This window comes from Haloactinopolyspora alba, assembly GCF_003014555.1.
Classification (GTDB): domain Bacteria; phylum Actinomycetota; class Actinomycetes; order Jiangellales; family Jiangellaceae; genus Haloactinopolyspora; species Haloactinopolyspora alba.
On the sequence record NZ_PYGE01000017.1, the window covers coordinates 1 to 55,964 of the forward strand.

58 protein-coding genes (1 of these 58 running past the window's edge) are annotated in these 55,964 nt (G+C 70.2%); 28 read left to right on the top strand and 30 right to left on the bottom strand.

Annotated elements, in window-relative coordinates; genetic code table 11:
• Positions 1–156 precede the first annotated feature (156 nt).
• The 4 genes from CLV30_RS19370 to CLV30_RS19385 are packed head-to-tail and all read right to left on the bottom strand — an operon-like array spanning position 157 to position 2,787.
• Positions 157–912, bottom strand: a complete 756-nt coding sequence (locus CLV30_RS19370; RefSeq protein ID WP_129711137.1) for an endonuclease/exonuclease/phosphatase family protein — start codon at positions 910–912, stop codon at positions 157–159.
• A gap of 1 nt (position 913) precedes the next feature.
• A complete protein-coding gene (locus tag CLV30_RS19375; protein WP_106538892.1) occupies positions 914–1,849 on the bottom strand; it encodes an ROK family glucokinase in 936 nt (311 codons plus the stop codon).
• On the bottom strand, positions 1,846–2,331 hold the full coding sequence (locus tag CLV30_RS19380; RefSeq protein WP_106538893.1) for an SRPBCC family protein: 486 nt from the start codon (positions 2,329–2,331) through the stop codon (positions 1,846–1,848). Before CLV30_RS19380 ends, CLV30_RS19375 begins: the two co-directional genes overlap by 4 nt.
• Positions 2,332–2,385: 54 nt before the next feature.
• A complete protein-coding gene (locus CLV30_RS19385; RefSeq protein WP_106538894.1) occupies positions 2,386–2,787 on the bottom strand; it encodes a polyketide cyclase / dehydrase and lipid transport in 402 nt (133 codons plus the stop codon).
• Positions 2,788–2,932: 145 nt separating this feature from the next.
• Between CLV30_RS19385 and CLV30_RS19390 the strand changes: the two genes are divergently transcribed.
• The 3 genes from CLV30_RS19390 (at position 2,933) to CLV30_RS26625 (ending at position 5,422) form a co-directional block, all read left to right on the top strand.
• A complete protein-coding gene (locus CLV30_RS19390; RefSeq protein WP_106538895.1) occupies positions 2,933–4,459 on the top strand; it encodes a GAF domain-containing sensor histidine kinase in 1,527 nt (508 codons plus the stop codon).
• 20 nt (positions 4,460–4,479) lie between these two features.
• Positions 4,480–5,109, top strand: coding sequence for a response regulator (locus CLV30_RS19395; RefSeq protein ID WP_106538985.1), 630 nt, complete (start codon positions 4,480–4,482; stop codon positions 5,107–5,109).
• A gap of 172 nt (positions 5,110–5,281) precedes the next feature.
• Complete coding sequence (locus CLV30_RS26625; protein ID WP_165358778.1) at positions 5,282–5,422, top strand: hypothetical protein; 141 nt, start codon at positions 5,282–5,284, stop codon at positions 5,420–5,422.
• 104 nt (positions 5,423–5,526) lie between these two features.
• Here CLV30_RS26625 and CLV30_RS19400 read toward each other — a convergent pair whose 3' ends face one another.
• From CLV30_RS19400 to CLV30_RS19410, 3 genes are all read right to left on the bottom strand, one after another.
• Positions 5,527–6,504 carry a C40 family peptidase gene (locus tag CLV30_RS19400; protein WP_129711136.1) on the bottom strand — a complete coding sequence of 326 codons (978 nt, stop codon included), beginning with the start codon at positions 6,502–6,504 and terminating at the stop codon, positions 5,527–5,529.
• Positions 6,505–6,633: 129 nt separating this feature from the next.
• On the bottom strand, positions 6,634–6,885 hold the full coding sequence (locus tag CLV30_RS19405; RefSeq protein WP_106538897.1) for a hypothetical protein: 252 nt from the start codon (positions 6,883–6,885) through the stop codon (positions 6,634–6,636).
• Positions 6,886–7,039: 154 nt separating this feature from the next.
• Positions 7,040–8,329, bottom strand: a complete 1,290-nt coding sequence (locus tag CLV30_RS19410) for an NYN domain-containing protein (RefSeq protein WP_205741137.1) — start codon at positions 8,327–8,329, stop codon at positions 7,040–7,042.
• 279 nt (positions 8,330–8,608) lie between these two features.
• On the opposite strand from CLV30_RS19410, the gene CLV30_RS19415 reads away from it, so the two are divergent.
• A complete protein-coding gene (locus CLV30_RS19415; RefSeq protein ID WP_106538899.1) occupies positions 8,609–10,384 on the top strand; it encodes a DEDD exonuclease domain-containing protein in 1,776 nt (591 codons plus the stop codon).
• A gap of 91 nt (positions 10,385–10,475) precedes the next feature.
• Positions 10,476–10,757, top strand: a complete 282-nt coding sequence (locus CLV30_RS19420) for an Lrp/AsnC family transcriptional regulator (RefSeq protein ID WP_106538900.1) — start codon at positions 10,476–10,478, stop codon at positions 10,755–10,757.
• Between the two features lie 369 nt (positions 10,758–11,126).
• Here the strand turns inward: CLV30_RS19420 and trpD are convergent, their stop codons facing one another.
• Complete coding sequence (gene trpD / locus CLV30_RS19425; RefSeq protein WP_106538901.1) at positions 11,127–12,164, bottom strand: anthranilate phosphoribosyltransferase; 1,038 nt, start codon at positions 12,162–12,164, stop codon at positions 11,127–11,129.
• The gene (locus CLV30_RS19430) at positions 12,161–12,580 is read right to left on the bottom strand and encodes a response regulator transcription factor (protein ID WP_106538902.1); all 420 of its coding nucleotides are present in this window, start codon (positions 12,578–12,580) and stop codon (positions 12,161–12,163) included. The genes trpD and CLV30_RS19430 overlap by 4 nt, the downstream gene beginning before the upstream one ends.
• A 283-nt stretch (positions 12,581–12,863) precedes the next feature.
• On the opposite strand from CLV30_RS19430, the gene ctaE reads away from it, so the two are divergent.
• From ctaE to qcrB, 4 genes are all read left to right on the top strand, one after another.
• Positions 12,864–13,508 (top strand): aa3-type cytochrome oxidase subunit III, encoded by a 645-nt coding sequence (gene ctaE, locus CLV30_RS19435; RefSeq protein ID WP_106538903.1) that lies wholly within the window; start codon positions 12,864–12,866, stop codon positions 13,506–13,508.
• An 11-nt stretch (positions 13,509–13,519) separates the two neighbouring features.
• Complete coding sequence (gene qcrC, locus CLV30_RS19440) at positions 13,520–14,365, top strand: cytochrome bc1 complex diheme cytochrome c subunit (RefSeq protein WP_240723406.1); 846 nt, start codon at positions 13,520–13,522, stop codon at positions 14,363–14,365.
• Positions 14,362–15,459 carry a cytochrome bc1 complex Rieske iron-sulfur subunit gene (gene qcrA / locus CLV30_RS19445; protein ID WP_205741135.1) on the top strand — a complete coding sequence of 366 codons (1,098 nt, stop codon included), beginning with the start codon at positions 14,362–14,364 and terminating at the stop codon, positions 15,457–15,459. The genes qcrC and qcrA overlap by 4 nt, the downstream gene beginning before the upstream one ends.
• Before the next feature lie 130 nt (positions 15,460–15,589).
• Positions 15,590–17,239 carry a cytochrome bc1 complex cytochrome b subunit gene (qcrB, locus tag CLV30_RS19450; protein WP_106538904.1) on the top strand — a complete coding sequence of 550 codons (1,650 nt, stop codon included), beginning with the start codon at positions 15,590–15,592 and terminating at the stop codon, positions 17,237–17,239.
• Positions 17,240–17,353: 114 nt separating this feature from the next.
• Here the strand turns inward: qcrB and CLV30_RS19455 are convergent, their stop codons facing one another.
• From CLV30_RS19455 to ctaC, 5 genes are all read right to left on the bottom strand, one after another.
• A complete protein-coding gene (locus CLV30_RS19455) occupies positions 17,354–17,890 on the bottom strand; it encodes an SRPBCC family protein (protein ID WP_106538905.1) in 537 nt (178 codons plus the stop codon).
• 9 nt (positions 17,891–17,899) lie between these two features.
• Positions 17,900–18,997 carry a DUF4192 domain-containing protein gene (locus tag CLV30_RS19460; protein WP_106538906.1) on the bottom strand — a complete coding sequence of 366 codons (1,098 nt, stop codon included), beginning with the start codon at positions 18,995–18,997 and terminating at the stop codon, positions 17,900–17,902.
• A 107-nt stretch (positions 18,998–19,104) separates the two neighbouring features.
• Positions 19,105–19,485, bottom strand: coding sequence for a cytochrome c oxidase subunit 4 (locus CLV30_RS19465; protein WP_205741134.1), 381 nt, complete (start codon positions 19,483–19,485; stop codon positions 19,105–19,107).
• A gap of 11 nt (positions 19,486–19,496) precedes the next feature.
• Complete coding sequence (gene ctaD, locus CLV30_RS19470; RefSeq protein ID WP_106538988.1) at positions 19,497–21,137, bottom strand: aa3-type cytochrome oxidase subunit I; 1,641 nt, start codon at positions 21,135–21,137, stop codon at positions 19,497–19,499.
• An 83-nt stretch (positions 21,138–21,220) separates the two neighbouring features.
• A complete protein-coding gene (gene ctaC / locus CLV30_RS19475) occupies positions 21,221–22,021 on the bottom strand; it encodes an aa3-type cytochrome oxidase subunit II (protein WP_106538908.1) in 801 nt (266 codons plus the stop codon).
• Between the two features lie 174 nt (positions 22,022–22,195).
• Between ctaC and CLV30_RS19480 the strand changes: the two genes are divergently transcribed.
• The gene (locus CLV30_RS19480) at positions 22,196–23,392 is read left to right on the top strand and encodes a cysteine desulfurase family protein (protein ID WP_106538909.1); all 1,197 of its coding nucleotides are present in this window, start codon (positions 22,196–22,198) and stop codon (positions 23,390–23,392) included.
• Between the two features lie 38 nt (positions 23,393–23,430).
• Positions 23,431–23,631 carry a sulfurtransferase TusA family protein gene (locus tag CLV30_RS19485; protein ID WP_106538989.1) on the top strand — a complete coding sequence of 67 codons (201 nt, stop codon included), beginning with the start codon at positions 23,431–23,433 and terminating at the stop codon, positions 23,629–23,631.
• A gap of 215 nt (positions 23,632–23,846) precedes the next feature.
• On the opposite strand, the gene CLV30_RS19490 is transcribed toward CLV30_RS19485, so the two are convergent.
• Both CLV30_RS19490 and CLV30_RS19495 read right to left on the bottom strand, forming a co-directional pair.
• Positions 23,847–24,197: a HesB/IscA family protein gene (locus tag CLV30_RS19490; RefSeq protein ID WP_106538910.1), complete on the bottom strand. Its 351-nt coding sequence runs from the start codon at positions 24,195–24,197 to the stop codon at positions 23,847–23,849.
• 104 nt (positions 24,198–24,301) lie between these two features.
• Positions 24,302–25,423, bottom strand: a complete 1,122-nt coding sequence (locus tag CLV30_RS19495) for a glycerate kinase family protein (protein WP_106538911.1) — start codon at positions 25,421–25,423, stop codon at positions 24,302–24,304.
• A gap of 17 nt (positions 25,424–25,440) precedes the next feature.
• Here CLV30_RS19495 and CLV30_RS19500 point away from each other — a divergent pair, with 17 nt between their 5' ends.
• Together CLV30_RS19500 and nadA are read left to right on the top strand one after the other, a co-directional pair.
• Positions 25,441–26,298, top strand: coding sequence for a GNAT family N-acetyltransferase (locus CLV30_RS19500; RefSeq protein ID WP_106538912.1), 858 nt, complete (start codon positions 25,441–25,443; stop codon positions 26,296–26,298).
• Positions 26,299–26,415: 117 nt separating this feature from the next.
• Complete coding sequence (gene nadA, locus CLV30_RS19505) at positions 26,416–27,621, top strand: quinolinate synthase NadA (protein WP_205741133.1); 1,206 nt, start codon at positions 26,416–26,418, stop codon at positions 27,619–27,621.
• A gap of 198 nt (positions 27,622–27,819) precedes the next feature.
• Here nadA and pspAB read toward each other — a convergent pair whose 3' ends face one another.
• From pspAB to CLV30_RS19525, 4 genes are all read right to left on the bottom strand, one after another.
• Positions 27,820–28,386, bottom strand: coding sequence for a PspA-associated protein PspAB (gene pspAB / locus CLV30_RS19510; RefSeq protein ID WP_106538913.1), 567 nt, complete (start codon positions 28,384–28,386; stop codon positions 27,820–27,822).
• Positions 28,387–28,389: 3 nt separating this feature from the next.
• Complete coding sequence (gene htpX, locus CLV30_RS19515; RefSeq protein WP_106538914.1) at positions 28,390–29,289, bottom strand: zinc metalloprotease HtpX; 900 nt, start codon at positions 29,287–29,289, stop codon at positions 28,390–28,392.
• A 255-nt stretch (positions 29,290–29,544) separates the two neighbouring features.
• Positions 29,545–29,838 carry a PspA-associated protein PspAA gene (gene pspAA / locus CLV30_RS19520; RefSeq protein WP_106538915.1) on the bottom strand — a complete coding sequence of 98 codons (294 nt, stop codon included), beginning with the start codon at positions 29,836–29,838 and terminating at the stop codon, positions 29,545–29,547.
• Positions 29,835–30,629, bottom strand: coding sequence for a PspA/IM30 family protein (locus CLV30_RS19525; protein ID WP_106538916.1), 795 nt, complete (start codon positions 30,627–30,629; stop codon positions 29,835–29,837). The genes pspAA and CLV30_RS19525 overlap by 4 nt, the downstream gene beginning before the upstream one ends.
• Before the next feature lie 120 nt (positions 30,630–30,749).
• Here CLV30_RS19525 and CLV30_RS19530 point away from each other — a divergent pair, with 120 nt between their 5' ends.
• The gene (locus tag CLV30_RS19530; RefSeq protein ID WP_106538917.1) at positions 30,750–31,337 is read left to right on the top strand and encodes a DUF3043 domain-containing protein; all 588 of its coding nucleotides are present in this window, start codon (positions 30,750–30,752) and stop codon (positions 31,335–31,337) included.
• Positions 31,334–31,867: a GNAT family N-acetyltransferase gene (locus CLV30_RS19535; protein WP_240723404.1), complete on the top strand. Its 534-nt coding sequence runs from the start codon at positions 31,334–31,336 to the stop codon at positions 31,865–31,867. The genes CLV30_RS19530 and CLV30_RS19535 overlap by 4 nt, the downstream gene beginning before the upstream one ends.
• 77 nt (positions 31,868–31,944) lie before the next feature.
• Here CLV30_RS19535 and CLV30_RS27055 read toward each other — a convergent pair whose 3' ends face one another.
• Positions 31,945–32,307, bottom strand: coding sequence for a hypothetical protein (locus CLV30_RS27055; RefSeq protein WP_211300083.1), 363 nt, complete (start codon positions 32,305–32,307; stop codon positions 31,945–31,947).
• A 293-nt stretch (positions 32,308–32,600) separates the two neighbouring features.
• Between CLV30_RS27055 and CLV30_RS19545 the strand changes: the two genes are divergently transcribed.
• The gene (locus CLV30_RS19545; protein ID WP_165358776.1) at positions 32,601–33,827 is read left to right on the top strand and encodes an MFS transporter; all 1,227 of its coding nucleotides are present in this window, start codon (positions 32,601–32,603) and stop codon (positions 33,825–33,827) included.
• 64 nt (positions 33,828–33,891) lie between these two features.
• Here the strand turns inward: CLV30_RS19545 and gcvT are convergent, their stop codons facing one another.
• Both gcvT and CLV30_RS26630 read right to left on the bottom strand, forming a co-directional pair.
• A complete protein-coding gene (gene gcvT, locus CLV30_RS19550) occupies positions 33,892–34,995 on the bottom strand; it encodes a glycine cleavage system aminomethyltransferase GcvT (RefSeq protein ID WP_106538919.1) in 1,104 nt (367 codons plus the stop codon).
• Positions 34,996–35,027: 32 nt separating this feature from the next.
• Positions 35,028–35,180, bottom strand: coding sequence for a hypothetical protein (locus CLV30_RS26630; RefSeq protein WP_165358775.1), 153 nt, complete (start codon positions 35,178–35,180; stop codon positions 35,028–35,030).
• Between CLV30_RS26630 and CLV30_RS19555 the strand changes: the two genes are divergently transcribed.
• Complete coding sequence (locus CLV30_RS19555) at positions 35,179–35,928, top strand: metallophosphoesterase family protein (protein ID WP_106538920.1); 750 nt, start codon at positions 35,179–35,181, stop codon at positions 35,926–35,928. The genes CLV30_RS26630 and CLV30_RS19555 overlap by 2 nt on opposite strands.
• Before the next feature lie 80 nt (positions 35,929–36,008).
• On the top strand, positions 36,009–37,508 hold the full coding sequence (locus tag CLV30_RS19560; RefSeq protein ID WP_106538921.1) for a leucyl aminopeptidase: 1,500 nt from the start codon (positions 36,009–36,011) through the stop codon (positions 37,506–37,508).
• Positions 37,509–37,627: 119 nt separating this feature from the next.
• Here CLV30_RS19560 and CLV30_RS19565 read toward each other — a convergent pair whose 3' ends face one another.
• Positions 37,628–37,951 (bottom strand): oxidoreductase, encoded by a 324-nt coding sequence (locus tag CLV30_RS19565; protein ID WP_106538922.1) that lies wholly within the window; start codon positions 37,949–37,951, stop codon positions 37,628–37,630.
• Positions 37,952–38,166: 215 nt separating this feature from the next.
• Between CLV30_RS19565 and lpdA the strand changes: the two genes are divergently transcribed.
• From lpdA to CLV30_RS19580, 3 genes are all read left to right on the top strand, one after another.
• The gene (gene lpdA, locus CLV30_RS19570; RefSeq protein WP_106538923.1) at positions 38,167–39,591 is read left to right on the top strand and encodes a dihydrolipoyl dehydrogenase; all 1,425 of its coding nucleotides are present in this window, start codon (positions 38,167–38,169) and stop codon (positions 39,589–39,591) included.
• Between the two features lie 79 nt (positions 39,592–39,670).
• Positions 39,671–41,578 carry a 2-oxoglutarate dehydrogenase, E2 component, dihydrolipoamide succinyltransferase gene (gene sucB / locus CLV30_RS19575; protein WP_106538924.1) on the top strand — a complete coding sequence of 636 codons (1,908 nt, stop codon included), beginning with the start codon at positions 39,671–39,673 and terminating at the stop codon, positions 41,576–41,578.
• A gap of 54 nt (positions 41,579–41,632) precedes the next feature.
• Positions 41,633–42,535 (top strand): TIGR01777 family oxidoreductase, encoded by a 903-nt coding sequence (locus tag CLV30_RS19580; RefSeq protein ID WP_106538925.1) that lies wholly within the window; start codon positions 41,633–41,635, stop codon positions 42,533–42,535.
• A gap of 58 nt (positions 42,536–42,593) precedes the next feature.
• On the opposite strand, the gene CLV30_RS19585 is transcribed toward CLV30_RS19580, so the two are convergent.
• Positions 42,594–44,552 (bottom strand): serine/threonine protein kinase, encoded by a 1,959-nt coding sequence (locus CLV30_RS19585; protein ID WP_106538926.1) that lies wholly within the window; start codon positions 44,550–44,552, stop codon positions 42,594–42,596.
• 68 nt (positions 44,553–44,620) lie between these two features.
• Between CLV30_RS19585 and CLV30_RS19590 the strand changes: the two genes are divergently transcribed.
• Positions 44,621–45,130: a DedA family protein gene (locus CLV30_RS19590; protein ID WP_106538927.1), complete on the top strand. Its 510-nt coding sequence runs from the start codon at positions 44,621–44,623 to the stop codon at positions 45,128–45,130.
• A 62-nt stretch (positions 45,131–45,192) separates the two neighbouring features.
• Here the strand turns inward: CLV30_RS19590 and CLV30_RS19595 are convergent, their stop codons facing one another.
• Complete coding sequence (locus CLV30_RS19595) at positions 45,193–46,938, bottom strand: BCCT family transporter (protein WP_106538928.1); 1,746 nt, start codon at positions 46,936–46,938, stop codon at positions 45,193–45,195.
• A 216-nt stretch (positions 46,939–47,154) separates the two neighbouring features.
• Between CLV30_RS19595 and CLV30_RS19600 the strand changes: the two genes are divergently transcribed.
• Complete coding sequence (locus CLV30_RS19600; protein WP_106538929.1) at positions 47,155–47,871, top strand: Type 1 glutamine amidotransferase-like domain-containing protein; 717 nt, start codon at positions 47,155–47,157, stop codon at positions 47,869–47,871.
• Between the two features lie 308 nt (positions 47,872–48,179).
• Here the strand turns inward: CLV30_RS19600 and CLV30_RS19605 are convergent, their stop codons facing one another.
• Positions 48,180–49,169, bottom strand: coding sequence for an LLM class flavin-dependent oxidoreductase (locus CLV30_RS19605; protein WP_205741125.1), 990 nt, complete (start codon positions 49,167–49,169; stop codon positions 48,180–48,182).
• 82 nt (positions 49,170–49,251) lie between these two features.
• Between CLV30_RS19605 and lipB the strand changes: the two genes are divergently transcribed.
• From lipB to CLV30_RS19620, 3 genes are all read left to right on the top strand, one after another.
• On the top strand, positions 49,252–49,902 hold the full coding sequence (gene lipB / locus CLV30_RS19610) for a lipoyl(octanoyl) transferase LipB (RefSeq protein ID WP_244908035.1): 651 nt from the start codon (positions 49,252–49,254) through the stop codon (positions 49,900–49,902).
• A gap of 9 nt (positions 49,903–49,911) precedes the next feature.
• The gene (gene lipA, locus CLV30_RS19615) at positions 49,912–50,856 is read left to right on the top strand and encodes a lipoyl synthase (RefSeq protein ID WP_106538932.1); all 945 of its coding nucleotides are present in this window, start codon (positions 49,912–49,914) and stop codon (positions 50,854–50,856) included.
• 109 nt (positions 50,857–50,965) lie between these two features.
• Positions 50,966–51,673, top strand: a complete 708-nt coding sequence (locus CLV30_RS19620) for a DUF4191 domain-containing protein (protein WP_106538933.1) — start codon at positions 50,966–50,968, stop codon at positions 51,671–51,673.
• Positions 51,674–51,784: 111 nt separating this feature from the next.
• On the opposite strand, the gene CLV30_RS19625 is transcribed toward CLV30_RS19620, so the two are convergent.
• Positions 51,785–52,198, bottom strand: a complete 414-nt coding sequence (locus tag CLV30_RS19625; RefSeq protein WP_106538934.1) for an RDD family protein — start codon at positions 52,196–52,198, stop codon at positions 51,785–51,787.
• A gap of 245 nt (positions 52,199–52,443) precedes the next feature.
• Between CLV30_RS19625 and glnA the strand changes: the two genes are divergently transcribed.
• The gene (gene glnA, locus CLV30_RS19630; RefSeq protein ID WP_106538993.1) at positions 52,444–53,868 is read left to right on the top strand and encodes a type I glutamate--ammonia ligase; all 1,425 of its coding nucleotides are present in this window, start codon (positions 52,444–52,446) and stop codon (positions 53,866–53,868) included.
• A 29-nt stretch (positions 53,869–53,897) separates the two neighbouring features.
• Here glnA and CLV30_RS19635 read toward each other — a convergent pair whose 3' ends face one another.
• Positions 53,898–54,980 carry a tyrosine-type recombinase/integrase gene (locus CLV30_RS19635; RefSeq protein WP_106538935.1) on the bottom strand — a complete coding sequence of 361 codons (1,083 nt, stop codon included), beginning with the start codon at positions 54,978–54,980 and terminating at the stop codon, positions 53,898–53,900.
• Positions 54,980–55,531: a hypothetical protein gene (locus tag CLV30_RS19640; RefSeq protein WP_106538936.1), complete on the bottom strand. Its 552-nt coding sequence runs from the start codon at positions 55,529–55,531 to the stop codon at positions 54,980–54,982. The genes CLV30_RS19635 and CLV30_RS19640 overlap by 1 nt, the downstream gene beginning before the upstream one ends.
• 300 nt (positions 55,532–55,831) lie before the next feature.
• Here CLV30_RS19640 and CLV30_RS19645 point away from each other — a divergent pair, with 300 nt between their 5' ends.
• Positions 55,832–55,964, top strand: partial view of a helix-turn-helix domain-containing protein gene (locus CLV30_RS19645; RefSeq protein ID WP_205741124.1) — the 5' portion only. 41 nt of this gene lie beyond the right edge of the window; 133 of the gene's 174 nt are visible here — the first part of the coding sequence; it begins with the start codon at positions 55,832–55,834; the stop codon falls past the right edge of the window.

Consider the following 55,964-nt stretch of genomic DNA (forward strand, 5'->3'; position numbering starts at 1 on the left):
AGCGCGAAGAACCCCTCACGCACCTCATACGGCAACGCCCTCGGCAATCACAACACCCTCTCCACTAGGCGTTGCTTACACCGATAGATTCCACCCCTGGTGACGCGTGCACACGCCTGGTGACGTACGGATGCCGGTGACCGACGCGGCCCTGGTTCACACCACCAGGTCGGCGACGACGGGACGGTGATCGCTGGCGGACCGCGTGTCCGGGGAGTCGATCACGCGGCACGACTCGACCCGGATCCCGCCGCGCACGAACACCCCGTCCAGCCGTCGCTCGGGCCGCGACGCGGGATGGGTCGCGGCCGCATCCGAAGCCGCCCCGCCGGCGGCGGTCCCGTCGGCGGCAGCCCCGGCGGCGGCAGCCCCATGCGCAACGGCACCGTCCGCAACTGCGGCGTCCGCGTACTGCGACGCGAGCCGGGTCCAGGTCGGCGCGTCCGGCGTCTCGTTGACCGTCCCCGCCAGCACCGCCGAAGGCACGCCCATCCGGTTCACCAGGCCGGTGACCTCGGTCAGATGGCGGGCGCGTTCGGCGGCGTCCAGTCCGAGGTGCATCGACGCCGCGCCGAACGCCTGCCCGTCCACTGCCAGCCGCGCGAGAACCGCCCCGCGTGATCCGAGTCCGGGCGTACGGCGCAGCCGGTGCTCCTGCACGTCGCGGACATCCACCCGGATCGACGTCAGCAGCACCGTTCCGCCGGTGGTGCCGCCGCCACCGGCGTACAGCAGCTCCGCGTTCCGCGCCAGCGCCGCACAACGCCCGCGCCACAACAGCACGGTCGGCATCCGCTGCAGACAGACCACGTCCGCCTCCAACTCCCGGAGCACCCTGGCCACGCCGGCGCCGTCGCGCAGGCCGCGCACGTTGTACGAGACCACGCGCAGCGAGGTCGAGCGTTCGGTCACGTCACTTCCGCGCCAGATCGGCGGCACCGCTGATGCCGGCGTCGTTGCCGAGAGTCGCCAGCCGGATCTCCGGCTCGGGCCGGTGCCCGCGCCCGGTGATCTGCTTGCGCAGCGTCTCTTCGGCCGGTCCGAGCAGCAGGTCACCCGCGGCCGACACGCCGCCGCCCAGGACGAAGACGGCAGGGTCGAACAGCGCGGTGAACGATCCCATCGCCTCGCCGAGCCAGCGGGCGAGCTGGGTCATCAGCACCGTCGCGAGCTCGTCGCCGTCGGCGGCGGCCGCGGTGACCATCGGGCCGGTGATGCGCTCGGAGTCGCCGCCGGCGAGCGAGAGCAGCCGCTCGGCCGACGGCAGGCTCGCGGCGGTGCGGGCCTCGCGGACCAGTGCCGTTCCGCTGGCATAGGCCTCGAGGCAGCCGCGCAGCCCACAGCCGCACAGGTGACCGTCCGGAACCATCCGGATGTGCCCCATCTCGGCCGCGACGCCGTGCGCACCGCGGTAGACCTCACCGCCCAGGACGACGCCGCCGCCGACGCCGGTGCCGATCGTCAGCAGGATCATGTCGTCGACGTCCTCGGCTGCGCCGAACCGGAACTCGCCCCACGCCGCGGAGTTGGCGTCGTTCTCGACGACGGTGGGCAACCCGGTCGCGTCGGCCACCCGCTGGCGCACCGGCACGTCACGCCAGGCCAGGTTGGGCGCGAACATCACCGTCGAGCGGGCGGAGTCGACGAAGCCGGCCGACCCTACGCCGACGGCGTCGATCTGTTGGCCCTCCGCCAGCTCACGCGTCACTGCGATGATGCTCTCGACGATGGCGTCCGGGTCCTGCGACGGCGTGTCGCGTCGTGCCCGCGCGCCGATGACGCCCTTCTCGTCGACCACTCCGGCGGCGATCTTCGTGCCACCGACGTCGACCCCGATGGTCAGGCTCACTGGTCAGTTCCGTCCTCTCGGTCCGTGGTCTCGACCCGTTTCTTCAGTTCCTTCAGCGCGGTGTCGATGATCACCTTCTCGGCCTTGCGCTTCATCAGACCCAGCATCGGGACGGCGACGTCCACGGTGAGCTGGTACGTGACCTCCGTGGACCCGTCATCGGCGGCCACCAGCGTGTACGAGCCCTCCAGCTCCTTGATCATCCCACCTTCGACCAGGCTCCACCGGACCTGCCGGTCGCCGTCCCAGACGTATGAAAGCGTGTACGTGTCCTTGATCGGGCCGGCGTCCAGAACGAACCTGGCCTGCGCCGGTCGCCCGGCGGCGGTGCCGGTGGCAGTGTCTGGTGGATGCACCGACTGCACCTCGACCTCGCGGACCGAGGCGGTCCATTCCGGATAGGCCTCGAGGTCGGCGATGACATCCATGATCGGCGCCGGCGGTGCGGCGATGACGATGCTCGACGTGGTCTGCGCAGCCATGACAGAAGTTTCCCATCTGCCGACTCGCGGCCGGTTGTCGGCGTCCAGCGCAGACTACGCCACCGGTGACCGGGCATGGCACGGCGGCGTGCCCGGCGGACGGCCCCGCTCGGCCTCGTCCTTGAGCCGGTGGATCCGAGCCTTGTAGCCGAGGGCGTACCGGCGGGCGAGGCGACGGGTGCGACGCGTGCCGGTTCCGGGTGGCGGCTCGGCACGGAGGAACCAGTGCACGACGACACCGTCTCGCCACGCCTGCAGCCAGATCTCCGCCGTGCCGGTCAGCGCGCCGCCCACGATCCAGCGCACCCCCTCGTCGCCGCGGTGCTCGCTCACCGCCAGGCGCAGGTCGGGCCACCACGTCCGCCGGACATCGGCGCGCGCGAAGTACATGGCCAGGTCCTGTGGGCGCGCCACGATGAACGACTCGTCACGCAGGTCGATCGAGGGGACGGTCACGGCCCAGAGCCTATGTCGCGTCCGGCCACGCGTCTCGCAATCCGGTCACCGGCGGCACTTCGGAACTCGTCCAGCGGCGATTTACGGCACACTGCCCCCTGTGAGTGTGTGGGCCCCGGATTCCGTCCAGCGACACTGGCATGGCGTGGCCGTCGCGCGGCCCGGCATGCTCGCTCTCGTCATCGCGCTGACGGGGTCGGCCCGCAGTGTCGTCACCGACTGGTGGTGGCTGGGGGCACTGGCTCTGGTCGCACTGGCGGCAGCGGTCTCCGAGCGCATCCTGCCCCGGACCCGCATCCGTGTCGGCGCCGAGATGGCACTGGCGTCGATCATCGTCGGCCTGGGCCTGCCCGAGGCATATCTGGCGCTGCCGTACCTGCTGGTTCCCGCGTTCGCCGCGGGGCTGGCCGGAAGCATCGCGGGCACCGCCGTCACCACCTTCACCGGTGCCGTCGGGCTCGCCATCGGCAACGTCCTGGCCGGCGGCGATCTGTTCGAGCTGACGGCGTTCGGCAGCGTGGCAGTGTGGGTCGTCATCATCTTCGCCACCGGAGCCATCGGCGCGTGGGTGTTGCGGCTGGACAGCATCCAGGTCGCCGACGGTGGACGTTACGCCGCCGCCTACCGGCTGCTGTCCGAGCTGCGGGTGGTGTCGCGGCGGCTGTCCGTCGGTCTCGACCCGGGCACGCTCGCCGAGGGTCTGCTCGACCAGATCGCCGGGCCGTTGTCGGTACGGCGGGCCGCACTGCTGGTGCGGCGCGAGGGGGGCAACCTGTTCCCGCTCGCCCATCGCGGTGAGGACGACGGCTGGCTGCTCGGCGCCGAGCGCGACCCGGTGCTGCTCGACGCGTGGAGCAGTGAGGCGCCCGCCTGGACCCCGATGGGACGCCGCGGGTACCGCGTCGTGCTGCCGCTGCGTGTCGGGTCGCGGACCATGGGCGTCGTCGTCGCCGACGCGCCCGAGCAGGTGAGCCCGGAGGAGCTGCAGGCGGTGGTCAGTTCCACCGACGAGGGCGCTCTCCGGCTCGAGACCGCATTGCTGTTCGACGAGGTTCGCGAGCTGGCCACCCGCGAGGAGCGGCGCCGGCTGGCGCGGGAGATCCACGACGGGATCGCCCAGGAGCTGACCTCGCTGGGGTACCTCGTCGACGACCTGATCGCACGCACCACCGACGTCGACGCCAAGTCGCTGTCGACCACGCTGCGCCAGGAGCTGACCCGCATCCTGTCCAACCTGCGCCACTCGATCTTCGACCTGCGCAGTGACCTCGACCATGACGCCGGTCTGGGTACGTCGCTTTCGGCGTACGCGCGCCAGGTCGGCAGCCAGGCCGGGCTGAAGGTGCATCTGGTGCACCAGGAGGAGCACGACCGGCTGCGTCCGGAGATCGAGGCCGAGCTGCTGCGGATCGGGCAGGAGGCCATCACCAACGTCCGCAAGCACGCCAAGGCACACAACCTCTGGGTCACGATCTCCGTCAGCCCGCCGTACGCACAGATCCGTGTGGTCGATGACGGAACGGGCATGCGGGACCAACCACGCGGACGGTACGGTCTTGAGATCATGTCCGAGCGTGCACGGCGCGTCGGTGCGACACTCGTCATCGAAGACCGACCCGAGAGCGGTACCGTCGTCGACGTATCCCTCGGGAACCATGATGGAGAGGGGTAGAGACCGTGCCGAAGACGGTCATGCTCGTGGATGATCACGAGCTCATCCGCCAAGGCCTACGTCGCGCGTTCGAGCGCGACGTCGACTTCACCGTCGTCGGCGAGGCGTCCACGGTCGCCGAAGCACACCGGCTGGCCGACGCGACGCAGCCGACGGTCGCGGTCATCGACATCAGGCTGCCCGACGGCAGCGGCCTCGAGCTGGCGAAGGCGCTGCGCACCGCACGCCCGGACGTTGGTCTCGTGATCCTCACCATGTACGTCGGCGACGACCACCTCTTCGGTGCACTCGACGCCGGCGCCTCCGCGTTCGTCCCCAAGAGCGCGCCCAGTGACGAGGTCGTCTCGGCTGCCCGGCACGCCGCCGCCACCCCGTCGTCGTTCGTCGCCGCCGACCTCGCCGAGGCGATGCAGCGACGGATGCACCCCACCGGGCCCCAGCTGACCCGGCGCGAGCGCGAGGTCCTCGACCTGCTGGCCGACGGGCTCGGCGTGTCGAACATCGCTCGCAAGCTCTACATCAGCGAGTCGACGACGAAGACGCACGTCTCCAAGCTCTACGACAAGCTCGGCGCGTCCAACCGCGCCCAGGCCATCATGGCTGCCGTGCGCGCAGGTCTGCTGGACGACGGAGACGCCGCAGCCGAGTGAACGGTACCGGTGACCCTCAGTGATCAGGGGTCACCCGTGGTGACGCGACTCAACCGTTCAGGCGATACGTAAGTAACCGGTCACGCGATCGACGGAAAAGTGATCTGACCTCACGCTGGAAGGTAGCTGGTGCTGACCGTCGGCACCCGTACGGCCTTGGGGTGAGGCGATCATGCGCGACGCACTACGGCAGCGAGGTTCAGTACGCCTCGAGTACACATTGGTCCGGCTGGCCGCGGTCGCGGTGCTGCTTGCCGGCATGTGGTTCATCAGCTGGCAGCTCGGGCACATCGTCGGCGCTCCGAGCGGGTGACGAACGCGCGGAGCCGGTGCGCGGCCCGCGACCGCCGGGGGCGAGAAAACGGCGCCCGGCGGATGGTCGGTCAGTTACTCGGATCCGTTGCTCGGATCCGTTGCTCAGCCGGGCCTGGTGGCGCCGGCGAACGGCATCGTGTCGATCGGGTCGACACTCACCACGTCTCCGGGATGGGTCGCGTGGACCATCTGCCCGTCGCCGAGGTATATGCCGACATGGCTGATCGGGCTGTAGAAGAAGACCAGATCACCGGGTTCGAGTTGGCTCTTGGACACCCGGCTACCCGAATTGATCTGTGAACCCGAGGAGCGTGGCAGGCTCACACCCGCCTCAGCCCACGCCGCCGACGTCAGACCCGAGCAATCCCAGCAGTCCGGTCCGTTCCCGCCCCAGCAGTAGGCGTCTCCGAGCTGGCTCATCGCGAAGTCGACGACGATCTGCCCCTTCTCCGACGACGGCACGTCGGGCAACGTCTCTTCGTCGTCCTCGCCGTCGTCGTCCCGGCTGGGCTGCTCGGCTTCCTCTTCGCGCTCGCGCTCGCGTTGCTCCTCGAGCCTGCGCCGTTCTTCGGCCTCGAGTTCGCTCAGGAGGTCTTCCGCCTCGCCGAGCAGCCGTTCGGCGGCCTGCTTCTCGGTCTCGAGCTCTGCCTCGATGGCTCGCTGCCGAGCGAGCTCTTCGTCGGCGACCATGCGCGCCTGCTCGAGCCCGCGACGCACCTCCGCCGCCTCGGCAAGCTGCTCGGTCTGCTGAGTGGCGTAGGCGTCGACGACGGAAGCCTGCGCCAGGAACTCCGCCGGGCTCTCGGCCAGGAAGGTCCGTAACGTCGGGTCGAACCCGCCGGCGCGGTAGCTCGCGGCGGCGAACCCAGCCATCTGCGCCTGTACGTCCTCGACGGCGGCCTGCTGCCGGGAGACGGCGGTACGCGCACGCTCGATGCGGCGCTGGACCTCCTGCAGCTCCTCGGTCGCCGCGTGATACCGCTCGGTGGCCTGCTCGGCCCGGTGATACAGGCTGTCGACGCGGTCCTGGACCTCGGAGATGGTGGGTTCCGGCTCCGCGTACCCGGACGGGGCGAGCATCACCCCACCGGACGTGGCAAGCGCCGCGATGCACAGGGCTGTCAGCGCGCGACGAGGACGAGAAGACCGACCACGATGCTCAGGCACTCTGGTCCTTCCATAGGCGGGTCAGGCACCTGGGCCGGGAGCTTAACCAGCGCGACGTGTGCGCCGCAAATCTCCCGGCGGAGTTTCGCCGGATTTTTCCGCCGCCGTCGGTGCGCCCTCGTCATCGCGGACCACCAGCCGCAGCGGCGGCACCAGGCCGGCGTCGGCGAGAACGCCGATGGCCTGCTCCTCATCGCCACCGAGGCCCGGCCCGTCGGATCCGAGCAGCACGGACACGAAGCAGTCCGAACAGGCCAGCCCACGCATCTCGCAGCGATCGCAGTCGATGTGCATCGTCAGACCTCCAGCGTCTCGCGTCGTACGACGGGCTGCTGCCCCGTCCTTTCCGAAGACGCTAGGACCCGCCACCGACAGAGTCGCCGCCGTCCGCCGCTCACCGTCCGCCGCTCACCGTCCGCCGCTCACCGTCCGCCGCTCACTGTCCGAGTCACCGCGCGAGCAGCCCGGCCAGCGCCGCCGCGTCGACCGGGCGGACGCCGGGCCGGCGCACCCCTTCGGCGACCTCGCGATCGGACGAGACGACCACGACCGCCCGCCCCTCCGGCTCGGCGTCGACCATGCTGCGGATGAGTTCGTCGGCGCTGTGTCCTTCCGGGCTGAACCGCACGCGCACCCGTTGCGCAGCCGCCACCGGGGGCGGTACCGCGACGTCCGCGCCGTCGAACACGCAGGTCACTTCGGCGCTCGTGCGCGCAGACAGCGCCGCCAGACCCTGCACCAGACGCGTGCGCTGCGCGTCCAGCGGCATCGTGGGCCACGCGGTCTTGGTGACGTTGTACCCGTCGACGATCATGTGCGCCCGCGGCAGCGAAAGCAGTTCGTCGAGGTAGGCGGGCTCGTCGGTGGCGCGCGCCCGAGTGGGGGTCCCGGGCTCCTCACGGGCCGGCTCGACCGCGTCGACCGTGTCGGCCGGGCGCAGTGACGAGGGCGGCAGCGCCAGTTCGCGCCGGAGGCCGCCTGCGGCCTCGTTCAACGTGTCGATCAGCAACGCCAGCCGCGCCGTCCCGAGGCTGCGCTCGGCACGGGTGTCGCGCCGGGCGTTCTCCAGGGCCGTCTCCAGCTCACCGACCCGGGCACGCAGCTTGCGCACCTCCGCCTCGGCGGAGCGCTGCGCCGCCTGCGCGTCCGCCAGCCGGCGGGATGCGTCCGCGTGCTCGTCGCGCTCGTTGCTCGCCTGTTCGAGACGCTGCCGGGTCTCTTGCAGCCGCCGCCGCAACGTCGTGTTCTCCGACTTGAGGCGGTCCACCTCCGCCTTCATCGTCGCCCTGGTCTCGCGCGCCGACGCGCGAGCGGCCTCCAGCTGCTCACGGACGCGCTCGACCGCTGCCGCCTCGCGGACCCGGCGTTCCTCCTCCACACCGTCGCGCACCGATTCCGTCGCCGACTCGACGAGTGACTCCCAGCCCTCCGGACGCAGCAGATACGCCATGACGGCCACGTCGACAGGATCGGCCGCCGCCGGAGGCTCACCGGCTTCGACGGCTCGGAACAGCGCGGGATCCGCGTCGGCGGCCGCGTCGAGCACACGGCGGCGGAAACCGGGGTCGGACTCCAAGGCCGCCGCGATGGCGTTGCCGCCCAGCCGGGCCCGCTTGGCGGCGGCGAACTTGGCCACCGGCCGCAGCGACGCGGGCACCTCCGCCGGCGCGATCCCGCCGAGGACGTCGGCCGCCTGCGCCACGACCCGGGTCCGGACGGCGTCCGGCAGTGCGATCACGCCCGGCCCGGACCCGCGGAGACGTGACCGCCTCGGCCCCGTGGGCGACGGGCGGTCCCGGACGGCTGTGCAACGGCCACGTCTTCCACGTATTCCTCCTCCGGCACCACGATCGGTTCGCGGTCGTCCCGCTCACAGTAACTCTGCAGTGGGCGCCTCCGTCCGCCGTACAGGCGACGGCACCGCCGCGATGCCGCCCCCGAAGTTCGACGCGTCGGCGGGTCGCGGCCGGAGTCTGTCGGTACCGGTCTCTACCGTTCCGGGCAGAGACATCGACACATGAGGCACCGACGTCGAGGGAGAGTGAGCCCGTTGACCGCGGCGGCCGTACAGGGCACCATCGACGAGCTCGGCATGCCGCTGGTGTCCACCACCTTCGTCGTCGTCGACCTCGAAACGACCGGCGGAGCGCCCGACTCCGCCGAGATCACCGAGATCGGCGCGGTGAAGGTCCGTGGCGGCGAGGTCGTCGGCGAGTTCCGCACGCTGGTACGCCCGTCCGGCGGCATCCCGCCGTTCATCTCGGTGCTCACCGGCATCACCGACGCCATGGTGGCCGACGCGCCGCCCGTCACCGCGGCGCTGCCGTCCCTCCTCGAGTTCGCACACGGCAGCGTGATCGTCGCCCACAACGCGCCGTTCGACGTCGGGTTCCTGCGCGCGGCGTGCACCGCCTGCGGCATGGCGTGGCCGTCGTTCCAGGTGCTCGACACCGCCCGGCTCGCCCGCCGGGTGGTGGCGCGCGACGAGGCGCGCGACTGCAAGCTCTCCACCCTCGCGCGGCTGTTCCGTTCCGGCACCACGCCGAACCACCGTGCCCTCGACGACGCCCGGGCCACCGTCGACGTGCTGCACGGCCTGCTCGAGCGCCTCGGCAACGTCGGTGTCCACACGGTCGAGGAGCTGAGCCTGTGGCAGAGCACCGTCACCCCCGCCCAGCGCGACAAGCGCCGCCTGGCCGAGACCGTGCCGAACGCGCCGGGCGTCTACATGTTCACCGCCGACGACGGCGACGTGCTGTACGTCGGCAAGAGCAAGGACATGCGCACGCGGGTCCGTACCTACTTCACCGCGTCCGAGACCCGTGCCCGCATGACCGAGATGGTCTCGATCGCCACCGCCGTCACCGGCATCACCTGCGCGACACCGCTGGAGGCGGAGATCCGCGAACTGCGGCTCATCGCCGAGCGCAAACCGCGGTACAACCGCCGGTCCCGGTTCCCCGAGCGCGGCAGCTGGATCAAACTCACCGTCGAGCCGTTCCCCAGGCTTTCACTGGTCCGGCAGGTCCGCGAGGACGGCGCCGCCTACCTCGGCCCGTTCGGTTCACGCAGGCTCGCCGAGACGGCCATGGCAGCGGTCCACGAGGCCGTGCCCATCCGGCAGTGCACCCAGCGCCTCTCCCCCAAGCGCCACGGCTCCGCCTGTGTGCTGGCCGACCTCGGCAAGTGCGGAGCGCCCTGCGTGGGCGGCGAGTCCACCGAGGCCTACGCCGAGCACGTCGAGATCGTCCGACGCGCGTTCACGGCCGACCCCGGCACCCTGGTCGACGGGCTGCTCGCCCGCATCGACGCGCTGGCGCGGCACGAACGCTACGAAGAGGCCGCCTTGCGTCGCGACCGGCTGGCCACGTTCGTCCGGTCCGCGGCCCGGGTCCAGCGCATGGCCGCGCTCGCCGCGGTGAGCCAGCTCGTGGCCGCGCGCCGCCGGGACGAGGGCGGATGGGAGCTGCACGTGGTGCGGTACGGGCGCCTGGCCGGCGCCGAGTGCTCACCGCCGCGCGCCGATCCACGTCCGTACGTCGACGCGCTCGTCGCCACCGCCGAGACCGTCGAGCCGGCGCCGCAGCCGCTGCCCGCCGCCACCGCCGAGGAAGCCGAGTCGCTGCTGCGCTGGCTCGAGACGCCCGGGACCCGCCTGGTCCGAGTGGACGGGTCGTGGACGCTCCCCCGGCCCGCGGCGGCGTCCTACCTCGCTCGTGTCGATGTCGGCGAAGCCGACCACGCCGCGGCCCGCCCGTTCGACGACCGGCGTTCGTTCCGGCCGTGGCGGTGACCGCCCATGACCGTGGCGGTGACCGCCGTCGCCGCGGCGCCCGGTACTCTCGGCATCGAGCCGGTCCGCAGTCAGACGAGGAGTCACCGCAGTGATCACCGCCATCGTTTTCGTCCAGGCCGACGTGGCGCGTATCCCGGAGGTCGCCGAGCAGATTGCCGCGCTCGACGGCGTCAGCGAGGTGTACTCGGTCACCGGCGAGATCGACCTGGTCGCGCTGGTCCGCGTGCGCACACACGAGGCCATCGCCGAGGTCGTCGCCGACCGCCTCAACAAGGTCGACGGGGTCCTCAACACCGAGACGCACATCGCGTTCCGCACGTTCTCGACCCACGACCTCGAGGCCGCGTTCGCGCTCGGCGCCGAAGACTGACGGCGTTCGGATCGCCAACCGCGGCGCGAGAGACCCCGGACCACCGGTTTGCGACCAGCCGGGCGACGTACTTCTGGAAGTCGGCCTTGTGATCACGGACGATCTCGGCCATCCGCGGTCACGTCCCGGCCAGCTCACCGAGCGTGTCGATGATCGCGCAGCCGCGGAAGCCCGCGTCGGACGCCCTGATCATCTTTCGCGGAGTGATCAGGTGACGGAGGGGCCTCCAGGGGTGCGTCGGAGTCACCTGATCGCGTCTCACGATGTGACTGGGGAACGATCAGGTGACTCGGGGGCCGGAAACGGCGGCGATGTGCAACCTGATCGTTCCGGCGCCCCGCTGGGACGCGCAAGTCCAGTTCGCCGAGTTCAGCCGGCCGCGGCCACCCAGCGGGCCAGCACGTCCGCGGCGGCGCCGGAGTCGACGGCCCGCTCGACCCGTGCGTAGGCGCCGCGCAGCCGTTCGGTCAGCTCGACGTCACCGGCCTCCTCGTAAGCCGCCACCCCTGCGGCGGCGTTGAGCAGCACGGTGTCGCGCACCGGGCCAGGCTCGCCGGCCAGGAACCGCCGGGCGACGTCGGCGTTGTAGGCCGCGTCGCCGCCGCGCAGCGCCTCGGGCTGTGCGGGCGCGACCCCGAGGGCACTCGGGTCGAACCGTTCCTCGGTGACGTCGCCGGCGTGCACGACCCAGACGCGGGACGTGGTCGTCGTGGTCAGTTCGTCAAGTCCGTCGTCGCCACGGAACACCAGCGCCGACACGCCACGCCCGGCGAGCACACCGGCGACGATGCCGGCCATCCGGGCATCCGCCACGCCCACGGCCTGCCCGCTGGGCCGCGCCGGGTTCGCCAGCGGCCCCAGGAAGTTGAACGTCGTCGGCACGCCCAGCTCGCGCCGTGGCGCTCCGGCATACCGCAGCGACGGGTGGAACGCCGGCGCGAAACAGAAGGTGATGCCGACCTCGTCCGCGATCTCCGCGACCCGAACCGGCGGCAGGTCCAGCCGGATGCCGAGCTCCTCGAGCAGGTCGGCCGCCCCGCACGCCGACGACGCGGCGCGGTTGCCGTGCTTGACGACCCGGGCGCCGGCCCCCGCTGCGGCGACCGCGGCCATGGTGGAGATGTTCACGGTGTGTGCGCGGTCACCGCCGGTGCCGACGATGTCCAGGGCTGGTCCGCGCCCGGTGTACTCGGTGGCGTGCGCGTACATCGCCCGGACCAGGCCGTCGACCTCGTCGACCGTCTCGCCCTTGGCACGCAGCGCCACGGCGAAGCCGGCGATCTGGGCGCTGGTCGCCTCGCCGCTCATGATCTCGCCCATGGCCCACGCCGTCGCGTCGGTGGGCAGGTCGGTCCGCTCGAGCAGCGAGCTCAGGACCGACGCCCAGGTGTGCGGCTGGTCGTTCATGACGCCGCGGCCGCGCCGGCCGCACGCCGGCGCATCAGGTCGGCGACGGCGGAGGCGACGGCGGCCGGGTCCAGCGGATGCGACACCGCCGCCTCGGCACGCGACCAGGTCGCCAGCCAGGCGTCGTCGGGGCGTCCGATGAGCACCAGTACCGGTGGCGCCTGGTAGATCTCCTCTTTCACCGACCGGGCGATGCCCATGCCGCCTGCCGGCACGGCCTCGCCGTCGAGGACGACGACGTCGATGCCGCCGGCGTCGAGGGCCTTCGTTACCGCGGCGTGCGTCGCCACCTCGACGAACTCGACCCGGGGCAGGCCCGCCGCGGGCCGGCGCCCGACGGCGAGGCGGACCTTCTCGCGGGTCGCCCGGTCGTCGCTGTAGACGAGGATCGTCATCGTCGGCTCGGTGCTGCTCATCCTGCGGTCCTCGCTGGAAATCGTCGGATCGGAAGAGACGGTCTCGCACGATCGTACCGGGCGGGGCGCCGGGACCGGTCGGTGGCGCGGGCCATCCGGACGCAGAGCACGGCGACGAGGGAACGTCAGCGGCGGCTCGCGCGTTGTCCCAGCGGAGCGGCCTGCTCGGAGCACGCGAACGAGGGAAGCCTACCCTTACGTAGACTCTCGACATATTGTAGACGGACACGCCCACGACACCGAAACCGGGGGCGGGTCGTCCTCGCGCAGAGCGGACGACATAATGGCGGACGTGGCTTCCACAACTGCCGTCGACGCTGCCCACACGCGGCCACCCGAACGACCGAATCTGGTCTCGGTCGGGGTGATCGTGTGGCTGTCCAGTGAGCTGATGTTCTTCGCGGCGCTGTTCGCGATCTACTTCACCCTGCGCTCCAATGCCCCCGGGGTGTGGGACGAACAGTCAGAGCTGCTGAACGTGCCGTTCTCGCTCGTCAACACCACGGTGCTGGTGCTGTCGTCGGTCACGTGCCAGCTCGGGGTTCTGCGCGCCGAACGCGGCCAGGTCGGCCGTCTCGGCGGGCTCGCCCAGGTGGGCAAGTGGGGCATGCGCGAGTGGTTCGTGCTGACCTTCGTCATGGGCGCCTTCTTCATCGGCGGCCAGGTCTTCGAGTACGCCGAACTCGTCACGCACGGGCTGACCCTCTCCAGCGACCCCTACGGCTCCATCTTCTACCTGGCGACCGGCTTCCACGGGCTGCACGTGACGCTCGGGCTCGTCGCCTTCCTGCTGGTGCTGGGTCGCACGTACATGACCCGGCGGTTCACCCACGAACAGGTCACCAGCTCGATCGTCGTGTCCTATTACTGGCACTTCGTCGACGTCGTGTGGATCGCCCTGTTCCTCACCATCTACGTGGTCAAGTGACGAGGAGTGACGTGTTCAGTACGCCAACCGGCCGCTCCGGGCGAACCCGGCGCAGGACGCTGTCGACCTGGCGCCGACACCCACTGGCCGCCGTCTTCGTCCTGATCGCCATGCTGTTCACGACCGGCGGCGCGTACGCGGCGCTGGCGCCGAAGTCCGAGGATCTGCAAGCCGCGTCGTCGACGAAGATCCAAGAGGGCAAGGAACTGTTCGCCATCGGCTGCGCCTCGTGCCACGGCCTCGGCGGCGAAGGACAGGTCAGAGAGGACGGCACCGTCATCGGCCCGTCGCTGATCGGTGTCGGCGCGGCCGCGGTCGACTTCCAGGTCGGCACCGGCCGGATGCCCATGGCCGCACCCGGAGCACAGGCCCAGCGCAAGCCGGTCGCCTACACCGACGCGCAGATCGAGGCGCTGGCGGCCTACGTCGCCTCCCTCGCCCCCGGGCCCGAGCTGCCCGAAGAGCAGTACCTCGACGTGTCCGAGGGCAACGTCGCCCGTGGCGGGCAGCTGTTCCGCACCAACTGCGCTCAGTGCCACAACACCACCGGCCAGGGCGGCGCCCTGAGTATGGGCAAGTTCGCACCCTCGTTGACCGGTGTCGAGCCGAAGCACATGTACGAAGCGATGGTCACCGGGCCGCAAGCCATGCCGGTGTTCAGCGACGAGACCCTCACGCCCGAGGACAAGCAGGACATCATCTCGTTCCTGAAATCCGTCGAAGAGGAGCCCAACCCCGGTGGCCTGGGCATCGGCCGCGTCGGCCCTGTCGCCGAAGGGCTGTGGGCCTGGCTCATCGGCATCGGCCTGCTCATCGGCACCGCCACCTGGGTCGTCACGAGGTCGTCTAAATCATGAGCGCGAAGGACGAGGACATGAACGGCCACAGCGACTCCACGGCGCCGGCGCACCGCGAATCCGACACGCCCGAGACGAGCCCGGCCGAACCGGTCGCCGACCCCGGCCTGCACCACGAGCCCGACCGGCTCACCGACGTCGACCCGCGTGCCGAGCGTCGCGCCGAGCGACAGGTCGCCGGGATGTTCTCGCTCGCGTCGGTGCTGATCGTCGCGTCCATCGTCGCCTACGTCGTCTTCGGCATCTCCCCCGACGACCCGGAGCAGCCGGTCTCCGTCGGCGACGTCCAGATCTCCAACTTCGCGCTCGGCATCACGCTCGGGCTGGCGCTGGTCCTACTCGGCGCCGGTGCGGTGCAGTGGGCCCGTTCGCTGATGACCTCGCCGGAGGTCGTCCACGAGCGCCACCACCTGCGCGCCGACGACGAAACCCGCCAGGAGACGCTCGACGCGTTCGAGACCGGAGCCGACGAGACCGGCTTCGGCCGGCGCAAGCTCGTGCGCAACTCACTGCTCGGCGCGCTGGCGTTGCTGCCGTTGCCGGCCATCGTCATGCTGCGCGACCTGGGACCGTCGAACGGCGAGTCGCCGGGCGAGGTCAAGAAGCACACCATCTGGGGCGAGGGCGTCCGGGTCGTCACCGACGTCACCTACCAGCCGATCAGGGCCGCCGACCTCGAGCTCGGCCAGCTGGTCAACGCGATGCCCGAGACGTTCCAGGAGCTCGAGGAGCACGGCCCGGAGCGCATCAACTCTCGCGCGAAGTCGCCGGTGATGGTGATCCGGATGGCTCCGGACGAGTTCGAGATTCCCGCGGGCCGCGAGAACTGGCACGTCGACGGGATCCTCGCCTACTCCAAGATCTGCACCCACGTCGGCTGCCCCATCAGCCTGTACGAGCGGACCACGCACCACATGCTGTGCCCGTGTCACCAGTCGACGTTCGACCTCGCCGACACCGGCAAGGTGATCTTCGGACCGGCGACCAGAAGCCTGCCCCAATTGCCGCTCGCGGTCGACGCCGAGGGCTACCTCATCGCCCAGAGCGACTTCCACGAACCCGTGGGCCCGAGCTACTGGGAGCGCGGCGGATGACGGCGGCACGGCTCGACCACACGCACAGCGGTGTCACCGGCACGGCTGCCCGCCGCGGTGGCCCCGCCGACCCGCGGACTGAACGTGCCCCTCGACCGCAGCGAACGACGAACGGAGCGCGGCGGACATCATGAGTACCATCGTCAACGGTGCGGGCAAGGTCGTCGACTTCGTCGACCAGCGGATCACCGCGTCGAACTGGTTGAAGCGGAACCTTCGCAAGGTCTTCCCCGACCACTGGTCGTTCCTGCTGGGCGAGATCGCGCTGTTCAGCTTCATCATCATCGTCCTGTCGGGCGTCTTCCTCACCTTCTGGTTCAAGCCTTCGATGGCGCACATCGTGTACGAGGGCGGGTACGCGCCGATGCGCGGGCAGGGCATGTCCGAGGCCTACGCCTCGACGCTCGAGCTGTCGTTCGAGGTCCGCGGCGGGCTGCTGATGCGGCAGGTGCACCACTGGGGTGCGCTGATCTTCCTGGCCGCGATGTCGGCGCACATGCTGCGGGTGTTCTTCACCGGCGCGTTCCGGAAGCCGCGCGAGATGAACTGGCTGGTCGGCGTCACGCTCCTGTTCCTCGGCGTGGCCGCCGGCTTCACCGGCTACTCGCTGCCGGACGACCTGCTGTCCGGCACCGGGCTGCGCATCATCGAGGGCGGCATGCTCGCCATTCCGGTCGTCGGCACCTACCTGTCGTCGTTCCTCTTCGGCGGCGAGTATCCGGGTGACGACATCGTCAGTCGGCTGTACCCACTGCACATCCTGGTGTTCCCCGGCCTGATCATCGCGATGGTCACCGCACACCTGATGATGCTCTGGTACCAGAAGCACACGCACTGGGGCGGCCCGGGCAAGTCGAACGAGAATGTCGTCGGCGCCCCGTTCTTCCCGGTGTACGTCGCGAAGGCCGGCGGCTTCCAGTTCATCGTCTTCGGCGTCATCGTGCTGCTCGCCGCGACCGTGCAGATCAACCCGGTGTGGTTCTGGGGGCCGTACGATCCCGCCGTCGTCAGCGCCGGAACCCAACCGGACTGGTATGTCGGATTCCTGGACGGTGCGCTACGCGTGATGCCGCCACTGGAGTTCGAGATCTTCGGTCATCCGCTCACGTTGAGCGTACTGATCCCGGCCATCGTCCTGCCTGGGCTGATCCTGACCCCGTTGGCGCTGTATCCATGGCTGGAGCAGAAGGCCACCGGCGACACCCGCGAGCACCACGTGCTCGACCGGCCGCGCAACCAGCCGGTCCGCACCGGTATCGGCGTCGCGTTCATCACCTTCTACGTGCAGCTGTGGATCGCCGGTGGTAACGACTTCTTCGCCACCATCCTGAACGTCCCGGTCAACTGGATCACCCGGTTCATCCAGGTCGGTCTCTTCGTCCTGACCGGACTGGCGTTCTGGGTCACCAAGCGGATCTGTCTGGGGCTGCAGCGGCGCGACCGCGACCTGGTGATGCACGGGCGGGAGACCGGCATCATCATGGTCAGCCCCGACGGTGAGTTCTCCGAGATGCACGCGCCGCTCGAGCAGGGTGACGCGTACTCGCTCACCTGGCACGAACGGCAGGCGCCGTACGAGCCGGGGCCGGCCACCGACGCCAACGGCATCCCCAACCCGAACTACCGCACCGAGCGGCGCCGCGCGCGACTGTCCCGGTTCTACTTCGGTGACGTGGTGCAGAAGCCGACGGCCGACGAGCTCGAGGCCGCGCACCACGAGGGTCATCACGCGGTCGAGTCGGGGCACGAGCACGACGAGTTGACCAGCGGACAGCAGTAACGCCGGTCGCCCCGTCCGGTGTGGTGGAGCACGCCCCGTCGTGCTGCACCACACCGGACGTTTCGTTTCCGGGCCATTCGGCCCGCCAGGGTGGTCCTTGGCCCCCTGGACCGCTCACCGACTGCGCCTGGACCACGGAGCGGGCACGTCGCGCGGCCGACGCGGCTTCCGCGGAGCACGGTCAGCGCTGTCAGGGCTGCCCAACGCGCGGTTCAGGCCGCGCTCACCGTGGCTCATGACGACGTCGTGCCCGTACCGGAACAACGGGCGCAGCAGCGGCCCGGCCGCGTTCATCCAGCCTCGCCGCGTCCGCACGCTCCATCGCACGTCGAGCCGGCTCCCGCAGTGGTCCGGCGCGAAGCCGATGACGCCGGTGCCGTCGAGGTCCCCGGTCACCGCCAAGCTGACCTGTCGTCCGACGTCCACGTCGACGAGCTCGAGTGTCAGCCGCAACCGGTACCCGATCGGACTACGCCACACGCAGCGCGCGACACTGCCGTACAACTCACCCGTCCGGTCCACCCCGATGGACTCCAGATACGGCCACCAGTCGTGCCACCGCTGTTCCGGTGCGGTCAGGAACGCCCAGGTCGTGTCGACCGGCGCGGCGATACGCCATACGGTGGCGAACTCGTAGCTGCGGGCCGGCACCTTCCGAGCCTATCCGGCGGCCTTCCTCGCGGCTGCACCGTCCGCCGGCTGTGACGTGTCCAGGCGCTCCCACACCGCGCGCGAGACCTCGCGGATGGCCTCCGGGCTGATCTGCCGGTTCAGGCTGTCGGCCAGCATCTGCGCCATCCGGTACGCGGGATCCACCCGCAGGGCACGCTCCAGCGCCACGTTGGCCAGCGCCCCCTCGCCGAACTGATAGGCGACCCAGGCGAGGAGAGTGCAGGCCGGGGCCGCCGACTCGTCCGGGCTGCGTCGAGCGAGCTCGGAGAGCATCGCCAGCCACACACCGCCGTCCTGCGCGCCTCCCCCGGTCCCTACCGGCATGGACGCCACCCGATCGCGAGCCTCGGGGTCGACGACACCGGCGCAGATCCGTCCGGCGACCTCGTCCGCCATGCCGCACGCACCCGCGCTGTACGCCGCCCACACCGCTTCCACCCACCGCGTCGTGACCGACCGGGCGCCGTCGGCTCCCTCGTCCCGTCGCACGCGCCGCAGCTCTTGTTCGCCGGCCGCCACGGCGGCCCGCATCTGCGTCAGCCGTTCGCCGGTGGGCCCGGCGACCCCCGCGGCCAGCTCGGCGCGCGAGGGCAGTACACCGCGTCCGTTGAACGTCCGCTCGGCGCCCAACCGAGCGGCGGCACCAGACATCGACCCGAGCTCGACACCGTCCGGCGGGCAGCACGAGGGCTCCCGGCACATGTACGACCATCGCCGCCCGTCACGGACCAGCGCCGCATCGTGGACCTGAACGCCGCGGTCTTCCAGACCGGCGCACAACGCGTCGATCAGGGCCCGCCGAGGCTCTGCGCGCGCACCGCCGGGAGCGTCCGTGTAGCACGCGACGACGACGCCGCAAGCCTGCTCGTACCGCACCCGCGCCACGATCTCGCTCACCCACCCGGGCTCGCCGACGTCGGGCAGGTCGATCCGCAGCACGAGGCCGAGCCGGCGCCGCTCACCGTGCAGGCAGACGATGACCAGGCTCTCCTCGGGATGAAAGCCCAGCAGGTGCGGGATGGCGGACAGTGTCTCGGACAGGTCGCCCAGCTCTACCGGGCCGGGACCGGGTTCACGTGGATTCATGCCGCTGACTCTTCCCGGCCGGCCATGCCGGTCCAAGGTCAGCGAACCAATCTGTGGACAGCCGCCGGAACGAGCGGGCGTTGTGGACAGCGTGCCCACCGCACTGATCAGTGCGCGTACTCACCCCGGTAGTACTCGAACACCCAGCCGACCACGGCCATCGCGGCGAGCGCCACGCCGATGATGAAGATGAACCAGGCGAAGACCAGCCCGAGGAACACCACCGCCGCGGCAGAGGCGCCGGCGAGCGGCCACCAGGAGTGCGGGCTGAAGAAGCCGTACTCGCCGGCCAGCTCCTCGACCTCGCCGTCGTGCCGGTCCTCCGGACGCGGTTCGATGCGCCGCGACAGGAGCATGAAGTAGAACGCGATCATCCCGCCGAGGCCGAACGTCAGCACGAGCGCCGTCGTGCCGGTCGGGTCCTCCGACATGAACCAGTAGATCGGCGTGATCACGGCGAAGAAGATCGCCACGATCACGAAGATCATGCCTTCGATCCTCACTGCTTCGGCTCCTCAGCGTCGGCCGGGCCCAGCACCTGGACCCCCGGTCCGGCATTCGCCGGTTTCAACTGGGACTGTTCGGCGGCTTCCGGGTACTTCAGATCGAACGCAGGTCGCTCGCTGCGGACCCTCGGCAGGGACGTGAAGTTGTGCCGGGGCGGCGGCGACGACGTCGCCCACTCCAGCGACGCGCCGAAGCCCCACGGGTCGTCCATGGCCACCTTCGGCGCCAGCCGTGCCTTCCACACGTTCCAGAGGAACGGCAGGGTGGACGCCGCCAGCAGGAACGAGCTGACCGTGGACACCTGGTTCAGCGCGGTGAACCCGTCCTCGGGGAAGTAGTCGGAGTACCGGCGCGGCATGCCCTCGACGCCCAGCCAGTGCTGGACCAGGAAGGTCCCGTGGAACCCGAGGAACAGCGTCCAGAAATGGATCTTCCCGAGCCGCTCGTCGAGCATCCGGCCGGTGAACTTGGGCCACCAGAAGTAGAACCCGGCGAACATCGCGAAGACGACGGTGCCGAACACCACGTAGTGGAAGTGCGCCACGACGAAGTAGCTGTCCGACGCATGGAAGTCCAGCGGCGGCGAGGCGAGGATGACACCGGTCAGGCCACCGAACAGGAACGTCACCATGAACCCGATGGCGAACAGCATCGGTGTCTCGAACGTCAGCGACCCGCGCCACATGGTGCCGATCCAGGCGAAGAACTTCAGCCCCGTGGGGACCGCGATGAGCATCGTCATCGCGGCGAAGAACGGCAACTCGACCGCGCCGGTGACGTACATGTGGTGCGCCCACACGGCCACCGACAGCCCGCCGATCGACAGCGTCGCGAGCACCAGGCCCTTGTAGCCGAACACCGGCTTGCGGCTGAACACCGGGATGACCTCGGTGATGATGCCGAAGAACGGCAACGCGATGATGTAGACCTCGGGATGACCGAAGAACCAGAACAGGTGCTGCCAAAGGACCGCACCACCGGCCGATGGGTCGAAGATGAGCGTGCCGAGGTTCCGGTCGGCGAACAGCGCGAACAGCGCCGCGGCAAGCAGCGGGAATGCGATCAGCACCAGGATGCTGGTGACCAGGATGTTCCAGGTGAAGATCGGCATCCGGAACATCGTGATGCCGGGCGCGCGCATGCACACGATGGTGGTGATGAAGTTCACCGCGCCGAAGATGGTGCCGAAACCGCTCATGGCCAGGCCGGCGACCCACAGGTCACCGCCGACGTTCGGCGCGTACACCGCCGTCGACAACGGCGTGTAGGCGAACCAGCCGAAGTCGGCCGCGCCGCCGGGTGTGACGAACCCGGCGCACACGATCAGCCCGCCCAGCGCGAACAGGTAGAAGCTGAACATGTTCAGCCGTGGGAACGCGACATCCGGTGCGCCGATCTGCAACGGGACGATCACGTTGCCGAAGCCGATGAACAGCGGCGTCGCGAACAGCAACAGCATGATCGTGCCGTGCATGGTGAACAGCTGGTTGTAGAACCCGTCGCTGACGACCTGCTCGCCCGGAGCGTAGAGCTCGGCACGGATCAGCAGCGCCAGCACACCACCGAACAGAAAGAACCCGAACGAGGTGATCAGGTACATGTACCCGATGATCTTGTGGTCGGTGGAGGACATCCACCGGACCGCGACGTTGCCCTTGCGCTTGGGGCGCGCCGTCGGGTCGGTCGCGACCGTGGCGGTGCGCTCGAGGTAGGTGGTCACTGCTCGCCCCCAGCCTCGGTCAGCGGCGTCTCGGAGTAGGAGCCACGCAGCGGCGCCTCGATCTCGCCGGTCTGCCCCTCGTCACGCAGTTGCTGCATCTGATCCTCGTACTCCTGCTCGGAGACGACCTCGACGTTGAACACCATGGACGAGTGGTAGGCGCCGCACAGCTCCGCGCACTTGCCCGAGTAGCTGCCCTGGCGGTCCGGGGTGACCTGGAACGAGTTCGTGCGTCCCGGAATGACGTCCATCTTCATGTAGAACGACGGGATCCAGAACGAGTGGATAACGTCCGGCGAGTCCAGCGTGAACTCCACCGTCTGCCCGACAGGCAGGTACAGCGTCGGGATGTCCGTGGTCGTGCCGACCTCGTACACGTCCTCGTCGAGGTAGTTGAACGTCCACGACCACTGCTGCCCGATGACGCCGATCTCGACGTCGGGCTCCTCGGACGTGTCGAGGATCTGGTTCTGGTGGTCGACCGTGAAGTAGAACAGCGCCGCGATGACCACCAGCGGAGTCACCGTGTACAGAAACTCGATGGGCATGTTGAACCGGGTCTGCGTCGGCAGCTCGTCGCTGCGGCGCCGATAGGCCACCACGGCCCACAGAATCAGACCCCACACGAGGATGCCGACGGCGAACGCCGCGATCCACGAGCCGACCCAGAGGTTGCCGATCAGCGGTGTTTCCTCGGTCGCCGGCTCGGGCAGTCCCAGCCGCGACCACTGCTCGTTCGTCTCGGCCGAACATCCGGTCAACACGAAGACCGCACCGGCGATGACGGCGGCAGCCATGGCCCGACGACGCGCCGGGCGAACCCTGCCAGACTGACCCACGAGGCGCCCTTCTCTACGACCGCTCCCCGACGCTTCCGGCGACTCGCAACCGGACCGGTGTCGAGAGCAAACTTGTGCTGTCGGGCCCCACCCTAGCGGTTGCGACCCGTCGCCAATCCGGGAGGTTCGACGATGTCCACACGTGGCGTGTCTACGCATGCCGACGCCCCCGCCGACGAGCCCGTTGACCGGCGCCGCACGCGACATTTCGACGCCGCTTCCGGCGAGCCGTTGCACCCGGCCGCGCGCGAGGTGCTGCTCAGCGCACACGACGACGGCTGGGCCGACCCGGCGCGCCTGTACGGCTCCGCGCGCCGCGCCCGCATGTTGCTGGACAACGCCCGCGAGATCGTCGCCGCCGTGCTGGGCTGCCGGCCGGACGAGGTGTCGTTCACGGCCGGCGGCACGCACGCCGTGCACTCGGCCGTGTTGGGGGCGTTCGCGGCGCGGGAGCGGGCGCGTTCGGAGATCGTCGTCTCCGCCGTGGAGCACTCCTCCGTGCTGCACTCCGCGGCCGCGCTCGGCCCGCAGGGCGCGGTGACGCGGCAGGTGGGCGTCGACGGGCTCGGCAGCGTCGACGCCGACGAGTTCGCCCGCGCGATACATCCGGCGAGCGTGCTCGCGTGCCTGCAGACGGCCAACCACGAGGTCGGCACGGTTCAACCGGTCGACGAGGTCGCCGAGCACTGCGAGCGGCACGGTGTCGCCCTGCTCACCGACGCCGCACAGGCGGTCGGGCGCACCGAGCTGCCAACGCGCTGGTCACTGCTGACGGCCAGCGCACACAAGTGGGGCGGGCCGCCCGGCGTGGGCGTGCTGGCCGTGCGCCGCGGCGCGCGGTGGCGGTCGCCATGGCCGGAGGACGAGCGCGAGAACGGACGGGTGCCGGGCGTCCAGAACGTGCCGGGCGTGCTGGCGGCCGCAGCGGCCCTACGGGCTCGGGCCGAAGAGGCCGCCGAGCTCGCCACGCGGCACGCCGAACTGACGGAGCGGATCCGGGCACGCGTGCCCGGCCTGCTGTCGGACGTCGACGTGGTCGGGCATCCGCGCCACCGGCTGCCGCACCTGGTGACGTTCTCGTGTCTCTACCTCGACGGCGAGGCACTGGTGACGGAGCTGGACCGGGCCGGGTACGCGGTCTCGAGCGGTTCGTCGTGCACGTCCAGCACCCTGCAGCCGAGCCACGTCCTCGAGGCCATGGGCGCGCTGACGCACGGCAACGTGCGCGTGTCGCTGGGCCCGGACGTCACCATCGACGAGGTCGACGAGTTCCTGGCAGTGGTCACGGACGTGGTCGGCCGGCTGCGACAGGAGGCGGCGGCGCCGTGAGTGAACAGACCGCGAGCCTGACCCTGGACTGCCGGGGCATGCGCTGCCCGCTGCCCGTCATCGAACTGGCGCGGCGACTGAGCGACGTCGCCGTCGGCGATGTCGTGGAAGTGGCGGCCGACGACCCGGCCGCCGCGACGGACGTCCCCGCGTGGTGCCGGATGCGCGGGCACGAATACGTGGGTGCGCTCCCGGCGGCGGACGGCATGCCCGCCTACCGCGTGCGCCGCCTGTCCTGACTCGCCAAGCGGGTGGTGCGGGGTTCCGCGTCCGTCCGCGCCCGCGGCTCGCTCGTCCCTCGCCCGCCGATGCCTGTCCGCACCATGGACGCGGAACCGCACGACCCGCCGGACAGCCCGTAACCCCGGGGACGAGAACGCCGCTGACCATGGCGGACGGCGGCGTTATGCGCCGCCGGCGACCGTGGTCAGCGGCGTCGGATCGCGGAGCTCGCTCAGTGGAACGAGTCGCCGCAGGCGCAGGATCCGCCGGCGTTGGGGTTGTCGATGGTGAAGCCCTGCTTCTCGATGGTGTCGACGAAGTCGATGGTGGCGCCGCCGAGGTAAGGGGCGCTCATCCGGTCGACGACGACGTGGACGCCACCGAAGTCCTTGACGACGTCGCCGTCGAGCGAGCGCTCATCGAAGAAGAGCTGGTACCGCAGACCGGAGCACCCGCCGGGCTGCACCGCGATGCGCAACTGGAGGTCGTCGCGCCCCTCCTGTTCGAGCAGGCCCTTGACCTTGGCCGCCGCGCCTTCGGTGAGAACGACGCCGCCGTCGGTGGCCTGTTCCTGAACCGTCATCGTTGGTCTCCTGACGAGTGTCGACTACGTCTTGGGGGTGACAACGCGCACCCGGCAAGCATTCATTCCTGGCACTTCCATGGTGGCACACGAGACCACGCCGATCACCTGCTCCACGTCTTGGCCACGCGCTCGGCCACCGCGGCCAGGCTGCGGCCCGGGTGTGCGAAGGCGTCGTCGGTGCCGACCATGTCGACCACCGAGTAGGCCGCCTCGATGCCGTTGGCGCGCAGCTCACGGTTACCGACCTGGACCGCCCCGGCCATCGCGATGCAGGGACGCATCGCCGGCCCCGCCAGTCCCGCCAGCCCCGAGACGACCTTGCCGCTCATCGACTGCCAGTCCAGCTTGCCTTCACCGGTGATGACGAGGTCGACCCCGGCCACCAGGTCCGGCAGTCCGACAGCCTCGGCGACCGTGTCGAAGCCGGCCTCGCGACGCCCACCGAGCAGCCGCAGCGCGTATCCGAGTCCGCCGGCGGCACCACTGCCCTTCTCGTCCGCCAGCCGCCGGTCGGCCAGGTCGGCGAACTGCGCCAGGGCGCCGTCGGCGGCGAGCTTGGCGTCGTCGGTGCTGATCCCCTTCTGCGCACCGAACACGTTGGTGGCTCCGCGCAGCCCGAGCAGCGGGTTCTCCACGTCCGAGGCGGCCACCAGGCTCACGTCGCCGATCCGCTGCCGTACCGGGTCGAGGTCGAGCTCCTCGATGCCGGCCAGACCCAACGGCCCGCCGGTCAGGGCTTCGTCCGGCACGCTCGTCGCTCCCAGGGCCGCCAGCATGCCGGCGCCGCCGTCGTTGGTCCCCGACCCGCCGAGCCCGACCACGATCCGTCGGGCCCCGGCCTCCAGGGCCTGCGCGATCAACTCGCCCACGCCGTACGTGGACGCTCGCTCGGCCACCCCCGGCTCGGGGGTCCTGCCGTCGTCGGCCATCGGCAACAGCGCCAGCCCGCACGCCTGCGCGGACTCGATGTACGCGGTCGTCCCGGCCCGCAGGAACGTCGCCGGCACCGCGGCGCCCAGCGGTCCCTGTACCGTCACCGCCAGCAGTTCGCCGCCGATGCTCGAGTGCAACACGTCGACGAAACCGGGGCCGCCGTCGGCCATCGGCACGGCGACGACCTCGTCGCCCGGGGCGGTGCGGTTCCAGCCCTCGGCGATCGCGTCGGCGGCTTCGACGGCGGTGAGTGTTCCAGCGAACTTGTCCGGTGCCACGAGGATGCGCATGCGGCAGAGTGTGCCGTATGCGCATCCGGCCCATGCAGACCGGCGACGTCGGCGCGGCGGAGCGGATCACCGCGCGGGCGTTCACCTGGACCTCTGACGGCCACTGGACCGAACGGTCGCCGCAGGCGCGCGACCGCTGGAGTGACCGTGCCCGGCATCTGCTGGCCCTCGACCCCGGCGGCTGCTGGGTGCTCGACGACGACCGCGGCGACGTGGCCGGCGTCGCCCTCGCCGCACGGCGCGACCTGCTGTGGATCCTCTCGAGCTTCGCCGTCGACCCGGATCAGCAGGGCCGGGGTGCCGGCCGTGCGCTTCTGGACGCCGTGATCGACTACGGGGACGGCTGCCTGCGCGGCATGCTCTGCGCCCTGCCGAACCCCGCTGCGCTGCGGCGATATCGCGGCGCCGGGTTCACCGTGCACCCCACGATGCGCCTGGCCGGAAGGGTCGACCGGGCGACTCTGCCGGTGATGGAAGGGGTGCGCGTCGGCACCGACGCCGACCTCGACCTCGTCGACTCCGTCGACCGCCGCGTCCGCGGGGCGACCCGCCGCGGCGACCACACGCTGCTGGCCCGGTACGGCCCCCTGCTCGTCTGCGACCTGCTGACCGGCAGCGGCTACGCCTGGCTGGACGGCTCGTCGGTGGGACCACTGGCGGCCACCAGCAGGGCGATCGCGCAGCGGCTGCTGTGGTTCGCGCTGTCGCTCGCACCCGGCGACACCGACGTCGCCGTGCGATATCTCACAGCGGAGCAGGAGTGGGCCGTCGACGTCGGCCTGGCCGCGGGTCTCGCCGTCCACCAGGACGGATTCCTGGGCCTGCGGCACATGCGGCCACCCGCGCCGTATGTCCCTTCGGTGCCGTTCGGGTGAACGGCGTGGGACGATGGAGGGCGCACCGTGCGTTGTACGCGACGCCGAGGTGATGCGGCCGGACAAGCCGACGACGACGTGCGGCATGCCGGTCGCCGGACGAAAGGCTGACGAGCCGTGACCGTGACCGACACCGGCCAGCCCACATCGGGCGGCCCCGCAACTCCCCTGCCCCTGCTGCTCCTGGGCCGCGACGCCGACCCGGCCAGCGAACGCGGCGTCGAGTGCCCGGGAGACCTCCCCGCGGCCAGCGACCCCGACCTCGTCGAACGTGCACGGCGTGCCCGCGAGGCGCTCGGTGACCGCGCGTTCGTCCTGGGCCACCACTACCAGCGCGACGAGGTCATCCAGTTCGCCGACGTGACCGGCGACTCGTTCAAGCTCGCCAAGGACGCCGCCGCCCGTCCCGAGGCGGAGTTCATCGTGTTCTGCGGCGTGCACTTCATGGCCGAGTCCGCCGACATCCTGACCGGCGACCACCAGCAGGTCGTGCTTCCCGATCTGGCGGCCGGCTGCTCCATGGCCGACATGGCGCGGCCGCTGCAGGTCGACGACGCGTGGACGCGACTCGGCGACGCCGGCGTCGCCGAGTCCACGGTGCCGATCACCTACATGAACTCGTCCGCCGACATCAAGGCGTTCTGCGGCAGGCACGGCGGCGCCGTCTGCACGTCCAGCAACGCCCGCCAGGCTCTCGACTGGGCCTTCGAGCACGGCGAGAAGGTGCTGTTCCTTCCCGACCAGCACCTCGGCCGCAACACCGCCGTCCTCCAGCTGGGCCTGTCGCTGGACGACTGCCTGGTCGTCGACCCGCACAAACCGGACTTCGGCGTCACCGACGACGAGCTGCGTGCCGCACGCGTCCTGCTGTGGAAGGGGCACTGCTCGGTGCACGGACGGTTCTCGCTCGAGTCGGTCGCCGACGTACGCGAGCGGATCCCGGACGTCAACGTGCTGGTCCACCCCGAGTGCAAGAACGAGGTCGTGACCAGCGCCGACCACGTCGGCTCGACGGAGTACATCATCAAGACCCTCGCCGAGGCGCCCGCCGGCTCCGCCTGGGCCATCGGCACGGAGCTCAACCTGGTCAAGCGGCTCGCGAACGAGCACCCGGACAAGACGGTGGTCTTCCTCGACAAGACCGTGTGCTTCTGCTCGACCATGAACCGCATCGACCTGCCGCACCTGGTGTGGGCGCTCGAGAACCTGGCCGAGGGCCGGGTCGTCAACCGCATCGAGGTCGACGACGACACCGAGCACTGGGCGCGGGTCGCGCTGGACCGGATGCTCGCCCTCCCCGGCACCGGCGCCGTCAAGTCGTGAATGACCACGTTCACCATGGAATTCCATGCGTCACCACCCGTACAGGCCTGGTGATGCGTGCACACGCCTGGTGATGGAACGGCGGACGAGCCCGGCCGTCGTCGGGGGCGGAGCGGGCGCGGCGGCGGTCGGGCACGGTCGCACACAGCGAGGCACGCGCAGCAGTCGGGAGCACTGACGACTGGCGGCGTTGCGGCGTCAGAGCCCCGGAGCACCCCAGACCGGGAACCAGCGCGACACGTCCGACTCGATGGCCAGGTCGCCGCCGACCAGCGCCCGTACCTGCAGCTCCAACGCGTTGTCCCGGCGCTGGGACGCGGAGTCGACCGGCGCGAACGGGTAGAAGGTGCCGCGCTTGTACAGGTACACCAGCGCCAGCCCCTGCCCCTCGTCCGAACGCAGCCCGATGGTGGTGCACAGCAGCGACGGCCCGAACCCGTTCGACTCCAGCGTGGAGTTCACCGCGTGCAGGTCGGTACACAGCTCGGACATCCGTGCCGGGTCACGCTGGAGCACCAGCCAGGTGTATCCGTAGTCGTCGGTCACCTCGTCGGGCTGCGACCCACCGAGCAGCGTGGTGATCTCGTCCTTGAGACGTGCGAACGGACCGCCCTCGACCTGGCGGAAACACACCGCGCCGACGCCGGTCGGATGCATCTGCGCCGACGCCTCGAGCGTCAGCGCGGCGGTGGGCAGCGCGAACAGCGCGTCCAGGTTCGGCTGTGCCTGCTTGGAACGGCCGAACAGGGCGTCCAGGAAACCCACGGCTCACTCCTGCCCGAGCTCGACGGAGATCCGGTTCAGCTGATCGAGGCGCTTCTGCAACGGCGGATGCGAAGCGAACAGCGACGCGATGTCGACCTTGCCGGTCATCGCGGGGACGAAGAAGAACGCGTTGTACGCCTCGGCCTGACGCAGATCCTTCCGCGGGATCTTCGCCATCTCGCCTGAGATCTTGGTCAATGCGCTGGCCAGCGTCGACGGCTGACCGGTCAGGATGGCACCGGCCCGGTCGGCGGCCAGCTCGCGGTAACGGGACAGCAGCCGGGTCAGCAGGAAGCTCACCGCGTACACCACGGCCGCCACGATCATCACGACCAGGACCATGACGGCGGCGTTGTTGTTCCGCCCGCCACGCATCAGCCCGGTCCACAGCAGCATCCGCGTCATGATGCCCGCGAGCACGCCGACCACCGAGGCGACCGTCATGACCAGAACGTCACGGTGTGCGACGTGCGACAACTCGTGCGAAAGCACCGCCTCGAGCTCACGGTCGTCGAGGCGACGCTGGATGCCGCGGGTCACGCAGACCACGGCACGGTCAGGGCTTCGTCCCGCCGCGAACGCGTTGGGCAGATCGGCGTCGGCAACGGCGACCCGCGGCTTGGGCATGTCGGCAAGTGCGCACAGCCGGTCGATCATCGCGTGCAGCTCCGGCTCGTCCGCCGGGCTGACCTCGTGGGCGCCCATGGCTGACAGCGCGAGCTTGTCGGAGAAGAACCACTGCAACCACAGCGCACCGAGCCCGATGACGACGCCCAGGACCCAGCCGAAGCCGGCCAGCGCGATAGCACCGATCAGGACGACGTAGAGGACGGCGAGCAGGCCCATCGTCAGGCCCATGCGCGCCGAGAGCCCTCGATCGGGAGCGAACCTTGTCCGCGCCACCTGACACCTCCTCCCCCGTGAGATCGGGCACCGCGTTACCCGAGATGACAACGTCGACGACGACCGTGCGGTTCCGTGGCTCCTTCGTCGTCACCGCCGGCACGGAGCACTCACGCCGCGGCCGGCTGGTGATCGACACGGGAAGGACGGGGCGGCGCGGGACTCACCGCCCCGGGCCGCCCCCATCACCAGGACTGTCCCCGCATCACCAGGCCTGCAAGGGTGGTGACGCAGGGAATTCCATGGTGAACGTGATCATTTCACCGGCGGCTCGGCGGGGATGAGGCCCTCGTCCGTCAGCAGCTCGCGGACCTCGTCCACGTGCGCCTCCGCGAACGGCAGCACGAGGTCGCTGTCGACCAGGACGTCGTCGGCGACCGGGGCGCCGACACGACGGACCTCGCCGAGCAGTGCCTCGAGGGCGGTACGGAAGACGGTGTCGTCGTCGGCGTCGATGGCCTCACCGAGAGCGTCGTCGAGTCGGTTGAGTTCGTCGAGGTGGGCGTCACTGACCTCGAACTGGCCCTCACCCATGATGCGGATGATCACAGCTGCCCCTCCTCGCGCTGGCGCCGTGCTTCGGTCTGCGGGTCGGCGGCCGGCTCCGCACCCTGACCCTCGAGCTGCTTCGGATCGGCGCCACCGGAGATCTCCCCCTTCATCCGGGACAGCTCCATCTCGACGTCACTGGTCGAGGCGAGCTGGTCGAGCTCCGCGCTGATGTCGTCCTTGGCCGTGCCCGTCGGGTCCTCCAGAGCACCCGAGGCGAGCAACTCGTCGATGGCGCCCGCCCGGGCCTGCATCGTCTGCGTCTTGTCCTCGGCACGCTGCACGGCCATGCCGACGTCGCTCATCTCTTCGGAGATGCCGCTGAACGCCTCGCCGACGCGGGTCTGCGCCTCGGCGGCGGTGTAGTTCGCCTTGATGGTCTCCTTCTTGGTGCGGAAGGACTCGACCTTCGCCTGCAGCCGCTGCGCGGCGAGGCTGAGCTTCTCTTCCTCGCCCTGCAACGCCTCGTGCTGGCTCTGCAGGTCGGCAATCTGGTTGGACACACCCGACCGGCGCGTCAAAGCCTCGCGCGCGAGGTCCTCGCGGCCGAGCGACAACGCCTTCTGCGCCTGCTCCTGGAGCTTGTCGGACTGTCCCTGCAGCTGGGTCATCTGGACTTCGATGCGCTTGCGGCTCGTGGCCACGTCGGCCACGCCGCGGCGCACCTTCTGAAGCAGGTCGAGCTGCTTCTTGTAGGAGTAATCGAGCGTCTCCCGGGGGTCCTCGGCGCGGTCGAGTGCTTTGTCGGCCTTGGCCCGGAAGAGCATGGACATTCGCTGGAGGATCCCCATCTGGCCAGGTATCCCTTTCTCGAGCTGTGCACTGCCGTCTGCAGTGGTTGCCTATCCAAGCCTACGGCGTACGGACGTGCAGTGGCAGGGGCGGTTGCGTACTGGCCTACCCTGGTAGGCGTGTTCCGTCGCCGCGCCACCACTGAAACCGAAGACACCGCTGCCCAGGAGCCCACTGTCGCGCCCGAGCAGCCGACCGGCAAGGGCCGTCCCACGCCCAAGCGCAGCGAGGCCGAGAAGGCGCGCAAAGAGCGGGTCCGTCCGGCACTGAACCGCAGGGAGAAGGCCCGTCGCGACCGCGAGCGGATGCGCGCCGAACGCGCCCGCACCCGCCAGGCGATGAACACCGGCGACGAACGCTACTTCCTGAAGCGTGACCAGGGACCTGTCCGGAAGTTCATCCGCGACTACGTCGACTCGCGGCGCACCATCGCGGAGTTCTTCCTCCCGATCATCCTGGTCATTCTGGTCACCAGCCTGATCGGCATCCCCGAGATCCAGCTGATCTCCACGCTGGTGTGGGTGGTGGCCATGGTCCTGCTGGTCGTCGACCTGAGCATTCTGGGATCCCGGGTCAAGCGTGAGGTCCGTCGACGCTTCCCGGACGAACCGTCCAAGGGCAACGCCATCTACGCCGTGACCCGAGCCACGCAGATCCGTAGACTTCGCCTGCCCAAGCCCGCCGTCAAGCCAGGGACTCACGTGTGAGTAGCGCACCGACCGCAGACCGGGACGAGACGGGGCTCTTCGTCCGGGCGCTGCGGTATTCCGACCCGGTCGTCCGCGCACTCGAGACCGAGTTGCAGCAGGAGTACGTGGAACGTTACGGCGACCCGGACGACTCCCCGGTCGAGCCGGACGAGTTCGCGCCGCCGCACGGGCGATTCCTCGTCGGGTTCGTGGGCAACGAGCCCGTGGCCACCGGCGGCTTCCGGCGCCACGACGACGACGTGGCCGAGATCAAACGGATGTACGTCTCGCACGACCACCGCGGCGACGGCCACGCCCGGCGCCTGCTGGCCGAGCTCGAGGCCCGGGCCGCCGAGGCCGGCTACCGTCGGGTCATCCTCGAGACGGGCACCCGCCAGCCCGAGGCGATGACGCTGTACAGCTCCAGCGGCTACGCCCCGACCGCGCCGTTCGGGCACTACGCCGACGCGGACCTGAGCCGGTTCTTCGCCAAAGAGCTCGACGCGCCCGCCGAGGCGGCCGAGCATTCCGAAGCGTCCGGCGACTGACGGGCACCGACGCGAACTGACGCCGAGCGGCTGTCCGGAAAAGAGTCGCTCGCCGCGCCTGGACGGGCTCGGACGTGCTACTCGGGCGGGTTCAGGCTCATCGGGCCGTAGACCTCGCGGTCGTCCTGGCGCAGGATGACCGCGTCGACTCCGGCCTCGGCCAGTTCACGCCAGTGCTCACCCAGCCAGCTCTCGGCGTCGGACTGTGTGGGGAACCCCGCTTCGGGGCGCCCGGCGCCGTCGTCCACCCCCTGGACAGGGCCTCCGTCCGCCGCGACGAACTGCCATCTCCACCCCATGGTCTCCTCCTGATCCACGAACCGGGCGGCGGCCGCGTCGCCCGCGCCACCGAGACGTGGTCGACAGTACGGGCCGGGTCCGACACCGTCGCGCGCCGGGTGACCGCGTCCGCCACGCGGCGCCGGTGTTACCCAGATCACACCGGCCACCTGCCGTGACCGCGTCATGACCGCTCGTGCCCGGCGTCATGGAGGTGTCGTGGGTGTGCCGTCGCCGCACAGGGGACGGCGACGGCACACCTGCCACACTCCGCCGACGATCCACCGCAATCCCGACAGATCTCACCTCGCCGCGTGACACTCGAGCCGACCTTGACAAGCAATCCGTCATAATGTTGCCTACCGCGTAAAGCTCAGTCTTCGGGGGGTAGGAGATCTTCAAGGTGGCACGTTCGGCGACTTCACGTCACCCGCGCCTGCTCAGTGACCCCGATGTGTTCCGGTACGTTGCGGCGCGCATCGTCTCGCTGGCCGGCTCCGCGGTCACGTTCATCGCGCTGCCGGTCCTCATCTACGGCATCACCGGGTCGCCGACGTGGACGTCGCTCGTCATCGTCGCCGAGGCGGTACCTTACCTGCTGCTGGGCCTGTTGGCGGGGGTCATGGCCGACCATGTCGACCGGCGCCGCATGATGGTGACCACCGACCTGCTGGCCGCGGCGACGCTGGCCACCATTCCGGTCGCCGCGTGGCTCGACGTGCTCACCGCCCCGCACGTGCTCGTCGCCGCGCTGGTGGGGCGGACGATCTTCGTCTTCTTCGACGCCGCCAACCAGGGCGCACTTCCCAGCCTCGTCCCCCGCGACCGGCTCCCGTCCGCGAACGCGTTGGTATTCGGCGGCAGCACGGTCGCCGAGACGGTCGTTCCGGTCATCGCCGGCGCGCTCATCGTCGTCGTGTCACCCGCGTCGGTCATCGCCATCGACGTCCTGACGTTCGTCGCCTCGGCCATGCTGGTGCGCAGCATCGCCCGGCCGCTCAGCGCGTCCCGGCCGGCGGGGTCGGCGATCGGGTGGTCCGCCGTGGGAGACGGCGCGCGGTTCATCGTCCGGCACGAGGTCGTGCGCATCATGATCGTCATCGGCGCGCTGGTCGCGTTCAGCGCCGGTTCCCTCATGGCGGTGCTCGTGGTGTGGGCGGACCGCGTCCTGGACGTGCGTGAGGGCGACTGGCGCCTCGGCGTGCTCTACGGTGCCTGGGGTGTCGGCGCGGTGGTCGGCAGCGTCGTCGTCCCGATGCTGGTGCGCCGTTTCGGCGGGGTGCGCGCCGCGTTGCTGATCCTCCCGGTCGCGGCCGTCAGCGGCCTCGCGCTGTCGCTGCCGTCGACCTGGCTTCCCGCGGCCGTCCTGGTGGCCCTGTGGTCGGTGATGTACATCATGATCGCCACCATCTCGGTGACGCTGCGACAGCAGGTCACGCCGGAACCGCTGATGAGCCGGGTCATGACCGCCGGGCGGATGGCGACGTTCGGCGTCGGCTATCCCGTCGGGGCGCTGCTCGCCGGCGTGCTCGCCACACGTATGGACGCCGACGACGCCATCCTCGCCTGCCAGGCCTCGCTGCTTCTCGCCGCTGTCATCGCCTGGCTGTCGCCGCTGCGTTCGGCGCCGCGCACTCTCGCACCGGCCGCCGACGCCGACGCACCGAACACGACGAACTGAGTCCCGCCCGGCGCCCTGCGGACGGGTCAGATGACCTCCCGCATCGTCCGGACGAGGCGCACCGTCAGGCGGATTCCGCCGATCCGGCTTGCACGAACGGTGGCCGGACCACCTCGAAGCTCTCGGTACGGTTCCGGATCTGCACGGCGACCTCGCTGCCCTCGGTGACCTCGGGCGGCAGGAGCGCCAGGCCGACGCCCTGCCGCAGGGTCGGCGAGAACGTCCCCGACGTGACGGTTCCCACCGGGTCCGAGTCCACGGTCACCGTCATGCCGGGCCGCGGAATCCCGCGTCCGAGCGCCCTGATGCCGCGCAGCCGCCGGGCCGGCCCGGCCTCCTTCTCCGCCAGCAGGGCGGCACGCCCCCAGAAGCGCTCCTTGGACCAGCCGACGGCCCAGCTCGACCGGCCCTGCAGCGGGCTGATCTCCAACGACAGGTCCTGCCCGTGCAGCGGGTAACCCATGTCGGTGCGCAGCGTGTCGCGCGCGCCGAGCCCGCAGGCGGCGATGCCGTCGGACTCGCCCGCTCGCAGCAGGGCGTCCCACACGGCGGTGGCCGCATCCCACGGGACGACGAGCTCGTATCCGCGCTCGCCGGTGTAGCCGGTCCGGCAGACCGTCACGCTCACGCCGTCGAAGTCGGCCTCGACGAACGACATGTACGGGTGCTCGGTCGGCAGTCCTGCCGCGGCGACGGTCCGCTCGCTGCGCGGTCCCTGGATCGCCATGACCGCGAACTCGCGGTGCTGGTCGCGCACGTCGACGCCGGCGGGTGCTTCTGCGGCGAGCCTGCGCACCACCTCGGCGTTGTTGGCGGCGTTCGGCACCAGCAGCAGGTCGTCGTCGGCCCGCAGATAGATGATCAGGTCGTCGACGACACCGCCGGACTCGTCGCAGCACAGCGTGTACTGCGCCTGCCCCGGGCCGATCTTGTCCAGATCGTTGCTCAGGCAGGAGTTCACGAACTCGCGCGCGCCGGGACCGGTCACCGAAGCCTTGCCGAGATGGCTGACGTCGAACAGCCCCACCCGCTCACGCACCGCGGTGTGTTCGTCGACGACACCGGAGTACTGCAACGGCATCGACCAGCCGCCGAACTCGGCGAACTTCGCCCCCAGGGCCTCGTGGCGCTCGTGCAGGGGCGTTCGGGCAAGCGTCGCGTCAGTCACCCGACCACCTTAGCGACGACCGTCCGGCCGCCTCACCAGCCGGTGTCCGCCAAGGCCACGGCACGTGCCGTGCGCAGCGACGCCCACGCGCCGACGGACCCGCTCAGCCGGGCGGTACCCCACGCCGCACCGTGACGCTCCGTCCTGTTGCCTGACGTGGCGACGTCGTGCACGCTTTCGGCCATGGTCTCGTCCGTTGCCGTGCTGTCCGACGTCCACGGCGTGCTGCCGGCGCTCGAAGCCGTGCTGGCCGAACCGGACGTCCGGGCCGCCGAGCGCATCGTCCTCACCGGCGACGTCGCCGCGGGGCCGATGCCCGCCGAGACCCTCGACACGCTGACCGCTCTCGGTGAACGGGTGGTGTGGGTCCGCGGCAACGCCGACCGCGAACTGGTCACGCTGGCCGGCGGTGGGCACACGAACATCCCCGACCCGGTGGCGCCGTGGGCGGCGAGCCGGCTCCGTCCCGAACAGGTCGAGCTGCTCGCCGGGCTCGCACACCCGGTCACGCTGGACGTCGACGGGTTCGGCCCGGTGCTCTTCTGCCACGGGACCCCGCGCGACGACGAAGAGATCGTGCTGGTCGACAGCCCGCCGGAACGCTGGCTAGACGTCCTCTCCGACGTCGACCCGGCGGTACGCACCGTCGTGTGCGGGCACACGCACATGCCGTTCCAACGGCTCGTCGACCGCAGGCTGATCGTCAACCCGGGCAGTGTCGGCATGCCGTACGGGGTTCCCGGGCCGCATTGGGCGCTGCTCCGCGACGGTGTCGCGACGCTGCGGCGGACCGCCGTCGACCCGGACGCCGCAGCGGACGCTGTGGTCGCGGGCAGCACGTACGCGGAGGCGGCCGCATGGGCCGACGAGTTCGTCCGCACCGCCCACTCCGACACCGAGGCGCTGGCCGCGTTCACGCCGTCGGCGCGCTGATCGGCGGGCCGCGCACACGCTGCGACGCCGGGCGGTAACATCAGCGGAACCGCCTCGAAGTACACGACGTCTGGAGAACCGTGACCAGCATCGCCCTGTCCTCCGCCGCCCCGACAGGTCTCAAGGTCGACGCCGTCGTCGTCGGCGTAGCCCCCGGTGACGACGGCGTCGATCTCCTGCCCGGCACCGAGTCCCTGGACAAGGCCCTCAAGGGAAAGCTGCGTTCGGTTCTCACCCAGCTCGGGGCGACCGGCAAGGCGGACGAGGCCACCAAGTTCCCGGCGCTCGGGGCCGCCAAGGCGCCGGTGGTGGTGGCCGTCGGCACCGGCCCGCTCCCCGAGCACAGTGGTCCGGAACGACACGAGGCGTTGCGCCGGGCGGCCGGCGCCGGTGTCCGGGCGCTGGCCGGTTCGGAGTCGGTGGCCGTCGCGTTGCCCGTCGACGGTGACGGCGACGCCGGAGCGGTCGCGGAGGGCATCCTGCTCGGCTCCTACAGCTTCGACCAGTACAAGTCCGGCGAGCCCACGCCAGGTGTCGCCACCGCCACGGTCGTCGGGCCGGGCGTCAAGGCCAAGAGCGTCAAGGAGGCGGTTGCCCGCGCCGAGGCCGTCGCCGCTGCCGTCAACCGCGCCCGCGACTGGGTGAACGCCCCGCCGCGCGACCTGACACCGAAGGTGTTCGCCGACAACGCGTCCAAGCTCGCCAAGTCCAGCAAGCTCGGCGTCGAGGTCCTCGACGAGAAGGCGCTGGCCAAGGGCGGCTACGGCGGCCTGATCGGCGTCGGCCAGGGGTCGTCCAACCCGCCGCGGCTGGTCCGGCTCACCTACCGCCCTGCCCGCGCGAAGAAGCACGTCGTCCTCGTCGGCAAGGGCATCACGTTCGACTCCGGCGGGCTGTCACTGAAGCCCGCCGACGCCATGCCGGAGATGAAGAGCGACATGGGCGGTGCGGCGGCCGTCGTCGCCGCCGTGCACGCGATCGCGGAGCTCGGCCCGAAGGTGTCGGTCACGGCCTACGCCGCGATGGCCGAGAACATGCCGTCCGGTACGGCCCAGCGCCCGTCCGACGTCATCACCATCTACGGCGGAAAGACCGTCGAGGTGCTCAACACCGACGCCGAAGGACGTCTGGTCCTCGCCGACGCGCTCGCCCGCGCCGCCGAGGACGAGCCGGACCTCATCATCGACGTCGCCACCCTCACCGGCGCGGTCGTCGTCGCGCTCGGCAAGCGGGTGTCCGGCATCATGTCCAACGACGACGACGTCCGCGCCGGCGTGCACGACGCCTCGCTACGGGCCGGCGAGCAGATGTGGCCGCTGCCGTTGCCCTCCGAACTGCGCGAGAAGCTCGACTCGCCGGTCGCCGACATCGCCAACATCGGCGACCGCAACGGCGGCTCGCTGCAGGCCGGGCTGTTCCTGAACGAGTTCGTCGACCAGGGAACCAACTGGGCCCATCTGGACATCGCCGGTCCGGCGTTCAGCGACAAGGCGTTCGGTTACACGCACAAGGGCGGCACCGGCGCGGCCGTACGCACCCTGGTGCGTGTCGTCGAGGATGCCGCAGCCGGCCACATCTGACCCCGGGGGGTCGATGTGAGTGGTGGGGGCGTCCCGTCCTCGCCCGCGGCTCGCTCGTTCCTCGCTCGCCGATGCCCGTCCGCACCATGGACGGGACGCCCCCACCGCTCACATGCCGATCAGCTGCCGCGACTGCCGTTCTTGCGGTTCCAGTCCCGCATCCGTTGCGGGTATCCCACGACCTGCGCGTCGTACGCGGGTATCGCCAGCTTCTTGGCCAGCTCATGCGCCGCTTCGGCGTCCTTGACCCGTCGCCTCGTCCACTCGCCGTCGTGGGCGACGAACACGACCGTGGTCGCCGTCATCGTCGTCGGCGGCTCCACGAACGCTTCGACACCCCGCCGTGACCGCGCGAAGTCCTCCAGATGACTGGTGTCCGCGTCGTCGGCGGCGCGATCCAAGCTTCCCTCGGCGTCCTTCCGGCGCCGCTTGAACCACCGCATCCGCTACCTCCCTCCTTCTTCCGGTCGCGCTCGGACAGCGGGCATGACCGTACCGCGACCGTACCTCCGCGCGCGCCTACCCCGGTCCGGTTGCCCGCGGCCGAATACTGAATGCGAAGATGCTGTTGACACAGCAGTGGGGCCCACGTGGAGTTCGCGGGCGCCACCGCGCCTGACCTGTCGTGACGACAACGACGACTTCGAGGAGATGCATCGTGGTCGACAACGGTCCATCCAGCCCGTCCGACTCGGCTGCCGGTGACTCCGGCGCGCGGTTCGACCTGATCGTCCTCGGGGGCGGCAGCGGTGGCTACGCCGCGGCGTTCCGCGCCAGCGAGCTCGGCATGCGGGTCGCTCTCGTCGAGAAGGACAAGGTCGGCGGTACCTGCCTGCACTACGGCTGCATCCCCACCAAGGCGCTGCTGCACGCGGCCGAGGTCGCCGACAGCGCACGTGACAGTGCCCAGCTCGGCGTCAAGGCGACGTTCGAGGGCATCGACGTCGACGGCGTCAACAAGTACAAGGACGGGGTCGTCTCCCGCCTCTACAAGGGCCTGCAGGGCCTGGTCAAGGCGAACGAGGTCACCCTGATCGAGGGCGAGGGCCGCCTCGTCGGACCGAACACCGTCGAGGTCGACGGCGCCCGGTACGAGGGGCGCAACGTCGTGCTCGCCACGGGGTCGCGTTCGTCGTCGCTGCCGGGTCTCGACATCGACGGCGAGAAGGTGCTCAGCAGCTACGAGGCGCTCGCCCTCGACCGGGTCCCGTCCTCGGTGGTCGTGCTCGGCGGCGGGGTCATCGGCGTGGAGTTCGCCAGCGTGTGGCGTTCGTTCGGCGCGGACGTGACGATCGTCGAGGCGCTGCCGCGGCTCGTTCCGGCCGAGGACGAGGCGGCATCCAAGGTCGTCGAGCGCACGTTCCGCAAGCGCGGCATCACGGCCAAGACGGGGGCGCGGTTCAGCGGTGTCCAGCACACCGACGACGGCGTCTCGGTCTCGCTCGAGAACGGCGAGACCGTCGACGCCGAGATCCTCCTCGTCGCGGTGGGACGCGGCCCGGTGACGGACGGTCTCGGTCTCGAGGACGCCGGCGTCGCGGTCGACCGCGGGTTCGTCACCACCGACGAGCGGCTGCGCACCAGCGTCCCGGGCGTGTACGCCGTCGGCGACGTCGTGCACGGTCTGCAGCTGGCACACCGCGGTTTCGCGCACGGCATCTTCGTCGCCGAGGACATCGCCGGGCTGAACCCGGTCCCGATCGACGACGCGGGCATCCCGCGGGTCACGTATTGCGACCCCGAGGTCGCCTCCGTCGGCCTCACCGAGGCCCAGGCGGTCGAGCGGCTCGGCGACGACAAGGTCGAGACCTTCGAGTACAACCTCGCCGGCAACGGCAAGAGCCAGATCCTGAAGACGCAGGGGTTCGCCAAGCTCGTCCGCGAGAAGGACGGTCCGGTCCTGGGCGTACATCTCGTCGGTGCCCGCGTGGGCGAGCTGATCTCCGAGGCGCAGCTGATCTACAACTGGGAAGCGCTGCCGCACGAGGTCGCCTCGCTCATCCACCCGCACCCCACGCAGAGCGAGGCGCTGGGCGAGGCGCATCTCGCTCTCGCGGGCAAGCCGTTGCACGTCCACGGCTGAGCCCGATCGGCATAGGCTTGCGTACGGCGCGTGTGCTCCTTTCAACGCTGATGGTCCAGAGACTTCGAGAGGACTGACGATGGCAACGTCCGTCACCCTGCCCGCACTCGGCGAGAGCGTGACCGAGGGCACCGTCACCCGCTGGCTCAAACAGCCCGGCGACGAGGTCGCCGTCGACGAGCCACTGCTCGAGGTGTCCACCGACAAGGTCGACACCGAGATCCCCTCCCCCGTCGCCGGCACCCTGATCGAGGTCAAGGTCGCCGAAGACGAGACCGTCGAGGTCGGCGCCGAACTCGCCCTCGTCGGCGAGGCGGGCGAGAGCACGGGTGCGGACACCGGCCAGGGCGCGGCCGAGCAGGGCGGCGACGCCGCGGCGCAGCCTGCCGAGCCGGCGCAGGAACAGCCGGCGCAGGAACAGCCGGCGCAGGCCGCCGCCGAAGAGCCTCCGCCTCCGCAGCAGGCGCCCGAACCGGCGCCCGCTGCCCAGGCACAGCCCGCCGCGGCCGACCAGGGCGGTGCGGAAACGGGCTCCGGCACGCCCGTCACGCTTCCCGCGCTCGGCGAGAGCGTGACCGAGGGCACCGTCACCCGCTGGCTCAAACAGCCCGGCGACGAGGTCGCCGTCGACGAGCCACTGCTCGAGGTGTCCACCGACAAGGTCGACACCGAGATCCCCTCCCCCGTCGCCGGCACCCTGATCGAGGTCAAGGTCGCCGAAGACGAGACCGTCGAGGTCGGCGCCGAACTCGCCCTGGTGGGCGAAGCAGGCACACCGGCGGGCGGCGGACAGGCCGCCGCTGCGCCCGAGCAGGCTGCGCCCGAGCAGCCCACCCAGCAGCAGCCGGTCCAGCAGCCCACCCAGCAACAGGCTCCGGCAGCCGCCACCGTTCCGCCGCAGCCACCGGGCCGGGACGACGCCGCGGCCACGACCGAACAGGTCGAGGACGTCGAGCAGGAGCCCGCTCCGGCCCGGCCCGGCCCCGCGCCGAGCCCGCGGCCGGCCGCCAAGCCCGAGCCGAAGCAGCCGGCCCAGGCCCAGTCCGGCGACGGCACGCCGTACGTCACGCCGCTGGTCCGCAAGCTCGCCGCCGAACACGGCGTCGACCTGAGCACCGTCACCGGCAGCGGCATCGGCGGGCGCATCCGCAAGCAGGACGTGCAGGCTGCCGCCGAGGCGGCGAAGGCCGCTCCCGAGCCCAGCGCCGGCGCACCCGCCGGGGAGCAGCCCGCGGCCGAGCCGGCCGCCGAGCCGTCGCCGCTGCGCGGAACCACCGAGAAGCTCAGCCGGATGCGCAAGGTCATCGCCAAGCGCGTGCACGAGTCGCTGCAGCAGACGGCGCAGCTCACCACCGTGGTCGAGATCGACGTGACGTCGGTCGCCCGACTTCGCGACCGGGTCAAGGACGACTTCGCCCGGCGCGAGGGCGTCAAACTCTCGTTCCTGCCGTTCTTCGCCAAGGCGTCCATCGAGGCGCTCAAGCAGCACCCGAAGATCAACGCGTCCATCGACGTCGAGCAGGGCGAGGTCACGTACCACGACCGCGAGAACCTGGTGCTGGCCGTCGACACCGACCAGGGGCTGTTGGTCCCGGTCATCAAGGACGCCGGTGACCTCAACATCGCCGGGCTGTCGCGCCGGATCAGCGAGGTCGCCGAGAAGGCGCGGACGAACAAGCTCACGCCCGACGAGGCCACAGGCGGCACGTTCACGCTGACCAACACCGGCAGCCGCGGGGCGCTGTTCGACACCCCGATCTTCTTCCAGCCGCAGGTGGCGATCCTCGGGACCGGAAGCGTCGTGAAGCGGCCGATGGTCATCGACGACCCCAACCTGGGCGAGACCATCGCGGTGCGGCACATGGTCTACTTCGCGCTGAGTTACGACCACCGCCTGATCGACGGCGCCGACGCGGCCCGTTTCCTGGCGACGATCAGGCAACGGCTCGAGAGCGGGCGGTTCGAGGCGGACCTCGGCCTGTCCTGAACGGTGGTGGGCCCGGTTGGCCGCGTCGTCGTGCCCGGTCCTCGGTGAGGTGACGTGAAGGTCGCGATCTCCGGAGGCGGCGGGTTCGTCGGCACCGCCCTGCGCGCCTCGCTGCGGGCTGACGGGCACGACGTGCTGCGCCTGGTACGCCGCAAGCCCGCCGGCCCGCACGAGACACAGTGGGACCCGGCTCAGGGAGTGCTCGACGTCGGCGACCTTGCCGGCGTCGAGGCGGTGGTGAACCTCGCCGGTGCCGGCGTCGGCGCGCGCCGGTGGTCGCGGTCGTACAAGCGCTTGGTGCACGACAGCCGGATCCGTTCGACGGCGTTGCTCGCCTCCGGGCTCGCCCAGCTGGCCGAGCCGCCGCGGGTGCTCGTGTCGGCCTCGGGTGTCAGCCTGTACGGTCCCGACCGCGGCGACGAGGTCCTGGACGAGGAGTCCGACGCCGGCGACGGCTTCCTGGCCGGGCTCTGCCACGAATGGGAGCAGGCGGCTGCTCCGGCGCGTGCGGCCGACATCGCGATCTGCCATTCCCGCTTCGGCATCGTCATGGATCGCAGCGGCGGCGCGTTGGGACGGTTGCTGCCGTGGTACCGCCTCGGCCTGGGCGGCACGCTGGGCAACGGGCGGCAGTTCTGGAGCCCGATCTCGTTGCACGACACCGTGCGCGCGCTGCGGTTCCTGATCGAACAGCACGGATGCGTGGGCCCGTACAACCTGACCGCTCCGGAACCGCTGGTACAGGCCGAGTTCAGCCGGGTTCTCGGCCAGGCGGTGAGCCGCCCGCGCCTGCTCCCGGTTCCGGAGACAGCGCTGCGGCTCGCGGTGGGACAGTACGCCACCGAGATCGTCGGGAGCCTGAACGTGCTGCCGACGCGGCTCACCCAGGCGGGTTTCGAGTTCGACCACCCGGACGCGCGGTCCATCGTCGGGGCGGGGCTGACCGGCTTCCATTGATCATCGGCACTTTCCCGGTCATGTGACGGGAAAGTGCCGATGATCAGCGGTGGTGCGCTCAGCCGAAGCGCCAGGACGACGTCGAGCCGTTCGGGTCGGCCACGGCCACCAGCGTGGCCTCCCACGTGGTGTCCTCGGTGCCCTCGTTCTCCTGCTCGACCTCACCGTCGTCGTTGACCAGCCGGTAGTCGGGGATCCGCTGGGTGATCCGGACCGTGATCCGGCCACCGTCGCGCTCGAGAGGCTCGGCGTTGACCACTTCGAAGGCGAGGCCCTCGGTGTGCACACCGGCGTCGATGTACTCCTCGATCAGTGCGACGTCCTCGGCGAGCACCGGGTTGCTCGGGGCGTGCACCTGGCACAACAGCTCCGGATTCGTCTCTTCGAACGCCTGGGCGCGCAGCGAGTACAGACGCTGCACCTCCTGCGTCCAGTCGGTGACCTCCGGAGGCAACGTGGACGGCGCCGGCTGCGGCTCGCCGCACACGTCCGTGGACGCCGCGCTGTCCTCCGGGCTGGAGCCGGTGCCGGGGCCCGCACGCACGTCGTCGTCGAACAGGCGCATGCCGACGAGAACGGCGCCGGCGCCCAGCAGCAACACGACCAGCGCGCTGACGATCCAGACCCCGTCGGAGCGCTTCCGGCTTCCTGGCTCGCCGGAGCCGTCGTCGCCGGTATCCTTCGGCGGATCCGTCCGCCCGGTCGAGGCCGACGACTTCTCCTGCCCCGACGCCGCGGTCGTGCGGGCACCGGAGCGCCGCGACCTGCGGCGGGACTCCGACGACGACGCCGCACCGCCGGCCGCACCCGCTCCGCCGGCCGGCGGGGTCTCGCCGGCGCCCGACGTGCCCGACTGCGATGCCCCCCGGCCGGACGAGGACGCGGGGGCCGAAGCACCGGACGGCGACGCGGAAGCGCCCGCCGGCGCGCCGGAGCGAGTACCGCCTTCACCGCCACGACGGCGCCGGCCGGCCGACCGGCCCGTCGCCGGGGACTCGTCCTGCCTCGCCGCTGCGGCGGAACCGCCGGTGGCCGCAGCGCCGCCCGGGTCGGCGTCGGCCGGCCCGGGCGCCGGCGTCGTGGCGTCGCCGGATGCCGCCGTGTTCCCGGGCGCCGTGGCGTCGGGACGGGCCGGTTGCTGTCCGCTGTCGGCGCGCCGCCGCGCCCGCCGGCCCATCGACGTCGAGCGTTGCATGTATCCCGCGATGTCGTCGTCGGGCGGGGCGCTGGACACCTGGGGCAACGACCCGGTCGTGGCCTGGCTCTCCTCGAGCACCAACTCCACCGGTACCGGCTCGGCGATGGCGAAGAACGCGTTGCCGAGGTTGGCGGCGTTCGGGCGCCGCTGCGGGTTCGCGTCCAGTCCGGCGGTGAGCAGCGCCTCCGCTCCGGCCGCGACCCCGGGCAGCGCCACCTGGGCGGACGGCAGCGCACCCGTCAGCGCGATCATCGCGGCGGTGGCGAGGCCGTACACGTCGGCGGCCGAACCGGGCGGGGATCCGGCCGCCACCTCCGGCGGGATCGGCCGTGCGTGCTGCCCGACACGCAGCTGGACACCGACCTGGACCAGGCCGACACCGGCGACCATCGGCCGTCCGTCCAGGCTGAACACGATGTCGTCCAGGGTGAGGTCCCCGTGCAGGACGCCACGGCGGTGGATCTCGGTGAGCCCTTCGCACACCGGGGCGCAGGCGGTGACCACCTCGCCCGCCGGCAGCACACCACGGGCCCCGATGATGCCGGCCATGCTGCCGCCCTCGGCGGCGCCGAGCACCACCACCGGACCCGACGGCCCGGCGACCAGGTCGAGGAACGGCAGTACGTGCGGGTGGTCGATGCTGCGCAGAGTCGGTGCCGCGGCGAGCAGCCGATCCCGGACGGCGTCCGGGACGGCACCGAGCATGCGCAGCGTGACGGGCCGGCCGGTGGCGTCCTCCGTGGCCAGGAACATCGTCGACGCGTCGGAACCCAGCCGACGCGTCACGGTATAGCCCGGTGGTGCCTCGTGACCGTCCATCCGACCATCGTTTCAAACGTCGGCCCGATCCGCGCCACGGCCCGGCACACATCCCCTACGATGCCAACATGCAGGGGGTCGTGGCTGTCGCTGCTCCGGACAGCCCGTTCGGACTGCCGCTGTGGCTGGGGATCGCCACGATGTTCGCCATCGTCGTCATACGCGCCCAGGCCACGTACTGGATCGGCCGGGCAGCGGGCTCCGGATTCGCAGGTTCGCGGTGGGCACGCCGGATCGGGCGGGAGCGCATCGACCGCGCCGAACGGATCGTCGCGCGGTACGGGCCGGCGGCCGTGACGTTGTCGTTCCTGACGGTGGGCGTCCAGACCGCGGTCAATGCGATCGCCGGGACCACTCGGATGCCGTTCGGCCGCTATCTCGTCGCCATGCTCGCCGGGTCCGTCATCTGGGCGACCATCTGGACCGCCGGTGGCCTCGGCGTCGTCTGGGGCGCCCTGCTCGTCGTGTCGCAGTCGCCGGTGACCGGCGGCGCGGTACTGATACTTGTCATCGTGATCGGCGCCGCAGCTGCCCGCCGGCGCAACCGGGCCCGGGTTGGTGAGGGCGACCGGCGGTGACCGGGACGCGTGGGAAGCGACGCCTCACGCGCACCCCCGCCACCGCCGGCGGACCGACCGGGCTACGGTGTGCCGTCCAGCTCGCGGTGGCCGTCCGGACCGGCTTCGACGACGGTTGCCGACCTGGCGCCCGACGACGCGCCGTCGCCGTTCGGACTCTTCGACGTCTCGCTGCCGCTGACCCGGAGATGGAAGTCGCCGTCGTAGCGGTCGAGACCGTAGTTCACGGCCTGCTCCACCGCCTCGACCCCTCGCTCCTCGCACAGGATCAACGGGTCCGACCGTAGGTCCTTGGCCAAGGCGACGCAGATGCCGATCATGACCACCATGAACGGGGCTCCGGCAAGGATGGTCAGGTTCTCCAACCCTTTCAGCGCCGCCGCGCCACCACCCCCGATCATCAGCATGATCGCGGCGACAGAACCCATCAGGACGCCCCAGAACACCACGATCTTCTTGTTCGGTTCGATCGACCCGCGTTGCGACAACGTGCCCGTCACGATGGACGCGGCGTCGGCGCCCGACACGAAGAAGATCGCCACCAGCACCATGACGATGACACTGGTCACGGTCGTCAACGGGAAATGTTCCAGGACCGAGAAGAGTTGTTCCTCCTGCCCGGTCGGATTCTCCGCTGTCCCCGCGATGTTCTCTCCGCCGCGCTGGAGGTCGATCGCAGAACCCCCGAAGATGCAGAACCAGACGACGCTCACGGCGCTCGGCACCATCAGCACGCCGATGACGAACTGCTTGATGGTCCGCCCCCGGCTGATCCGGGCGATGAACATGCCGACGAACGGCGCCCACGACATCCACCAGGCCCAGTAGAAGATTGTCCAGCCCGAAACCCAGTCCTGCATGGCGTCGCCACCACTGGCCTCCGTTCGAGCCGCCATCTCGGCCAGGTCACTGAAGTAACCACCGATCGCGGTGGGCATCATGTTCAGGATGAAGATCGTCGGCCCGGCGACGAAAACGAAGAACGCCAGGATCGCCGCCAGCACCATGTTCGTGTTGGACAGCCACTGAATGCCCTTCTCCACGCCGGACACGGCCGAGGCGACGAAAGCGAACGTGAGCACGGCGATGACGGCGACCAGCATTCCGGTGCCGACATCGCCGATCCAGCCGACCTCTTCCAGCCCGCTGCCGATCTGCAACGCGCCGAGGCCCAGCGACGCCGCGGTTCCGAACACGGTCGCGAAGATCGCGAAGATGTCGATCGCCTTGCCCAGGCCGCCCTCGGTCCGGCGCTTGCCGAAGATCGGCGTGAAGACCGAACTGATCAATTGACTCCGGCCGCGACGGAAGGTCCCGTACGCGATCGCCAGCCCGACCACGGAGTAGATCGCCCACGGATGCAGAGTCCAGTGGAACAGCGTCGTCGCCATGGCCGTGTTCATGGCCTCGACGCTCTCGGGCTCACCAGCCCCCGGAACCGGATCGGTGGTGAAGAACGTCAGCGGTTCGTTCACGCCGAAGAACATCAGGCCGATCCCCATGCCGGCGCTGAACATCATCGCGATCCACGACGACGTCCGGAACTCCGGCTTCTCGTCGTCGGCGCCGAGCGGGATCCGCCCGTACCGCCCGAACGCGATCCACAGCGCGAAGGCGACGAAGCCGCTCGCGGTGAGGGCGAAGGCCCAGCCGAGGTTGTTCGTGACCCATTCGAGGCCACTGGCTGAGGCATCACCCAAGGATTCCGTGCCGGCGAATCCCCATATCGCGAACGCGAGGACGATCGCGCCCGCCACGCCAAAAACGATCTTGTCAGTTGGGCGCTTCTCATCCGCTTTCACGGTCACAGCGCCGCCATCGCCCGAGTCATCGAGTAAATCCGGTGTCGCATCGTCGTCTCTGTCGAGTGTCACAATGGAATCGGCGCCCCTGCGGACGCCCCTCCTCTCGAAGGCAATGGTCCGCGTGCCAACGTAAACGTCCGCGCACCACACACCAAAGCCGGACACATGCGGCGCGTCCGGGGCTGAACGCCGTCGCAGCGATCGAGCCAGGGGAAGCAGATGACGAGAACGCCGACGATCCTCGCCACCAGCGGCGGGTTCGAGCACGACGCACGTCACCAGTTGGTCCCGTCCGGGCTGGTGAAGAAGGCATTGGAGCTATCGGGCACAGCCCGGCCGAAGATGTGTTTCGTCGCCACCGCATCCGGCGATGCCACCGATGCCATCCAGCTCACCTACGCCGCGTTCGCCGGCTGGTCCGTCGACGTGTCGCATCTGGCGCTGTTTCCGATGCCCAACGTCGACGACATACGGGCTCACCTGCTGGCACAGGACGTGATCTGGGTCGGCGGCGGGTCGGTGGCCGGCCTGCTGGCGATGTGGCGGCTGCACGGCCTGGACGTCGTGCTGCGTGAGGCGTGGGAGGCCGGGGTCGTGCTCGGCGGGGTCTCCGCCGGGTCGATCTGCTGGCACGTCGGCGGCCCCACCGACTCGTTCGGCCCCGACCTGCGCCCGGTCACCGACGGCCTCGGCCTCGTGCCGTTCGGCAACGGCGTGCACTACGACGGCGAGCAGCAACGGCGCCCGCTGCTGCACCGCATGGTGGCCGACGGCACGCTGCCGCTGTCGTACGCCACCGACGACGGGGTCGGCCTGCATTACGCGGGCACCGAGCTCGTGGGCGTGTACTCGGAGGTCGAAGGGGCCCGCGGCTACGTCGTCGAGGCGGCCGGCGGCACCGTCACCGAGACACCCCTGAAGCCCGTCACCGTGTGAACCGCCGCCGTGCCGCCCAGCACAGCCGCCCGCGCGTTGTCACCTGATCGTCGTTGTGTCACCTGATCGTCGTTGTGTCACCTGATCGTTCTCGTCCGGGTGATCAGGTGACCGAAAGCGCGGCGGACGCAGCCGGCTGTCACCTGATCACTTCTCATCATGTGGACACGAAACGATCAGGTGACGAAGTCCCGCGCGACAGGGTCGGACCGTCACCTGATCAACAGCGAAGCGACGTCCAACAGCGAAGCGACATGCAACGACGAGTCGACTTCAGCACCAAAGGGACGACGTGCCGACCGTGTGAGTCACGGCGCCAGGACGGCCAGCTTCTCGTACGACCGCACCCGGTCCGCGTGCGGCGACACCGTCGTGACCACCATCAACTCGTCGGCGCCGGTACGGTCGAGCAGCGACGAGAGCTCGCGGCGCACGGTGTCCGGTCCGCCCACCACCTGTCCGCCCAGGAACGGTTCCATCGCGGCCAGGTCGGCGTCGCTGAACTCGTACGCGGCCGCCTGCTCCGGCGTCGGCAACGGGCCCGGCGAGCCGCTGCGCACCCGAAGCATGGACAGCTGTCCGGGCTTCGCGAGCCAGGCGGCGTGCTCGTCGTCGTCCGCGAGCACGACGCTGACCGCGACCATCGCGTACGGCTTCTCGAGCGTCTCGGACGGCTGGAACGACGATCGGTACAGCTGCACCGCGGGCTCCGTGTTCGCCGAGCTGAAGTGGTGAGCGAACGAGAACGGCAGCCCGAGCGCCGCCGCGGCCTGTGCGCTGTAGCCGCTGGAACCGAGCAGCCAGATCGGCGGCGCCAGACCGGCGCCCGGTGTCGCCGTGATCCGCCCGTACGGATGACCGTCGGGCCACACACCGGAGAAGAACGCCCGCAGCTCGGCGAGCTGTTGCGGGAACTCCTCGGCCGAGAGGCCTTCAGCCGAGCGACGCAGCGCGCGTGCCGTCACCGAGTCGGTGCCGGGGGCACGGCCGATGCCGAGGTCGATCCGGCCCGGGTGCAGCGCCTCGAGCGTCCCGAACTGCTCGGCGACGACCAACGGGACGTGGTTCGGCAGCATGACTCCGCCCGAGCCCACCCGCATGCCGCTGGTGGCGGCGGCGACCGCGCCGATCAGCACCGCAGGCGCCGAACTGGCGATGCCGGGCATGCTGTGGTGCTCGGCGACCCAGTACCGGCGGTAGCCGAGCGCGTCGACGTGCCGGGCCAGGTCGAGGGTCTGCGACAGGGCTCGTGCCGGCGCCGACCCCTGGACGACGGGAGCGAGGTCGAGCACGGACAACGGTACCGATCCGAAAGTGGCCACGATGGTCGCCAACGACGGCGATGGCTCTGTGCTTCCCGTGCGGCGTAATCTCTGGGATGTGGCCGAACTCCGGGTGATCCGACACGAGGGACTTGTTCCGTACGAGACCGCGTGGGAAGAGCAGCGACGCCTGCACGCTGCCCGCGTGGCCGGCGAGATCGACGACACGGTGGTGCTGCTCGAGCACGAGCCGGTCTACACGGCCGGTAAACGCACCAAACCGTCGGACCGGCCGTTGCCCGGCTCCGGAGCGCCGGTCGTCGACGTCGACCGTGGCGGCGAGATCACCTGGCACGGCCCGGGCCAGATCGTGGGATATCCGATCCTCGCGCTTCCCGAGCGGGTGGACGTCATCGGCTACGTGCGCCGGGTCGAGCAGCTGATGATCGACGTGTGCGCCGAGCTGGGCGTCGACGGCGTCCGAGTGGACGGACGAAGCGGCGTGTGGATCCCCGCCGACGGACGCGGACCGGAGCGCAAGATCGGCGCCGTCGGGCTCCGCGTCGCCCAGGGGGTCAGCATGCACGGCTTCGCGCTGAACTGTAACTGTGACCTGACCTGGTACGACCGCATCGTGCCGTGCGGCATCTCGGACGCGGCGACCACGTCGCTCGCCCGCGAGGCCGGGCGCGACGTCACCGTCGCCGAGGTGCTGCCGCATGTCGAACGTCACCTCGACGATGTGCTCGCGCTGCAGCCGCACGCGTAGGGTGTTGATGTGACTGTCGCACCGGAGGGACGTCGGCTGCTGCGGCTCGAAGTGCGCAACAGCGAGACGCCGATCGAGAGAAAGCCGTCCTGGATCAAGACCAAGGCGACCATGGGTCCGCAGTACCGGGAGCTGCAGTCGCTGGTCAAACGTGAAGGTCTGCACACGGTCTGTCAGGAGGCCGGCTGTCCCAACATCTTCGAGTGTTGGGAGGACCGCGAGGCGACGTTCCTCATCGGTGGCGACCACTGCACCAGGCGGTGTGACTTCTGCCTGATCGACACCGGCAAGCCGGACGACCTCGACCTCGACGAACCGCGCAGGGTTGCCGAGTCGGTCCAGGCCATGGAGCTGCGCTACGCCACCGTCACCGGTGTGACCCGTGACGACCTGCCCGACGAGGGCGCCTGGCTGTACGCCGAGACCGTCCGCCAGATCCACGAGCTGAACCCGTCGACCGGTGTGGAGATCCTCACACCGGACTTCTCCGGCAAGGCCGACCTGCTGCAGCAGGTCTTCGACGCCGAGCCGCAGGTCTTCGCGCACAACGTCGAGACCGTGCCCCGCATCTTCCGGCGGATCCGCCCGGCGTTCACCTACGAACAGTCGCTGGACGTCATCTCGATGGGCCGCGCGGCCGGCATGGTCACCAAGTCGAACCTCATCCTGGGCATGGGCGAGACCCGCGAGGAGATCTCCGAGGCGCTGCGTGACCTGCACGGGGCCGGGTGCGATCTGATCACCATCACCCAGTACCTGCGGCCGTCGGTGCGCCACCACCCGATCGAGCGGTGGGTCAAGCCCGAGGAGTTCGTGGAGCTGAGCACCGAGGCCGAGGAGATCGGCTTCGCCGGCGTCATGTCCGGGCCGTTGGTGCGTTCGTCGTACCGCGCCGGACGGCTGTACCGCCAGGCGCTCGAGGCACGTCAGGGGCAGCCGGCCACGGCCACCTGACGGCGACCGCCGACGGTGATCGTCACCGTTCCGATCCGCTTCTGGCGGGCCGGTGCATCGACGGTCACCGGATTGCCTCGCGCCGGGCCGGACGAAGTACCCTTCTGGCATGGCGCGTAACGACGGACAGCAGGACTCCGCGGAGAAGAAGGGCCGCCTCGCCCAGGTCAAGCAGACCTACCAGATGGCGAAGCGGTCCGACCGCTGGATCGGCTGGATCAGCCTGGGCTACATGCTCGGCGTCCTCGCCGTGGCGGCCGGTGTCGGTCTCCTGCTGCAGCCCATCTGGCTCTGGCTGATCATCGGTCTGCCGATGGCGATGCTCGTCGGTGCCATCATCTTCGGGCGGCGAGCCGAGCGGGCCGCGTACTCGCAGATCGAGGGCCAGCCCGGCGCGGCGGCAGCCGCCCTGAACACGCTGCGCAAGGGGTGGGACGTCTCCCCGATGATCGGCGCCAACCGGTACCAGGACGTCGTTCACCGTGCCGTCGGCCGCCCCGGCATCGTGCTCATCGGCGAAGGTGAGGTGCCCAACCGCGTCGGGAACCTGCTCGCCCAAGAGAAGAAGCGCCACGCCCGCGTCGCGCCCGAGACCCCCGTGGTCGAGATCCTCGTCGGCCGTGGCGAGGGGCAGGTGCCCCTCCCCCGGCTCACGCGTAAGCTGAACAAGCTGCCCAAGAACATCCGCCCGGCCGAGGTCACCGAGCTGCGTCAGCGGCTCCGCGCGCTCGGCACCCAGCCGGTGGGGATCCCGAAGGGACCGTTGCCGAAGGGCGCCAAGCTGCCCAAGGGCGGCGGGCCGATGCCTGGGCGCTGACTCAGTCGGTCAGCTGGTGCTGATCGATGCCAACCTCGCCCGCGGCTCGTACCTCGCCGATGCCCGACCGCACCATGGCCGGCATCGATCAGCACCACCGCACCGGCGAGTTCAGACGTTGACGACGGCGGTGTTCGACGCCAGGTCGTGCAGTCCGCGGCCCTGACTGGTGAACACCAGCGGCGGGATGACCAACGCGATCAGCGCGGTGCGTACCGCTGCCGTGATCGGGCTGACACGGTGGCCGTCGAGGTGCACGACCCTGATGCGCAGCAGGACCTGTCCCATGCTCGCCGCCATCGTCGCCGTCGACGCCACCACGATGAGGTACCAGCAGATCAGCGGCGCCCACACGGCAGTGCTCTGTGGATCCCAGGCGGCGCCGCCCACGACCACGGCAGCCAGGATGTTGGCGAGGATCCAGTCGACCGCCAGGGCCGCGAACCTCCGCGGCCAGCTGGCCGGCGAGCCCGGTCCCGCCGTCGGCAGCCGCGGCGCTGTGGCGGAGTGCTCGTCATTGCTCACCCGACGAGCCTAGACGTTGGCGTCCCGGAAAACCGCCTGCCCCATGATCATCGGAGTGAACGCGACCGGATCCGCGCCCACACCACAGTGCGGAAACCCCTGCCGTCCGCGTAACACCGGTGAAACACTCGAGACACGGTAGGGAAATGCCGGGATTCTAGCGTCCGGGGCAAGGAGAGCGATCCGGTCAGCGCTGACCGTGACACCCCCCGACTTGCGCCGCGCCAGGTGCGAAGGAGATGCGGATGTTCACCAACCCCGACGAGCTCCTCAAGTTCGTCAAGGACGAGGGCGTCGAGTACATCGACGTCAGGTTCTGCGACCTTCCTGGGGTCATGCAGCACTTCAACGTGCCTGCCAAGGCGTTCGACGCGGACGCGATGGCCAACGGCCTGATGTTCGACGGGTCGTCGATCCGTGGTTTCCAGGCCATTCACGAGTCCGACATGAAGCTCATGCCCGACCCCGCGACCGCGTTCGTCGACCCGTTCCGAACCGCGAAGACGCTGGTCATGAACTTCTCGATCGTCGACCCGTTCACCGGCGAGCCCTACAGCCGCGACCCGCGCAACATCGCCGCGAAGGCCGAGGCCTACCTCGCCAGCTCGGGCATCGCCGACACGTCGTTCTTCGGTCCCGAGGCGGAGTTCTACGTCTTCGACGACGTCCGCTTCGAAACAAAGCCGAACGCCGGCTACTACTACATCGACTCCATCGAGGGCGCCTGGAACACCGGCCGGGTCGAAGAGGGTGGCAACCGCGGCTACAAGACCCGCTACAAGGGCGGCTACTTCCCCGTCCCACCGGTCGACCACTTCGCTGACCTGCGCGACCAGATGAGCAACACGCTCACGGCCGCGGGCTTCGAGGTCGAGCGCGCGCACCACGAGGTCGGCACCGCGGGCCAGGCGGAGATCAACTACAAGTTCGATACGCTGACGCATGCCGCCGACCAGCTGATGCAGTTCAAGTACATCATCAAGAACGTCGCCTGGGAGGCGGGCAAGACCGCCACGTTCATGCCGAAGCCGCTGTTCGGCGACAACGGCTCCGGCATGCACTGCCACCAGTCGTTGTGGAAGAACGGCGAGCCGCTGTTCTACGACGAGCTCGGTTACGGCGGCCTGTCCGACGCGGCGCGCTGGTACATCGGCGGCCTGATCAAGCACGCGTCGTCGCTGCTGGCGTTCACCAACCCGTCGGTGAACTCGTACCACCGGCTCGTGCCCGGCTTCGAGGCGCCGGTCAACCTGGTGTACTCGCAGCGCAACCGTTCGGCCGCGGTGCGGATCCCGGTCACCGGCACCTCGCCCAAGGCGAAGCGGATCGAGTTTCGCGTGCCCGATCCGTCCAGCAACCCGTACCTGGCGTTCTCGGCCATGCTCATGGCCGGCGTCGACGGCATCCGGAACAAGATCGAGCCGCCGGAGCCGGTCGACAAGGACCTCTACGAACTCCCGCCCGAGGACTACGGCAACATCGCCACCGTCCCGTCGTCGCTGCCCGAGGCGCTGGACGCGCTCGAGAACGACCACGAGTACCTGCTCGAGGGCGACGTGTTCAGTGAGGACCTGGTCGCGACCTGGATCGACTGGAAGCGCACCAACGAGGTCGACCCGATCCGGCTGCGCCCGCACCCGCACGAGTTCGAGCTCTACTTCGACATCTGAGCAAGCTGACCCTCTGACCTGCGACGGAGCTAGTTCACCACCTCCTCGTTCCTCAGAAATTCCTCAGTACGGTCGACCAGGACTGCCTCCACTGCGGTCCTGGTCGACTCGTCTGTGTCGGGCCAGAGGTGCGAGTACGTGTTCAGCGTCGTCGTCGCACTCGCGTGGCGCAGTCGGTGCTGCACCACCTTCACGTCAGCTCCGCTCGAGATGAGCAGGCTGGCGAAGTAGTGCCGCAGGTCCTGGTACCGGAAGCCGTCGGGCAGGCCCTCGACCTTGCCGCGTGCGGTGCGGAACGCTCGCTCCAGCTTCCACGGCCCGACCTGGCCGCCGAAGTCGTCGGTCAGGATCCACTCCCCCGGCCACCGGGCCACCTGCTGCGAGAGGGCGCTGACCAAGGTGTCCGACACGGGGATCGTGGTCTTCGACATCGCGGTCTTCAACGGCGCCGCCGGGTACTGCACGGCCGGCCGGATCTCGCGCTTGAGGAACACCACGTCGGCGACCCGCAGACCGCATGCCTCGCTGACGCGCAGGCCGGCGAACGCGCCCAGCAGGATCGCGACCCGGTAACGCTTCGGCATGGCGTCGTACAGACCCCACACTTGGGCCGTGGTGGCCACGTAGGGCCGCTGCTTACCCATGGGCGGGGAAGTCCGCCGGGAGCACGGGTTCCGCGCCAGCACGCCATCGTGGACGGCGTCACCGAGGATCTGGGACAGCCGGCCGTGCAGCGCGTAGACGTACGACGACTCATGCTCGTCGGCGATCAGCCTCGCGCACCACGCCTTGACGTGGCTCGGGCGGATCTGCGCGAGCGTCATCTCGCCGAACTCGTCCTTGATCCGCGCAACGTGCACCTTGGCCTGGCGCACCGTCGACTCCCGGCGCGTGGCGTATCCCTTGAGCCACTCATCGCACCACGCCGACACCGACTGCTTCCGGTCCCCCGGATCCGTCCACGTGCCCGTGGTCAGCTTCGCGAGCTCGCCGTCAAGCCAGGTCTGCGCATCGACCTTGCGCGTCGTCGTCTTCGTGAACTGCCGGCCGCCCGGGGTCGCCCGGTAGCGCGCCTGCCACCGGCCATTCGGGAGCTTCCGCACGGTGGCCATCAGTCGGTCTCCCCCGGCCCGCGGATCAGTCCTGCTTCCTTGGCCTGCTGGACGCGTCGAGCCGCGGTTCTCCGCGTGTACCCCAACAGCTGCTCCACGGCCTTGGTGGGCGTCCCCGTGCTGGCGTGCTCCTCGTAGACCTCGGCGACTCGCTCCAACTCGGCTGGATTCGCGCCGCGCGATCGTCTGGCGATAGCGGCGTCTACCTCGCCGATTGCCCCCCAGACCTCTCGTTCGTCGCTGAGGTCTACCTGCCTCAAGGCCCCGCGCGAGTCGGGCACGTATGCGTGGACCATGAACGCCTTCAGGGCCAGTTTGTCCATCGCGATTGTCGAGAGATCGACGGTACGCACGCCTCGACCTTCGGCCTTCGATTTCCAGACGAGTGACACGCACTCGGGCACACCGTCGCGGATCTCGAAGTCCGCGTAGAGGTCAGGTGCGCCCTTTTCGCCTACGGACTCCATCCTCGTCTTTCGCGGCACCTGGGCGTCGCCCAGTGGAACCAGGTCAAGGTCCGTGACGAGCCAGCGAACCCTACTGCTGCGCATCCGGTCTACCTCCCTACGCCAAAAGTAGGGGCCACGATGGCACCCATTTGGCATCGCCAACTCTGCCAGTGGCATGCCACCGTTGTCAACGGTGGATCGAGTGAGACGCCGTTGACAACTCAACAGAGCACCGCACGAGGACATCGGACTCGCCAGGACGCCGCGCTGGTACCGCGGTCGAGCGAGAGGGATGCCGGGGGAACCGGACAACGGGCGTGCGGCGGGAGCTGGGACCCGGTGAGCCAGCGACATCAACCGACAGACCTACCGCCCGAGGGGGCGACTCTCATGAGCGAATTCATGACGACGAACGAACTCGCGGAGATGCTCCGCACCTCGCCCGAGACATGCCGCTACTGGCGCCACCGTGGAACCGGCCCGCGTTCATTCAAGGTCGGCCGGCGCGTGCTGTACGACCGCGCCGACGTCGAGG

Bases quoted from the DNA above. Each gene is read 5' to 3' on its own strand.
- CLV30_RS19380 (WP_106538893.1), bottom strand. From the start codon at position 2,331: ATGGCTGCGCAGACCACGTCGAGCATCGTCATCGCCGCACCGCCGGCG.
- CLV30_RS19395 (WP_106538985.1), top strand. From the start codon at position 4,480: ATGCTCGTGGATGATCACGAGCTCATCCGCCAAGGCCTACGTCGCGCG.
- CLV30_RS26625 (WP_165358778.1), top strand. From the start codon at position 5,282: ATGCGCGACGCACTACGGCAGCGAGGTTCAGTACGCCTCGAGTACACA.
- CLV30_RS19400 (WP_129711136.1), bottom strand. From the start codon at position 6,504: ATGCTCGCCCCGTCCGGGTACGCGGAGCCGGAACCCACCATCTCCGAG.
- CLV30_RS19405 (WP_106538897.1), bottom strand. From the start codon at position 6,885: ATGCACATCGACTGCGATCGCTGCGAGATGCGTGGGCTGGCCTGTTCG.
- CLV30_RS19415 (WP_106538899.1), top strand. From the start codon at position 8,609: ATGAGGCACCGACGTCGAGGGAGAGTGAGCCCGTTGACCGCGGCGGCC.
- trpD (WP_106538901.1), bottom strand. From the start codon at position 12,164: ATGAACGACCAGCCGCACACCTGGGCGTCGGTCCTGAGCTCGCTGCTC.
- CLV30_RS19430 (WP_106538902.1), bottom strand. From the start codon at position 12,580: ATGAGCAGCACCGAGCCGACGATGACGATCCTCGTCTACAGCGACGAC.
- ctaE (WP_106538903.1), top strand. From the start codon at position 12,864: ATGGCGGACGTGGCTTCCACAACTGCCGTCGACGCTGCCCACACGCGG.
- qcrA (WP_205741135.1), top strand. From the start codon at position 14,362: ATGAGCGCGAAGGACGAGGACATGAACGGCCACAGCGACTCCACGGCG.
- qcrB (WP_106538904.1), top strand. From the start codon at position 15,590: ATGAGTACCATCGTCAACGGTGCGGGCAAGGTCGTCGACTTCGTCGAC.
- CLV30_RS19460 (WP_106538906.1), bottom strand. From the start codon at position 18,997: ATGAATCCACGTGAACCCGGTCCCGGCCCGGTAGAGCTGGGCGACCTG.
- CLV30_RS19465 (WP_205741134.1), bottom strand. From the start codon at position 19,485: ATGATCTTCGTGATCGTGGCGATCTTCTTCGCCGTGATCACGCCGATC.
- ctaD (WP_106538988.1), bottom strand. From the start codon at position 21,137: ATGTCCTCCACCGACCACAAGATCATCGGGTACATGTACCTGATCACC.
- ctaC (WP_106538908.1), bottom strand. From the start codon at position 22,021: ATGGCTGCCGCCGTCATCGCCGGTGCGGTCTTCGTGTTGACCGGATGT.
- CLV30_RS19480 (WP_106538909.1), top strand. From the start codon at position 22,196: ATGTCCACACGTGGCGTGTCTACGCATGCCGACGCCCCCGCCGACGAG.
- CLV30_RS19485 (WP_106538989.1), top strand. From the start codon at position 23,431: ATGCGCTGCCCGCTGCCCGTCATCGAACTGGCGCGGCGACTGAGCGAC.
- CLV30_RS19490 (WP_106538910.1), bottom strand. From the start codon at position 24,197: ATGACGGTTCAGGAACAGGCCACCGACGGCGGCGTCGTTCTCACCGAA.
- CLV30_RS19495 (WP_106538911.1), bottom strand. From the start codon at position 25,423: ATGCGCATCCTCGTGGCACCGGACAAGTTCGCTGGAACACTCACCGCC.
- CLV30_RS19500 (WP_106538912.1), top strand. From the start codon at position 25,441: ATGCGCATCCGGCCCATGCAGACCGGCGACGTCGGCGCGGCGGAGCGG.
- CLV30_RS19525 (WP_106538916.1), bottom strand. From the start codon at position 30,629: ATGGGGATCCTCCAGCGAATGTCCATGCTCTTCCGGGCCAAGGCCGAC.
- CLV30_RS19555 (WP_106538920.1), top strand. From the start codon at position 35,179: ATGGTCTCGTCCGTTGCCGTGCTGTCCGACGTCCACGGCGTGCTGCCG.
- CLV30_RS26630 (WP_165358775.1), bottom strand. From the start codon at position 35,180: ATGGCCGAAAGCGTGCACGACGTCGCCACGTCAGGCAACAGGACGGAG.
- CLV30_RS19565 (WP_106538922.1), bottom strand. From the start codon at position 37,951: ATGCGGTGGTTCAAGCGGCGCCGGAAGGACGCCGAGGGAAGCTTGGAT.
- sucB (WP_106538924.1), top strand. From the start codon at position 39,671: ATGGCAACGTCCGTCACCCTGCCCGCACTCGGCGAGAGCGTGACCGAG.
- CLV30_RS19585 (WP_106538926.1), bottom strand. From the start codon at position 44,552: ATGGACGGTCACGAGGCACCACCGGGCTATACCGTGACGCGTCGGCTG.
- CLV30_RS19590 (WP_106538927.1), top strand. From the start codon at position 44,621: ATGCAGGGGGTCGTGGCTGTCGCTGCTCCGGACAGCCCGTTCGGACTG.
- CLV30_RS19600 (WP_106538929.1), top strand. From the start codon at position 47,155: ATGACGAGAACGCCGACGATCCTCGCCACCAGCGGCGGGTTCGAGCAC.
- CLV30_RS19620 (WP_106538933.1), top strand. From the start codon at position 50,966: ATGGCGCGTAACGACGGACAGCAGGACTCCGCGGAGAAGAAGGGCCGC.
- glnA (WP_106538993.1), top strand. From the start codon at position 52,444: ATGTTCACCAACCCCGACGAGCTCCTCAAGTTCGTCAAGGACGAGGGC.
- CLV30_RS19635 (WP_106538935.1), bottom strand. From the start codon at position 54,980: ATGGCCACCGTGCGGAAGCTCCCGAATGGCCGGTGGCAGGCGCGCTAC.
- CLV30_RS19640 (WP_106538936.1), bottom strand. From the start codon at position 55,531: ATGCGCAGCAGTAGGGTTCGCTGGCTCGTCACGGACCTTGACCTGGTT.